This window comes from Paenibacillus sp. O199, assembly GCF_001636635.1.
GTDB lineage: Bacteria > Bacillota > Bacilli > Paenibacillales > Paenibacillaceae > Paenibacillus > Paenibacillus marchantiae.
Window position 1 is genome coordinate 1 of the sequence record NZ_LGRP01000023.1, and the last position, 57,671, is coordinate 57,671.

Genomic DNA, 57,671 nt, shown 5'->3' on the forward strand with positions numbered 1-57,671 from the left:
GAATTGAAATCCACAATCACCATGTTATAATAAGGACAGAAACAGCTTATAATGCAAAGAGAGCCGTGCGCTAACACGACTCTCTGATGCAATAGCCGCTTTTAAGGGCGGTGGGCTTAACAAGCAGGGTACCGACCAAATAGACCGCATCCCTTAGCCAGAGGGCGGTCTACTTGTCTTTATTGGACAGCAGCGCTACAATCAGCAAACCGAAGGTAAGCATTAGCATAATTGCTTCAAATACTGTCACAAGGGATAACCTCCCTTCCGGGAGATTAGCCGACCGCCCATATAAGCCTTTCCATTGCTCTGTGAGTATACCATATTTTTCTTGGAGCTAATAGATGAACAATATTCGTTTTCATAAAAGTCTTGGCATGATAATTCCCCAGTACAGTGAATGCGAAAAGAGCATTACGGTGGCTAGTATGAAGCATTATTTATTTGAAAACAAATAAGAGAAAACACGCCATTTATAGGCGTGTTTTTTGTGTTTACTGCTGAATAACAAAAATTAAACAGCATCAAAGTTACGCATTTTATAAGGGCCCGGAGCGTTTACTTTTTAATTACTTCTAACCAATTCTTTGGCTTGCTGCCTGCCCGCCGCGAGAAAGCTGTCGCTTAGTTCAGGATCATTAACAGAGCGTGCAAGAACAAGCGAGCCGACTAATGTACTAAACAGGGCACGACTTTTGGATACATCCATATCTGCCAGATTGGAGATAAAAGTGATCATCCGCTCCAGTTCATGAGTGAATACCTGCCGAACCTCTTCGGAGGAGCGGGATATTTCACCGGAAAGGGCAGGGAAAATGCAGCTCATTTCCGTTTTGTCGCGGTGATAGGGACTGAGATAATAATCGATGACTGTATTAATTTTGGGGTTCTGCTCTTCCTGATCCGCAACTTTCTGAAGAAGTGCGATGGTATCGCTAATGGCATATTCACAGGCTTCGGCGACCAACTGTTCCTTGTTGTCAAAGTGTGAATAAAACCCTCCATGAGTCAATCCGGCTCCCTTCATAATGAACGGTACACTGACGTCCTGAATACCATTGGTACGAAAAGCCCGAGCCGCACTCTCAACAATTTTACCTCGTACTTTTATTTTATGGCCTTTGGGATAGGGCATTATCATTCACTCCATAGCTTCATCATTCTGCTTTTTTAAAATATTATAGTCATCATAATAAATCCTGTCAATTTGGCCACTGGGTGTTGGCTGGTTTACAAAGGGGCCAAATACGGTTGTTGACTGCCTTAAAATATGATGGTTATAATATATTACGATCATCATATTTTAAATCGGCTTCAAATCGGGAGGTATCAGGATATGAGTAAGCTTGAATCTGTAGATACGTTAGTTATTGGATCAGGTCCGGGAGGATATGTGGCGGCGCTTCGTTCTTCACAGCTGGGGATGAAGACGGCAATCGTCGAACGTCAACAGCTCGGCGGGGTCTGCACGCATGTGGGGTGCATACCATCCAAAGCATTAATTGCGGAATCACATCGCCATGATTTGTTCAGACAGTTCAATCAAGCTGACGCGGCAGCGACATTTAAGATTGCACAGGATTTCAAGCAGGGGGTTGTGAATAAACAGGCAGGTGGCGTCCACTATTTGTTAAAGACTGCGAATGTGACCATTTTCGAAGGCGAGGCCAGTCTGGTGGATGAGCACACAGCGATGATCCAGCAAGCTGGACAGGAGCAGAGCATTTCTTTTAAAAACCTCATACTGGCAACAGGATCTCGTCCAATTGAGCTGCCAGCATTTCCAGTTGGAGGTCGTATCTTATCTTCCACAGAAGCACTGTCTCTGCAGGAGGTTCCGAGTAGTCTGGTTGTGATCGGCGGAGGGTATATTGGTGTGGAACTTGGACAGATGTATGCCAAATTCGGAACAAAGGTAACGATTCTGGAGGGTGGAGCACAAGTATTGCCCGGATTCGAGGCGGAACTTGCAGCACCTGTAGTCAAACAATTGAAGGCGGATGGCATACACATCGTAACCGGAGCGATTGCTGAAAAGGTGGAGCAGAAGGCTGATTCCATTACACTGCATTATTCGAAAAATCAAGAGCAGCACCAAGTCACGGCGGAATATGTATTGGTCACAATCGGCAGGAAACCCAATACAGACGGCCAGTTAGGACTGGAACGCATAGGTGTGTCCGTAACGAACAAGGGACTGATTGAGACGGATGAACAGTGCAGGACGGTTATTCCGCACATTTATGCCATTGGAGATATTACGGCTGGTCCGGCACTCGCTCACAAGGCCTCCTATGAAGCAAAAGTAGCAGCAGAGGCCATTGCGGGTCTTACCTCCAAAGTGGATTATAAGGTGATCCCGCTTGTCGTCTTTTCTGATCCGGAGCTATCCAGTGTTGGAGTAAGTGAGACGCAAGCCAAAGCACAGGCCATTCCGGTGGTTATCGGAAAATCTTCTTTTGGGATCAACGGAAGAGCATTGGCATTAAGGGAAACCGAAGGATTTGTAAAAATTGTAGCTGAACCAACCTCGGGAATTGTCATAGGTGCGCAAATCGTTGGCGTGGAGGCGTCCACACTGATATCGGAGCTCGGACTTGCAATTGAGATGGGCGCAACCGTAGAAGATCTGGCCATGACGATTCACCCTCATCCCACTTTGGGAGAAGTGATCATGGAGGCTGCCGAGAACGCGGTCACCAAAATGATAATGAGAACTAAAAATACGCAGCAAATTTAACCATATAAATTGAACTAAACATTTACACGAAACGGAGAGGACAGAAAGAACCTGAAGAAGCGGAGCGTTCGCCTTTATCACTGGATTTACCATTTATAAAAGGAATCAAAAAAATCTGGGGATAACAGCGATCGGAAGGTTGTTCTGTCATCGGAGTGTCCAGTGTAAATAATTTTTAGTTCAACTTATATACACGAGGATTGGGAATGGGAGAGATATAAAAATGAAGATAAAAGCGGGTTTGTATATCGGAATTGCGATGGTGTTTATTGTTGGAGGTTCACTTCTGGCTGTTAAAGGCAAGGATGCTGTAAGTCAGGCTGAGAGCAGGAAACAAGGCATGCTTGAGGCAGAGCAAACGACTTTATTTTATCAGAATAGTCCTGGGGCGATTGTAGAGGTGGGTGCATCTGCAGGTGACTCCGTGAAGAAGGGAAAGGTGTTATTCAAAGTGAAGTCAGCTGGGGAAGGAGATGTGGATGTACTTGCACCGTATGATGGTTTGGTTGACCGAGTTGCTGTAAAGCAGGGAGATCAAGTACAAGCAGGAGTGCCGCTGGCGGTTCTGCAAAAGAAAAATTACTATACGGACCTCTACATCCAGGAAAGTGAAGTTCAAAAGCTTGAAGTGAATCAAGCCATAGATGTTAATTTTCCCTATTTGGATCAGCCAACACAGGTGAGTGGAGTTGTTACTTCCATCTCATCTGCCCCACAATTCGCGAGCTTGCGCATGTCACGGGAAAAGGGGCAAGCCGATCTAAGTATGTTTCTGGTCCGAATATCGATGGATTCGAATGCTGATTTGCTTCCGGGGATGACAGCAGAGGTGAAACTTGATGAAATCACTGATTGACGAATGGAAGTACGTATCGGGAAGTAAGTATGTTCGATTAATTTTTATCGGCCCGCTTATTGCAGCCTTATTCTTTGGTTTAATGTTCTCGCAGAATCAAATTAGCAAATCGCCAGTTGTGGTCATTGATGAGGATCATAGCGAATATTCACGGCAGTTGATCTCCAAAATAAATGCCTCGCAATATATGAGCGTCAAAAGCGTATATGCGAGCCGAATGAGTCCGGAAACATTGCTTGCCAATGAGCAGGCTGTAGCGGTCATTATGCTTCCCAATCAATTGGGCTTACGTCAACAACAAGGGAAATCGACGAATATCGGCATCTTGATGGATAACACAATGCCCTCGGGGCTAACCGGAATCCGGACCGCGATTCAGGAGATCATCCAGACGGAAAATATGACCCTTTCCATGACACGTCTGATCCAGAAAGGGATGGATGCCGAAACGGCTAAAGGAATCGTGTCGCCGATCTCGCTTCAGCAACGGATGCTGTTTAATCCAACCTCCAGTTATGTCGGTTTTATGGTGCTAGGATTTGTGAATATCGTAGTATTGATGATTACGACAAGTGCAGCGGGCTCGATTGCACCTCGGCTACGTCAGGAAGGGAAGCTGTTTGCAAACGGAAATTCACCTTTCCAGGTATGGATTCGTTGTGTACCTTACGCAGTGTTGAGTTCTCTTTCGCTGCTTCTATCTTATGGATTGTTAAAGCAGGTGGGGGGAATGCGTTTTGAAGCGGAGCCTTATCTTTTTATCATCCCATTGGTTATTTATGCCTTCGCCTTATCACTTCTGGGTATGTTGATTGGATACACAGCCAAAGACATATCCAAAGTCAACCTACGAACCAGCTTTGTATTGTATCCTTCCTTTCTGGCAACGGGAATTCAACTAACGCCGCTGGCGTTTCCAGAACCGTTTCAAATTTTCGCATGGGCACTACCCATGAACTGGCTTAACCGCCTGATTCGTGGAATGGCTTTTCGGGACGGAGCGCTTACAGCCTACAGTCAGGAGTTGGGGGCATTGCTAATTATTATTGGCGTTGTGTCCTTGTTCATGGGGTTACTGTTTTTGCGTGAAGGGAGCAAAGTGTCTCCCAGCCGTGAACCACTTTTGAATGCAGATATGTTGCCGAGCAGCAGTTAATTGAAAAGATAAGCAGTGAATCGAAAAACAGACGCACGGGAATCATTCCTGATGCGTCTTTCTTTTTTATTACTGTAGATGACATATAACGATAAAGGTCCTTCTAGCGAAGGTTTTTTATATCGTTTATACTTGTAAGGCCAATTTACTTGAGGAGTTGTCTAACGAATCATGAATAAAAAAGAAGTCGCGCATATACGCAAACAGTTTAAGATGGATCATGATTTACTGAATATTTACGATATACTCAACGTGTATATTACGAAAGAAACGAACGAGATTTATCATTGGGAGCGCCATCCGTTTGAGCTGGTGGATAGAGAGAAACAGGAACTGTACATGGGCAATTTCAAAAAATTGCTGACGGGTGAGCTGGATCAGAAATTGTTTGAGCTGAAGTTCCAGGAGCAAGCGGAGGAGCCGGCTCAGGTGATGCTTCACCAAGCACTGGTAACAGGAGATCCGGAGGAATGGCAGGACCTGATGCTCCTGTTAGTAGAAAGAATGTTGGTGGATGCCAAGTATGAACGGGATATGGTGATCACGTTTGTTCGTGGACAGTATTACTTGCCAACCAAGGCTCGGAACGATGAAGCGGAAGAAAGCGAGAAAAACGAAGTGTTCGCACATCCATTCAATCTGTGCAGTGTGAATTCCACGGAGAAGCAGCGGAAAACGCTCTTGTTTGATTACGTGGAGAGAGAATTTAAGTACAATGTCATTGTAGATCCGGTTGTCAAATTAAGCACACCGGAGCAGGGTTTCCTGTACCCGAGCGTAACGGACAACTACTCCGATGTGAATCGTGTTCTATATTGCACAGGTAAATCCAATTTCCCGGATCCGCATTTTGTCGAAAATGTATTGAATGGAGAAAGGTCTGTGACAGCACTGGAAGAACGGGCGATCTTCGAAGATATCGTGAAGGAAGTGGCCGGTGAACAGCTCGACTCAGCCACAATTGCACATGTGTACGAGGAGATCAACCGGGTCATCGAAATTAACGAAGAGTCACATGAAGAAGAACCTCCGAAACTCGATTATAAAGATCTGGAACGTGTGCTGACAGCAAGCGGTATAGAGGACCTGACGTCGGAGAAAGTGGAACGGGCATTTGAAACCATCGTCGACAACAAGAATTATGAAATGAAAGCGACCAGTGTTATGCCGAAGTTTACGTCCAAGTCCATTAAGATTGAAACCAAAGTTGCTACGATTTCGGTTAGCCCACAAGATTTGAGATATGTGAAACAAGTGAATTATCAAGGCAGACGGTGTATCATGATTGAAGTTGACGAAGATGTCGTGATTGAAGGGTTCACGCTAGCCTCAGAGACACTTTTAGATTAAACCACGTTCAACGCAGGACAACGATCAGGGATCTTACCATAAAAAGGACTACCGCAACAGGAGATGACTTCGATGAACAAAATGCTTTTGATCTTGATTGGGGCCGCAATGATGCTGACGGCCTGCAATTCGAACGAAGCCAATCCCGACAACGATACAGGCAGTAATGAGCAATCCGCACCGACCGAGACGGTGCAGAAAGACAACGAACCAGCGGAGGAAAGCCCTAATCGCGGTGAGTGGTCTTCACTTCCCGAATATGACATGATTGTTCGGACTATTAATCCGAAGGAGTATACCTTTCGAACCGTAAGCGATAACGAAAATGAACGTATTCTTCTTCTTGCAAACCAGTACGGTAAAGAGAAATACAAGACTATTTTTATTAAAAACACGAGTCGTCTTAAAATCATTGATGTCGATGGTGCTGGACAACTTTTCAATGAAGTTTTGGAAAACAGCTGAAAGATACTGGAACATATAGAATAGACGAAATCCCCTTCCAAATATGTGGAAGGGGATTTGTGCGTAGATTGTGTTCTTTTATTTTAATAACTGCAGCACGGTTTGAGGATTCTGATTGGCTTGGGCCAGCATAGCGTGAGCTGCTTGAATTAAAATATTAGATTTGGTCACACCCAACAATTCTTTGTTCATATCGGCATCGCGGATACGCGACTCAGCCGAGGTTAAATTGGTGCTGGAATTGTTTGTGTTATTCAGCGCATGTTCCATGCGGTTCTGGAGTGCACCATATATGCTCCGGTAATTAGTTACCTTACCTAGAGCTCGGTCTGTTTGGACCAAGGCTTGGTTAGGATCTGCTGGCGGCAATAGTCCCATATTGGTGAGTCCCAACCCCTCAGCCTTTACATTAAAGAGAGGAATATATAAGGATTGACCTGTGTTGGCACCCATTTGGATGTCGAGGTTGGGCGGTCTATAGTCGATGTCCGTAATGTCCGTAACAATGGTGGTATCAATATGCTTGATTATTTCCGTTTCACGAGTAAATTCGAACACTTCCATGTTTAAGGAAAACGGCCCGTAAGAGAAACCTAAAGTTATGCTTGAACCGCCAGGGATTGTAAAATCCCAATCGAAATTAATTTGGGATTGGCCCCCAACTGGGTTATTTACTACCAGCTCCGTCGGGGATGTAAAACCAATTGAATCATCAAATATGATGGCAGCGTTAGCGTTGGTCCCATTCATATTAAACGTGTTTCCTGACGGGGGAGTAAATGCGTTACTTCCAGCAGGCAATGGATTACCACTCGCATCATAGATAACAGAATCAACCGGGGGATCCATTACATTGCTCAGTTTAAAACTGGAGTCCGAAGGGTCACCATTATTGATGACATATTTAATTTCCATGGAGTTATCGGGCAGTATGGTTCGGAATCTCGTTATGGACAGATTGGTTCCAGGAAACCACATATGGTCCCAAGCCGGAACAGTTCCTCGGTTACTGCGAGAGGTATATTCTAAGGCCCTCGTGCTTCCGTTGACTTCTACGTTTTCGAGCATTGAACCATATACATCGGCAAAGCTTTCCGGACCGAAGCTGGTTTTGTTCATGCCAACGGAATACCAATAGCTAGGTTCCGAATATTTAGGGTCATTAGATAGCATCAGGCTTTCATGGACCGTAGTTGTTGTATCTGTTACAGTCGTTGTGTTGGTGTCGACCGTATATTCGTTGTACCCCTCTCTTGAATCTGGTAAAACAATCGGAGTAATGGTACTTGTATTGGAGAGTGTATTGCTTGTTACGGATGTATCTATACTGCTTACCAGATGCCTTGGTTCTTCGGGTTCCCCCGGTGGTTTGTACACCACGGACTTATGTATTGTTGTTGTTGGAGGCGGATCGCTGACGGTATGGACGGTATTACTGTTGGACCGATCGGCAAGTATTTCGTAATCGTCTCTAGCTAATAAGTTAATTGTATTAAACTCTGTTTTTGTGGAAATGCTGTCGATTTCATTCGTAAGCTCCCGTATTTCTTGGTCAATCATTTGCCGATCCTGATCAGTGTTTGTATCGTTTAAACCTTGAATGATCAGTTCTCTTTGTCGTTGCAAAATGCTGGTTATTTCATCGAGGCCCCCCTCCGCGGTCTGTATGACGGAGGTGCCGTCCTGAATGTTTCTAGATGCTTGGTCCAACCCTCGGATTTGTGCTCGCATCTTTTCGGAAATCGCTAAACCTGCCGCATCATCCGATGCTTTGTTGATCCGAAATCCCGAGGATAATTTCTCCATGTGACTCGAACCGGCCTTCGAGCTTTCCTGCAATCTTCTTAACGTGTTTGAAGCCGCTAGATTATGTGAGATGATCATGTTTTTATACCTCGATTTAAAATGGATATTCTGATTTATTTTACCATGTAGCCATAAATGTGTCTAATACTTCGTGAATGTTGAGTCGGGTAGCGGTTTTGACGATGGCGGCGACGATTGTCGCCATGTATATTTATCTGCGGTAAAACATGCGAAAAGGCATTAACCGGCGAGAACACAGGAAAGAATGTGTAAGGGATGAACGTTAACGCAACCTTTTGGGGTTGCGTTTTTTGGAATGAAAAACTGGATTGACATCGAAATTTAGAAGTGCTACCAACTTTCCTCCCTTTTAATCCTACACCCATCCCGTAAACTCCAAAATGGAGGCTTTGGCAGATTGCACTTCGGACTGTGCGTCTTTGCGCCATTCTTTCGGCGATTTCCCCATAAGTCTGGAGAAGCAGCGGTTGAAGCTGGAAATGGACTGAAAACCGACTTGTTCGGAGATCGAAAGAATGGAAGCGTCTGTGCTTTTTAATTGCTTGCAGGCTTCTTCAATTCGGGTGCTGTTCAGGAAATCCAGAGGTGCCGTTCCCATAATGTCATGAAATTTCCTGCGAAAATGGGTGGTGCTTAGGTGGCACAGATCAGCGAGAAAATCGATGGTAATGGGCGACATATAGTTTTTGGTGATATACTCCAGAACCGGAGAAATAACAAGATCACCTTTTAGATTATGCTGCGTTTCTTGATCTGCCAAGGGTTCATTCCGGGAATGGATTCGCAGGAGTTCGATATAAAGGGATAACAATAAGCCATAGGCACTTTCCTGATAAAAAGGATTTTTCTGCTTTAATTCCTCTACCACAGATGTCGCAAGGGTATAGATCCTTGGATGTTCCTCTCTATTTAAAATGCAGTTCAATCCCTTAATGGCCCTCAAATTGGGTTCAAAGTTACTGCAGGCACTGTTCTTAAACGACTGTTGAAAGAGGTCCTCGGGCGAGAAAAAGAGATAAGACCATAAGCTGGCTTCATTGGGTGAACTATACGTTGTATGAGGAAGATATCTGGGGATAAAGGTTACATCACCGGCTTTAAAAGGTACCGATTCACCTTTGATCTCCATAATGCCGCTATCTGAATGACAAATACCAATCTCCAGATGGTTGTGGAAATGAAGATGTTCACTTTTGATATCAGAGATTTTCCAACGTTCACCGCTTAACAGCAGAATAGGAAAGTGGATTGGCAAGCTATAGTGGCGGTATTCAATAATAGGCTGCTTTTTTCTGGGCACATTCGATAACTCCCATTCATAAATGATTGAAATTGCGCAGTTTTGTTGCGAATATGCTTAGATTGACACTATTTTACTGCGTACAATGGAATAAGTAAAGCGTTTTCAAACCAAGGACGGACAGCTCTCAAGCGCATTTGGGGGCATGTGCGCCACGAGAGGGGAATCACCGATGCTTCAAGTGAAATATGACAGGGAAGAAATTTTAAACGTTATTGATAACGTTACGAAAAAAACACTGGCAATGGATTTGACGTGGGATTGGCCTTGCGGTGTGGCGTATTATGGTGTTTCCAGAGCTTATCAAACGACAGGCAACCAAGAGTATTTGGACAGGCTTGTCCAATGGGCGGATGAATACATCGAGCTGGGGTTGCCGGACTGGACCGTAAATACATGTGCGATGGGCCATATGCTGATTACTTTATATGAGGAAACAGGGAACCAAAAATATTGGGATATTGTAATGAGCAAGGTGGATTATCTACAAAATCATGCGCTCAGATTCGGAGATAACGTACTGCAGCATACCGTATCCATTTCCAATGATTTTCCCGAGCAGGCATGGGCGGATACCTTATTTATGGCGGCATTTTTCCTGCTCCGTGTAGGAAGCAAATTAAAGGATCAGGATATGATCCAGGATGCCCTTAATCAATATTACTGGCATATCAAATACTTGCAAGATCCGAGTAGTGGTTTCTGGTACCACGGCTACAATAACGTTAACAAGGACCATATGTCTGGATTGTATTGGGGAAGAGCAAACGCTTGGGGTGCTTACACCATGTCGCAAGTAAAACCACAGTTGAAGGACTGGTATCTATATCCACAGTGCATGGACGTGGAGTGCTCGCTGCGGGATCAACTGGCAGCTCTGAAGCTCGTGCAGACAGAGAATGGCTTGTGGCGCACAGTTCTGGATGACGAGCAGTCATATGAAGAGGTATCGGCTTCCGCTGGTATTGCAGCAGCCATGATCAATAACGGTAATCCGCTCCATACCAAATACGTTCAAAAGGCATTGGAAGGTATCCTGAACAACATTAGTGAAGATGGACGTGTGCTTGGTGTATCTGGTGGTACGGCGGTGATGAAGGATCGGGATGGCTATCGCAATATTCCAAAAGACTGGATTCAGGGCTGGGGTCAGGGCCTGGCGCTCGCTTTCCTGTCCGACATGTTGAAATAGGGAGGGAACCAAGTTGTCCAAACCAATTAAAGGCTCCTTTACAGTACCCGGCGAATCCGGTTATGAGGCACTGACTTTGGAACTTGCCGAACGGTGGGGGGCCGATGTCATTCGTGACAGTGACGGTACACAATTATCCGATGAGATTATTAACGCGGGGTATGGCATTTATTCGACCATCTGCATCATCCGGGATCATAACGAGTGGGCATCTCGAAATCAAGATAAGCTCCAACAATGTTTTTTAATTACGAATCCGAAGGTAGCTGTACAAGATTATGTATCGTTCTATCTGATGGAGGATTTTTTTGCTGAACAATTCAAGGTGAATGATTCGAAAGAGGCATTTAAATATTGGCAGGTCTTTGACCGGACAACCGGGGAGGAAGTGCCAAGAGGACAGTGGAATTATGAGAGGGAATCCGGCCATGTAGTCATTACCGGCATCGTCCCTTGGCATAAATACACGGTAAGCTTCATGGCCTATCGGATCTGGGAAGAGATCTCGATGTACAATCACACCACAAACCATTGGGACAAGGAGCACTTGATGCAAATTGATCCGATCTATTCGGAAACGCAGACATATCTGCTGGAATGGATGGAGGATTGGTGTCAGCAGCATCAGGAAACAACGGTGGTTCGTTTCACCTCATTGTTTTATAATTTCGCCTGGATCTGGGGCAGCGACGAGCGTAATCGCCATCTCTTCTCGGATTGGGGCTCATATGATTTTACGGTAAGTTCGAGAGCACTTGATCTGTTTGCCAAAAAAGTTGGATATTCGCTCTCTGCTGAGGATTTTGTGAATGGCGGCAAATATCGCGTAAGTCATATCCCGGCGCAGCAGCGCAAGCTGGACTGGATGGCATTTATCAATGATTTTGTCATCGAATTCGGTAAGAAGTTAATTGATATCGTGCATAACCACGGCAAGCTGGCGTATGTCTTCTATGATGATAGCTGGGTTGGCATGGAGCCTTATAATGACCGCTTTCAGGAGTTTGGATTCGATGGGATGATTAAATGTGTATTCTCCGGTTATGAGGCAAGAATGTGTTCAGGTGTCAAGGTGGATACCCATGAGATTCGTCTGCATCCCTACTTGTTTCCGGTGGGCTTAGGCGGACTTCCTACCTTTAAGGAGGGCGGAAACCCTACGCTGGATGCCAAAAAGTATTGGATCAATATCAGGCGCGCTTTGCTCAGAGAGCCGATTGACCGGATTGGACTGGGTGGATATCTGCATCTGGTTGAGCCTTACCCGGACTTTTGCGATTATATTGAGAAGATTGCGGATGAGTTCAGGGAAATAAAAGAGCTTCATCATGAGGGTAAGCCCTATCAGATTAAGGCGAGGGTAGCTGTTCTGCATAGCTGGGGCAAATTAAGATCGTGGACATTGTCCGGCCATTTCCATGAAACGTATATGCATGACTTGATTCATGTTAATGAAGCCTTGTCGGGCTTACCGGTGGAAGTGCAGTTCATTGATTTTGAAGATATCCGTCAGGGCGTGCTGCAACATATAGATGTCGTGATCAATGCCGGCTCTGCCGGTTCAGCCTGGAGCGGCGGAGAACTTTGGAATGACTACCAATGTGTGGACCTGCTGACCAAATGGGTGTATGAAGGCGGTACTTTTATTGGCATCAACCAGCCAGCGGCGGTAGAAGGGTACGACAGCTTTTTCAGAATGGCACATGTTCTTGGGGTGGATGAGGATACTGGCACCAGGGTGGTTCATGGAAAATGGACATATGAGACTCGCGATGAGCATGGTTTGTTGCCGGAAGGGGCAAGAATAACGCCGAAGAATAACATATATCTTACCGATGGAACAGCTGCTGTGGTGGATGAAACGGATGGTATGATTACATTGTCTACACATGATTTTGGTAAAGGGAAAGGAATCTACCTGCCTTCATTCGAATTCAGTTGGGAGAACACAAGGTTGCTGCTGAATCTGATTCGTTTTGCGGGCCGTGAATCCCATGAAACGAAGTACATTACGGATAACTTATTTACAGAGTGTACTTATTATCCGGAGAGTAAAAAGTTGGTCGTCATTAACAATAGTGGTCAGGTTCAAACGACGACGATCGATACCGAGTATGGGAAACAAACTGTGGAATTAGATCCGTATGACACCCGGATCACCCATATTGGCTTAATAAAATCGGTATAGAAACATAAAAAGCAAGCAATAAGACGTTCGGGACTAATTCCTGAAGCGTCTTATTTTGCATGGTGTAATACATAGCCGATCCCTGAATATGGACCGGCTATGGTTGTAATCATAATCTAAATGGACTTCTTTTTAACTAATCCTCCAGTCAATCCCGTTATTGCAGCTGCCAGAGGGTTGGTGTTGCCGAAGGGATCCAATCCACTTGAGACGTGTGTGTAAGAAGGCATTTGTAAGTCAAGTTATTGTAGCTCACGATTGTACCCGCTGTGTATTGAGTATTAGCTGCCCATGCAGGTGCAGTAGAAGCAGCGGCTGTTTTACCGCTGACTGTGCTGGCAGCAGATTGGTTGCCTGCTGCATCAACAGCATAAACCGAAAAGTTGTATGTTGTGTTCGCTTCAAGATTGGTTACCGTATATGACGTTGCCGTCCCGGATGTCGTTGTAACTAAAGTAGAGCCGTTATAAATTTTATACCCTGTCACGCCTACATTATCCGTAGATGCCGTCCACATCAGCTGAATGCTGGAGGAGGTTGGTGCTCCCATCACATGCAGCCCGCCTGGAGATGTAGGTGCGGTAGTGTCGTTTGCAGGAGGTGCAGTTGTGGTAACGCTTACACTATTACTGGCTGCAGATTCATTGCCTGCTGCATCGACTGCTTTGACAGTAAAGGTATAGGCCGTGCTTGCTGTCAGCCCTGTGACGGTATAGCTTGTAGTTGTGCCGGATACATTGCCGATTAAGGTAGTCCCGTTGTAAATTTTATACCCCGTTACGCCTACATTATCTGTGGAAGCCTTCCACGATAAGGATGTACTGGTCGCAGCAGTTGCAGTTGCCGCAAGTGAAGCTGGAGGTGTTGGTGCCACATTATCAACCGGGTTCGTCCCGGAGAAGTTTACGTCGATGACATTATAGAAGGCGTTGGGAGTATCCGCAACCTCCCAGACTGCTAGAATGACATGATAACCGCTGCGTTCGGGTACGTTGCATGAGTTGGTGTAGCTAAATGGTGGTTGGCTGCCATTATAAGGAACTGAACAGAACGGTGTCAGGTCAAACGAATCACGGGATAGAGGTGCATTCGGATTCCAGTTCGTTTTCGTAATATAATATTTCCAGCTTGCCGTTGAATGGTTAGCTGTCAGCTTCCAAGTAAACGTATTACTGCCACTAGACATATTCACTTTCGACCAACGTGTGGCGGATTGCTCATCGAGCTTAGGGAAGACGCCGTTAGCGCTTGCAATATGGCCGTCCGTAGGTCCTGCAGTAGGGAAGCCTTTAGGTGCTTCCAGGCTTTGGGGTTCATACACGATACTGCCGCAATCTTGATTGACTCCCGAAGCACACAGTGCAGCTCGGCTCGCCGGCCCTTCTACGTAACCATGTGACAACGCCTTTGGACTGTTGAACAGCATGCTTACCGTTGTAAGCACCAGCAGACAGCAAATCAATACTAGCTTTGAAGACGGTAAAATGAATCTGAACATTCGATAGCCTCCTGTATCATTTTTTTTATATAAACTCAAGTAAGAGCTTATATCGAAATTAAGGAAGTGCTATGCCATATACCATATATGGATATCGTTTGATAAAGAAATCGATATACGGGAATTTCTAAAGTTATTGTAAAGGACCTACATTTGCTGAACAAGGATAAATTTGATAGATAATCCAGTTATTTAAGACTTAGGTAGGCATACAAAAAGGCCTTTGCGGAGAGAACATCTCTCCACAAAAGCCTTTATTTCCGACTGGATTGATAAGTAAAATGCGTATTATACATCGATTTTACAGAAAAGGCAAGAGGAAAAAGATTGCTTTTAAGTGGGGAATCGTTTATGCTAAAAAAAGGAAGTTTACTATATTTGAAAGGAGGAAGTTGAAATGGAAAATATGTGTATGAACATGATGATGAACATGTGTATGGAAGAAATGATGTGCAAGATGAAATCCATGAAGATGATGATGGAATGCATGGAAGACAAAAGCATGATGGAAGGCATGGACATGAATAAAATGATGTCCTGTATGCAAGAATGCGACGAAATGATGACAACAATGATGGGCATGATGAGCAACATGAAGAAAGCATCCATGTAATTATCGATCATTCATTTCATGTAAAGCTGGCGGGCTTTACATATGTGTGGAACAGTTGACTGTACGCATCAAAAGAATAGTAAGCCTTTAATCAAGGCGGGTTAAGCAGACGAACTGCAGACCGGCTTTTTTTCTTATTTATTTTATTTATGTTGAAGAATCTTCCGAGAGACATCAATTCGCATTAGCTTTAATTTGAACCATTGCTCCTGTAAAGACTCAGTCTGGTAACCTTCTGAAGCGACTCTCAGCTTGCTGAAAATGTCCACCAGTTGTTTGTTGATTCGGTCGTAGCTTGTAAGCAGCTCACGGAGCAGTATCGCTTTTCGTTCTTCCTCCAGTAACGCATCCTTCTGATCTTGAAGCTTCCTGAGAATATCCTCAGCCCATTCCGAGTCTTCTATGGTACGGGCATAATTATATAGGTCCAAATAATCGTTAACCCAAGTTTGTGTCAAAGAATCCATGGCGTTATCACTCCAGTCAGCTACTCTTTTCTATATACCGAGTATTATACCCGGAATAATACAATTTACAAGTGCTGAATATGATTTTACTGGTTTTTTTTCAGTAGTAGTCTCATATATGCAATTCATGTGATGCATGCTTAATAATATTAATGATTTTGTGCTCTGCATCCTTGGCTTCAGGAATAGGGTAAAGCACAAAGACATGATTCATTTTGGGATATACAAAGGTATTATGGTCAATGCCCTGGTCGGTAAGCAGTTTGTCGAGCTTCATGTTGTCGGGAAATAAACCTTCATGAGTTCCGATGAAAATGGTAATCTTTCCGAGTCTTTTGAAATCTCCATAGATTGGACTAATCAGTGGATCATCCAGATCTTTATCTGCCGCCCATATTCTCCGAATCACATCATAGCCTTCCACAGCCAGCATCGGATCTCGGGTCTCATAGTCGAATATGACCGGGTTGTCCAGAACCATATCCACACATGGAGATAACAAAATGATATCTTTGGGTTGAGGAAGAAGATTCGTCTTGATGTAATGTGCAAAGCTAAGCGAAATATTTCCTCCCGCTGAATCTCCCATAATGGTAAGTTGTGCAGGACTCTTTATCGATTCAATGATTTCCCGGTATAAGTTCAAGAGTCTTGGATATGTATGCTGGTAGTTGAAATAAGGCACTTTGGGATAGATGGGTGCTATAACTTTGGCATTCAACGATTGTGCGATGCGGTCCATGAATTTCCAATGAAAGGTTAGAGGCTGGTGCGTATGAGAGCCGCCATGTATATATAGAATCACTTTTTGATCAGCAGACATCTGGTCATTCAATGTAAATACCTGCATGTCTTCAAAGGAACGTTCATTTACTGAAGAGATTAATTTAACCTTACCCAGCTCATAAGGTTTAGTGTTCTCTACACCCATGTGTTCCAAGTGCTTCATGGTGTTTTCTCGCGTGGATAAATTCTTCTTGCTATCTAAAGTTCTGATGTATTTTTCTAGTAAATAGCTCTTGATAGAGCGTTTTTTGTTATATATATTTACACTCATTTGTGCGCCGCCTCTCATCCATAAAGTATGATATCCACAGTATAAAGCCTGAAGTATACTTCAAGGTCAAGGCTGGGAAAGTGATTGGTGCACATAAAAGAGGCGAAATGAATTCAGCTATGCATTCACCTGATTAAATATATATTCTGGAAAATAAATTAAAAATATACTATGTTATAGATTGATAGATGAAGGAATCATTTATCTGTAACTAAAGTGATGATTATATCAAACTGAAGGAGCATACATATGTTCAATCAACCGACTGCTTTACGTTCAGTGCTCAACCCTAAATATCTGGAGCATGTATTGAGTGATCAATACAACATCGGATCGTGGGAAGAATGTTTATTTTGGCTGAGAGGGTTAAATGATACCTACCGGGTACGTACTTCTTCTGGCATGTATATTCTTCGTGTCTACCGTACTGAAATTACGGAAAACGATGTTCAGTACGAACTCTCCCTGTTATCTCAATTAAAGGGCATTTTAGGTTCATCTGTACATACCGATATTGGAGAACATATCGAGAAGAAAGATCATACTGAATATACGGTGCTGGAGGCCGCGGAAGGCAAGCGGGTTGCTGTGATGTTTCGGTATATAGAGGGCATCGAGAACAACCTTGAAGATGAAGAGTCGTGTTACGCTTTTGGTCAGTCTGCGGCTGAGCTGCATAAAGCGATGGACCAAGTGGTATTGGAGCAGCCGCGATATGAGTTGGATACGAAGTTTCTCATTGACGAACCTCTTGAGCGAATCATCAACTACATCGGTAAAAAAAATGAAGCATCATCATTTCTACATACGTTTGCTAGAGCGTTAAAAGAACGCATCGGCGTCGCATCCAAACAAGGTTTGGACAATGGGCTGTGCCATGGCGATATGCATGGGAACAATAATGCTTTTCAACAGGGCAATCAGTTCATCCATTATGACTTTGAGTGGGCTGCTAATGGTTGGCGTGCCTACGATCTGGCGCAGGTGAAGGCTCGAAAGAGACAGTCTGGTGAGCAAAAAGAAGTGTTATGGAGTGCGCTCATAGCGGGATATCGTTCGGTTAGAAGCTTCTCTGCCGAAGATGAACAGGCTGTTGACCTTTTTATTATTGCTCGCCGATTCTGGGTTATGGGTCTGGATGTTGCTTTTATCGAAAGTGATATGGGCGCGCTGGATTATGGTTCGGATTGGTTGGATAGTTTCGTGGAAGAGTTCCGGGATAAGGGGATTGTTTAGCGGTGATGACTAACAGCAATGATGGATTCAAATGAAGTAGGCCTTCTGGATGGTTCCAGAGGGCCTCTTTTTTTGTAAGATGCATTTCATGACCTTTACTTAGTTCGATGAAGTCGAAGCTACGACGGCAGCCGATGTTGCAGCAGCGGCCATGGCGGCCTGTTGGGCAATGATAATGTTGGTGATGCTAGTGGAGACCGTCGTGGTCAGGACGCCGTTTCGAAGATCCTCCACATATTGCACGGCCACCAGCGAGGACGAGAGCAGCAGCAGCTCCTGTTTGTTGATTGACCAGGCACCAAAGCCCTTCTGTGTACGCAACCACTCATACGTTTCCTCAACTTGTTCTACCAGCGTATCTCTGTCAGCGGGCAGTAGAGAGAGGATCCCCAGAGCCGGCAGGGTGTACATTTTGTCTAATCGTATTCCCCGTCTGCGGAATGCCTCATTTAACGCTATCACATGAGTGCCCGCCTCCGGATTATCATCGCCTAGGACCAGCACCTGCGTTAATGCCTGCACACTATTGCCTGGTGAGAACTCAGGTTTTAATTCTGCATAGAGCTGCTCCATACGGGTCACACCGGATTCTACGTCGAGATCGGAAAGGGCCAGCATAGCAGCAAAAATATAGTCGTCCTGTCCGGTAAGAAAGCGGTGTTGGGCCTTCATGTGATCATAAAATGCTTTGGCTCGTTCGACCTTATGCTCGAATTGCTCAGTCGTCGCGTGAGCTGCAATCTGATAGGCGGCGATAACCAGAAAATCGGACGTACGAAATTTGATTTTTTTCATCAGATCATAGATAAGCAGGGTGTCTTCCAGTTTCTTTTCCTGATCTGTCGTAAGCGAGAGTAAGGTGGCGATGCTGATCGCCGAATTTCCCCTGAAGGCCGAGAAGAGATTGGTGTTTTGCTTAATCAATTCATGACTTTGGCGAATGGCCTCGCCATCGGCTTGTTTATTTTCTGCTGCATATAAAAGGGCTGCCAGACGGTGCATCATCACATTTTGCCACTTGAATGATTTTTTGATGATCTGAGAGTTGGAAACGAATAATTCGACTCGTGCAGCATGTTGCTCTTGCATAAGCAGACCTCCCGAATGATTGGACCTTTTCTCCAGTTTACTATAAATGGGGCCTCCCCGTTCACAGAAAAAAGCACCCCAACAGAAGTTTATGGAATCCTTGGCAGGCTCCAATTTGTACTTCTAAGAGGTGCATTTTTGATTAAAACTGAAAGAGTTCATGTATTTGAATCTGTATATAAGAATGGATACTATGTGTTCGTTGTACTGTTAATTGAAAGATATGGTATAGGATACGGAAGGGTACAACGTTGTGGACGCTGGTACGCGTTCTACCACAGTGACCAGAGTGCCAGGATTGTAGTAAGCTGAACCGCCGTTGTAATTGTTGTTGTTTACAATGGCTGTCCCCAGGTCGATTGTCGTATTATTGTAGCTCCAGTAGTAGTGCAGTTGAAGTGCATTGGCTGCGGAAGCCGTAATTTTTACGCTTGTACCGGTGGTTTTGGCATTAGGGAGAATGTAGGCGTATCCTTGACCAGCAGTGAGTGTATTGGAATAGCTGCCTCCATAACTTACGATGGCGGGATTCGCTGATGCGGTCAGGCCGAACATAAGGGATATGCCCATAAAAAATACAAATAATGTGTTTAGTTTTTTCATCGATACCTCATCCTTTCAAAATGAAATGTTTTAAAGTGTAAGCTCACTAAAACGAAAACCTTTTCGAAAATGGATTGAGACATCCTCCTTTTTTCAGTTTATGTTAGCGTTAACATTCCTGACGGCTATAATATATACCAATAAAATACAGTTGTAAATAGCGGAAAAGAGTATACAAAAAATGACCGCTTTAGGCGGTCATACGGTTTCTTATTTCTCAATGTACGATCTAATGAAATTACAATAATAACGCTAACAAATGGATGGCCCCAATAATCCCCATGGGGTAAATGAATGATCTGGAAAATGAATTCTTAAATTCATTACGAGGGTGTTTTTCGAAAAATAGGTGCAGTACCGCATGAATGATGAAAAATATATCCAGCACCCAGAACGTAATCGTTTGATATGAGCTGAAAAGCAGTGCGAGTATGACGGTATAGAGTGGTAGGTGAACGAATGTGAAGCATTTATAGGCTTTTTCATCTTCCATATCTTTCAGCACGATAAACAATTTCCACTCAGATCGTCTAATGGCGTCCATTTCGTGCAATAGAAATAAAGATAAATTAAACAAAAATAAGACTAGTAAAAAGTCAGGCATCCCAATTCTCCCTTTCATATTAAACCTTCCCCTATCTTACTAAAGCCAATTATATTTGGCAAAAAATGACTAAAAGGTTCACGCTCCGTTCATACGTTCTTGATATGCTCTCGAAAGAAAGCCGAGGAACAGTGATCAACACAAAATATACGGAGTGGTGGAGGTTTGTTATGTCATCGTCGATAAGGAAAATGGTTTGCAAAATGATGTTACTGGTATTGTTGGGTGCTACGCTAGGGGCAACTTGGTTAGGGATTAAAGCTCCCGTATCAGCAGAGGCTTACTCTTCCGGATTGAGTTCTGGTACACAAGAGAAGGGAATCGCTGTTAACCTGGATAACAAAGAACAGCTAGCAGCATTCATTGATGGGATTATGGATGTTCAAATGGATTCTTTACAGATTCCGGGTGCCGTCATTTCGATTGTGAAGGATGGGAAGATTCTGCTCTCCAAAGGGTACGGACATTCGAACATCGAAGATAATAAACCCGTTGATCCCGAGACCAGCCTGTTTCGGATTGCGTCGACCACAAAGCTGTTCACATGGACCGCAGTGATGCAGCTGGTTGAGGAGGGAAAGCTTGATCTGGACACTGACGTTAACACCTATCTGAAAACGGTGAAAATACCACCAACCTATGCGGAACCAATTACGTTACGTCATCTCATGACCCATACGGCAGGCTTTGAGGAAGGCGGTGTTGGATATCAGATTACCACCGATCCAGAGAAGCTCCCCGTCTCCATTGCAGAAACAATGGCAAACCATATGCCAGCTCGGGTCATGCCTCCAGGCGCGATGCTGGCATATTCCAACTATGGTGCCTCACTCGCCGGACTTATCGTCGAAGAAGTTGGTGGCATTGCTTATAATGACTATATACAGAAAAATATATTTGATCCGCTGAGCATGAAGCATGCTACGGTGGAGGAGCCTGTTCCGGCATCGTTGAAGCCTTATGCCGTACTTGGATATGCCCGAGCTAATGGCGAGTATGTAACCAAGCGTCCTACGTTTGAAGGTGGCTTCCGACCTGCAGGATCAGGCAGTGTCTCGGCGAATGATATGGCTCATTTCATGATTGCCCATTTACAGGACGGACAATATGAGGATAAGCAAATTCTCAAGCCGGAAACCGCCAGGCTTATGCATTCCCCGGCATTCCAGTTTGACGAACGTTTACCCGCCATGGACTTGGGATTTTATGAGTTGAACATGAATGGACTGCGTGTGATCTCTCATGGAGGTGCCGACGAGCTATTTAATACAGCGCTTTATCTTGTACCAGACCAACAAGTCGGCATATTTGTTTCCTATAGTGGAGGGGACGGTGGAACGGCAGCAGGAGGATTGGCGCAAGCCTTCTTTGATCGTTACTATCCTGCCCATATTACGAATCAGCCTGCTGCAACCTCTATTGAACTGGGGGAGCCTCTGGAGAAATATGCAGGTTCCTATCAATTTACACGTCGTAATCACACGAAGATCGATAAGTTTTTCAGTTTTCTGACTCAGATCAATATTGAGGTTTCGGATAACCGGCTGTCGATTGGAAGTGGTGCAGATCAGCAAGTATACACTCCGATTGGAGTGAATCTATTCCAGGAAGTCGGCGGCAAGCATCAGATGGGATTCCGTACGGATACAGAGGGCAAGGTCACGTATCTGTTTCTGGATATACTCAACCCCATGCCACTGGAACCAACCCCGTTAATTAATCAATCGAAGTTCTGGCTTCCGTTGCTCGGTATCTCGGCCGTTCTGTTCATTACCGTACTACTGGGAGCTGTTTATCGTAGACGCAAAATCAAAGCGATGCCAAGGGCACAGAAATGGGCAGTCCTGCTGTCGGTAGTTACGTCCGTGTGGTCATTGGTGACCTTGGGAGCTACACTTCTGGTGATGAACTTAGATCTGATCGATCGACTCAGTCATATTCCACTATCTCTACGTCTTTATCTGTTCATGCCTCTGATTCTTGTGGGATGGAGTGTGGCAATCGTAACGATGAACGTTCTGGCATGGAAAAACAAATATTGGACGTTACCTAAGCGTGTGTATTATACGTTCGTAACTCTAGCAGCAGTAACCTTATGTTTATTTTTCTATCATTGGAATCTGTTGGGCTGGCATTTTGGTTGAACCCTCCACCCAGGTGGAAGAGGAGAAGAAATATATTGGAGGCATGCATTTGATATGACCCAAATCCTTGTCGTGGACGACGATGTGCACATTCGTGAGCTGATTACCTTGTTTTTGCGGAATGAGGGATTTGAGATCGTGGTGGCTAAAGACGGTGCAGAAGCATTGGATATTGTTGAGAAATCCCCAATTGATCTGGTTATCCTCGATATTATGATGCCAAAATTGGATGGTTGGGAACTATGCCGGGAGATCCGGCGCATGGATCTGAATATGCCGCTCTTGATGGTTACGGTAAAAGGGGAATCGGCTCAGAAAGTGAAGGGATTCCAGCTTGGAACAGATGATTATTTGACGAAGCCCTTCGATCCACTGGAGCTTGTGATGAGAGTGAAAGCATTGCTGAAACGGTATCTGATTGTCTCTTCCCAAACGATTCAATTGGGGGGCATTACACTGAATCGCCGCAGTTTTCAAGTGATTCGAGGGGAGGAGACGCTTAATCTGCCTTTAAAGGAGTTCGAATTGCTGTTCATGCTGGCGAATCAGCCTGGGCAGATATTTACCCGGGAACAGCTAATTACGAAAATCTGGGGGAGCGACTATGAAGGGGATGACCGAACGGTTGACGTTCACATTAAGCGATTAAGGGAAAAATTCGCTGGTGATGCCCACCATTTTCAGATTGAAACGGCCCGAAGTCTGGGCTACCGGTTAGTGATCACATGATCAAGACCTTATACGTTCGCATCATTATCACATTTCTGGTTGTCATTATTTTCAGCCTGCTGTCGTCTTTCCTCATAGGGCTCTTTCTGTTCAAAAAAGAAGTAAACCATCTCGGTCAGAATGACATGATTGCAACAGGTGAGGAAATGATACGTCTCTATGAACAAACACACCCGGAGGACCGGGAGGCATTCATTAAAAGTATGGTGAAGATATCCACCTATCCCATTCATCTATATGATGTTTCCGGCAACGTAACATACTATGATCTGGACAATACGGAGACCGTTCAAATTGCACCAGAGGTGGTTCAAATGGTATTGCAGGGTCAGGTCTATCGTTCTCCGGCTGAGGTGGATCAGACCTTTATCGGTCTTCCTTTCCCATTCCAAGGGAAGCCGCAAGCCGTGTTTATGCAATATTCCCCGCAGAACGAAAATATCATTAATCGGATGGTCCTCCTGATATTATTACTCGCACTGTTTATCGGAAGCCTATGTATTTTTATTGCTGCAAGGTACTTGGTGAAACCGATTCAGGTATTGACTCGTGCAACCAAACAGCTGGCGAAGGGTGATTTTGACGTGGAAATCCAAACGAAACGTGTGGACGAAATGGGAGCTTTGACACACAGCTTTAATGAGATGGCGAGTGAGCTCAAACAGTTGGAACAGATGAGACAGGATTTTGTTTCCAATGTATCTCATGAGATTCAAACCCCGCTGACCTCTATTTCCGGTTTTGCCATGGCGATGAAAAATAGTAACCTAGTTGCTGAGGCTGATCGTAACTATTACCTCGATATTATTATTACGGAGAGTGGACGGCTATCCAGACTTAGCGATAATCTGCTGGAGCTTGCATCTCTGGACTCCGATCATCATCCGTTCGAGGCGGCTACCTATAATCTTGATGAGCAAATCCGGCAAATTATCGTTACTTGCGAGCCGCAGTGGTCCACTAAAAATATTCAGGTTCATCTGGAGTTGGCAGAACCGATTCAAGTTACAGCAGATCGGGATCAGCTCGATCAGGTTTGGATGAATCTGCTGGGGAACAGCATCAAGTTTACGCCAGCAGGTGGGCATATTCATATACGGACGCACCAGTTAGAGAACAAAATTCTCATCACGATAACGGATACGGGCATTGGAATAGCGCCAGAGCAGCTGGATTATGTGTTTGATCGGTTTTATAAAACAGATCTGTCGCGAAACCGCAGCATCAGCGGTAACGGTCTGGGCCTTGCGATCGTCAAGAAAATTGTGATGCTCCATCACGGAACCGTCGAAATGAAAAGCCAGGAGGGTGAGGGTACGACGGTGCTGGTTCATCTGCCTATAGATTCTATTGCATGATTGGACAGCATCGAGACGATTAGCGAAGCTAAGGTAACCATTATCATAAGCATAAGAATAATCGCTTCAAACGCGCCACGGTTGGCGTGTTTTTTTATTTTCGCTGAATATTTAGATCAAACAACAAAGCAGTCAGCTGGCTCCACCTTCGAAAAAGACAAACTCTTTTACCCACAGTTTATACATCCCGCATAGTAGATTGCTAACGTGATGAAAAGGGGTGATAAGGATGAGAACAACCGAAAGAGCATATCCTGCTGACAATCAGCCTGTACTCACGAGCCATACCCTTGGATGGGATCATCTGCAGGTTTCCCGGTGGCCGAGTCCTCAGCATGCTACCGGGGGGCTTACCGGAACGAAGCATCAGATTGCCATACATTGTTCGGCTTACTATGAGAACTATTACACCATTCACATCCTGCCTGCTGGAGAACCCGTTCTCTGTTCCTGGGGAAAGGCCTCCCTGTATTTCCTGCAGATCGAAATTCCGCCTTCCTATCTGGAGCACATCGCACGTGAATCGGGACTGCTGAAGGAAGGGTATATTCAGTTGGAACTGAAGTATTATGTCAAGGACCCCAAGCTGCTGCAATTAGGACTCTGGTTGCTTGAAGAGCTGCAGAATGGAGGCAGACAAGGAAAGATATATAGTGATTCACTCTCCAATATGCTCATCCTGCATCTCCTGAACCATTATTCTCAGGTATGCACTAACAGCACTCCCTCCAGAATGACGGCCAATCAGGAAATTTATCAGTCCATAGAATATATGAAAGAAAATTTGGAGGCGGAGCTCTCCATCCAGGAGCTTGCTGACAAGGCTGCCCTTAGCCTGTCCCATTATATTCGGCTGTTCAAACAGCAGACGGGGCATACACCGCATCATTATCTGATTCGCCTGCGGATTGAACATTCCAAGCTGCTGATCAGCAAGGGAGAGTACGGGCTGAAGGAAATTGCCGACCGTGCCGGTTTTTCCGATCAGGGTCACTTCACAAGAATGTTCAAGCGGATCGCTGGAACGACGCCCAAACAGTATATGAACGAGGTTTCTTCGAACCGGATCATTCTAAAATGATTGTTTTGTTCAATAAAAACCGCATTTTGTCCAACAGACGTGCTTGGCCTGAAAGCTACAATTAGTTTAAGCCGATCGGGCAGTGAATCCCGCTGGCTAAAACGGGGGTCACTGCTTCTATAATGGACGAACCATTATTGGAGCAGACCTACAATTCAGGAGGCGTTAATATCATGAAACTGAGAAAAGTGTCAGGCTGGGTTTGTGCGGGAATGTTAAGTGCAGGTTCTCTTACATCAGGAGCATGGGCGGTGCCCGTATCGGCCGAAGCTGCGGAAAATGCGGTATATGCTGCACAGGCCGCCATTTCTTGGCATGAGGTGTCCAAGCAAACCTTTTGGCTAACGGATGCCTTTGAGCGCGGACAAGGGGTCACAACAGATGGAAACTCATGGATTTTCAACTCGCAGCTTGGTTTATTAAAGACGGCACTGGACGGAAAGACGGTTCAGAAACGAAATGCGGCAGCAATCCCGGCTGAGATAGCAGTGCAGGGCGGTGACCACATTGGTGACATTTCCTATTACAACGGGTTGATTTATGCTCCTATTGAAGATAGCAAGAAATACGAACATCCCTACATTGCTGTCTATAATGCCTCCACACTTCAATATACCGGAACCTCCTATGCGCTTCCGCTGAACCTTCATCCCGGTGGTGTGCCATGGGTAGCCGTAGATGCCGATCGCGGTCAGGTCTATACGGCCCAGTGGAACAATGCCCCGGTGCTGAATGTGTTTCGACTCAGTGACATGTCCCTCATCAAAACCGTACCGCTTAGTCAGACGATTGATCGTATTCAAGGCGCAGAGATATATAATGGTGCGCTGTATGCCTCCTCCGATAATAATTCCAAGAAATCCGTCTACCGGATTGATCCGGATACCGGAGCTGTCACGCTGGCCTTTGACCGGAACCTCGGAAGTAGTAATGAAGCGCAAGGCATCACTGTACTTCCAACAGCCGAAGGTGCTGTCCTGCATATCCTTGATGTAGACTCCAACCGTGTAAGCATGAATTTCAGACATTATGCATTTTAAACAGAGCCAACAGGAACGCTCTGCACATATGAGGGGAGAAAACAAATGCTAAAGCAGGGGAAAATGGCGCTGATTGCGCTGGGGTTAACGTTAATGCTGGTCGGGTGCGGTCAGGGAGGGGGTAATGCAGCTGATACCAAGGCGGGTACAGGTACAACGGCTTCAACAGCTGATGCAAACACCACTTTGGATCAGACTCCCAAGGAGCCGGTTGAAATTTCGTTCTATTACCCGGTTAACGTAGGTGGGCCACTTACAAAGGTTATTGACGGGATGAGCGCATCTTTTATGGAAAAATTTCCGGATATTAAGGTTAAACCGGTCTATACCGGAAACTACGGAGATAATACGATCAAAATTCAGGCAGGTGTACAGGCCAAGCAGCCGCCAGATGTGGCTGTTATGATGTCGACTGAGCTGTACAGCATGATGGACACGGACGCGATTATTCCTCTGGATGATTTTATCGCCAAGGATGCGGAATATAACAAGGATGATTTCTATCCGGCCTTTGTGGAGGATACCCAAGCGGATGGACATACGTACAGTGTACCGTTCCAGCGAAGCACAATTATTTTGTATTACAACAAAGATATGTTCAAAGCTGCTGGTCTGGACCCGAATAAGCCGCCGACAAACTGGGATGAGCTGGTGGAATATGCCGGGAAGCTGAATCGTGATGGACATACAGGGCTGGAGATTCCGGGGAATGATGACTCCTACTGGATGTTCCAGATGCTTGCCCGCCAAAATGCGAGCGACCCCAAGCAGAACATTATGGGGGACGACGGCAGGAAGGCCAATTTCAATACGCCAGAGAACGTCGAAGCTCTGCAATTCTGGCTTGACTTGTCCCATAAGTACAAGGTAATGCCGGAAGGGGTTATTGATTGGGCGGCTACGCCAACCGATTTTATTGAAGGCAAAACGGCTATGATGATGCACACCAGCGGCAACTTGACGAACGTGAAAACCAACGCCAAATTCGATTTTGGTGTAGCCTTCGCACCAGCCAATAAGCAATACGGATCGCCTACGGGCGGGGGGAATATGTATATTTTCAAAGATACCACACCGGAGAAACAGGCAGCGGCTTGGGAATTTGCCAAGTATATGACTGCTCCGGAACAGGCTGCACTGTTCAGTTCTTCATCCGGCTATGTCGGGGTTCGCAAATCCACCTACGATACGGATGCCATGAAGGCGTACACAGATGGATTCCCGCAGGCACTCGTGGCCCGCGACCAGTTGCAGTATGCGTTCCGGGAGTTATCCACGCATAATCACGGCAAGGTGTCCTCCGCACTGACCAACCAGATTCAATCCGCGCTGGCTGGCAAAATCGATGCGGCCAGTGCATTGAAGGCCGCACAAGAAGAAGCGGATCGTGTGCTCGCTCCTTTTAACAAATAAAGCTGCTGAATTAGAACCTTCCTCAGTTATGATCCTGGCGGGAAGCCATTACAGTACTTCCCGCCGATATTTCTTTCCGCAGTTGCAGGGATGTAAGGCGCAGATTGTACAAGGAGGAAAATCGTGCATGAATACCCGCTGGAACGAAAAGCTTAGGCGGAACGGGTTTGGGTGGGGACTTGTGTTACCATCCCTTCTGTTTCTTGGCATGTTCACCTATTATCCAATGCTTAAATCGGCATGGCTCAGTCTATTTGAGCATAATTTGGCCGTTCGTACGCCCGTATTCGTAGGAATGGACAACTATAAGGCATTGCTGCATGATCCTGTTTTTGTTGAAGTGTTTCGAAATAACATCTGGTTCGCGGTCGGTACGGTTCCCGTCTCGATGGCGCTGGCCTTTGTCATGGCGTTGTTCGCAGATAAAGCGATCCGGGGCAAAGGTGTGGTCCGTATTGCTTTTTTCTACCCGAATATGATTCCAATGATCGCCGCTGCGAGCATTTGGCTGTTTCTTTATATGCCTCAGTTTGGTTTGTTTGCCCGGTTTGCTTCCTGGTTCACAGGAAGCGAGGTTAATCTGCTTGGCAATCCGGATACGGTGCTTGGCTCTCTGATTGTGATGACTGTCTGGAAGGAAGCCGGATATTTCATGATCTTTTATCTGGCTGGCCTGCAGCAAATTCCGAAAGATCTTTACGAGTCGGCTTCGGTAGACGGGATTGGCGTGTGGACGCAGCAGCTGCGGATCACCATTCCATTGACGATGCCCACAACGCTGTTTGTCACCGTCGTCGCGATTACGAACGCCTTCAAATGGGTGGATCATCTGTGGATGATGACCAAGGGAGGGCCGGATCATGCCAGCAGCCTGCTTCTATATTATATCTATGAGACGACTTTTAGTTTCAATGACCAAGGGATGGCGGCGGCAATGACCGTGGTAATGATCGTTCTGCTTCTTGTCATATCCTGCTTCCAGTTTGCGGGATGGGAACGCAAAATTCATTATCAGTAGAAGGTGAAAGGGGATAGGAATCATGAAAAATGCTGCCGAGCTGTCCTTGTCCGCTACATTGCGGCCAGAAAAGGCCAAGCAGTCGCTGAACCGGAAGTTTCGATCCGCAAAGCGCCGCCGGATGGCCGGACAAGCGTTGTGGCATGCAATTATGCTGTTGTTTGCTGCCGCTTGGCTGATTCCGCTAATGTGGATGCTGCGCAATGCCTTTCTTCCAAAGGATGCGTCCATTGGCGCAGGTTGGTCCTGGGATTTTACGCTGGATAATTTCAGTCGGGTCTGGCAAGGGGCACCGTTCGGACAATACATGTGGAATACTCTACTTGTAACCTCTGGAATATTTGCAGTTCAGATTGTTACATTAACCCTGGCCGCATATGCGTTTGCCCGCGTTGCTTTTGTTGGGCGCCAGTTTGTCTTTATGCTCTTTCTCGTCCAGATAATGGTCCCATCGGATGTACTCATTTTCTCCAACTACCAAATCATTAACGAGTTGGGACTGCTGGATACAAAGATCGGTATTATGCTGCCTTATTTTGCTTCTGCGTTTGGCGTTTTCCTGTTAAGGCAGGCCTTTAAGCAGCTTCCGAACGAACTGGATGAGGCTGCGCGTGTAGAGGGTTGCTCTTCACTAGGCATTTTGCTGCGTATTTATATGCCGCTGTCGAGGCCCGTCTATCTTTCGTTTGCGATCGTTTCCATCAGCTTTCACTGGAACGATTTTCTTTGGCCGCTTATTGTGACGAATTCCCCGGAAAATCGTCTGCTGACTGTAGGGCTGGCGATGTTTGCCAAATCAACCGAATCAGGTGCTCAGTGGACGGATGTCAGCGCAGCAACCCTGATTGTAACGGCGCCGATGCTGATTGGCTTTCTGTTGTTCCAACGGCAGTTTATCAGTAGCTTTATGCATTCAGGCATCAAAGGATAAGGGAGATTATGATAATGAGACTGATTGTAATGGGCGATTTGCACTATTCTAGCGAGTTGGTAGAGGTGGATGATCAGATGATTCAGGCCAGGGAGGCTTTCTATACCGGTTATCTGTCAGAGTTTTTGGCATTCTCCGCTGACTATCATCTGTCTATTGGTGATCTGACACATGCCGGCGAACCCTCGGAGTTCGATTTTATTATGAGCAAGGTTAAAAGTGAGCTATCGCAAGGTGAATTTTTATATGCGCTTGGCAATCATGACACGCATACCTGTTCCAAGGTCGATCTTCAGGCAAGGACGGGACAGCATCGCTATCTGGCCATTGAAGAAGAGGAGGCAGTGCTGCTAGTACTAGACACTGCGCGTGAGAATCCCGACCATTGGGGCGGTATGATCGATGAAGAGCAACTGAACTGGCTGCGCGAACAGATGAACAGGTACGGACAGAAGCCGCTGCTCGTGTTCGCCCATCATCCGGTATACGCTACAACGGCCAGATCCACGGAGCCGATGATGTCTCTTGATGCAGCACTCGATATCTGGTCGATACTGAATGAACATCAGGGACCGGGCGTTTTCTTTAACGGACATAATCATGTTCAGTCTGTCTTCCAACGTGATCTTTGGCATTTCGTACAATTGGCAGCCGTAACGGATATCCCTGCGGTGCTGCTCGTGAACCTACAGGAGCAGCAGTTGAGCATCAATACTATTTTGCTGAAGGGGACACCGTATCAGGAGCTGGCAAACATTTTTGTCAAAGGCATGTATGATTATGAACCGCATCCTGATGCCAAAGGCGACGGCCATTCGGCAGAACTGATTGTGTCACTATCCTCTCAGAAGAAAGGGATGACGCGATGACCCGCAGGCGGGTAAGGCTGGCTATAGTCGGAGGCAACCGGGGGGCAAGCTTTCTGAATGCCTTGCATTCTCTGGCTGATCGTATTGATCTGACGGCTACTTGTGATTTGAATGAACTGGTTCTGGAGCAATGGAAAGGGATTTTTCCGGGGATCAGAACGTATAGCAATTATTCGGAAATGCTGCAGGACGCTTCTATTGATGCCGTCTTTGTAATTAGCCCCATGCATATGCATGCTCGACATTCCATTGATGCACTGAACGCAGGCAAGCATGTGTTAAGTGAGGTGATTGCTGTGCAGTCGCTTGAGGAAGCCTGGGAATTGGTCGAGACGGTGGAGCGCACAGGTTTGAAATATATGATGTCAGAAAACTATTGTTTCTCCAGGTCCAATCTTACGGTTAATTACATGGCGCAACAAGGGTTATTCGGGGAGATTACCCATGTTGAGGGTGGCTATATTCATGATTTACGTCATCTGATTCATCATCCGGACGGCTCACTTACTTGGCGAGGACAGCTCCACCAAAATTATAACGGGGTCAATTATCCGACGCATTCGATTGGGCCTGCCGCGCAGTGGATCGGGCTGAATAAACCGGGAGGAGATCGGCTTAAAAGCATCTCGACGCAAGTTTCCAAACCGAGGGCGTTGCAGAATTATTTTAGCGAGCAGTTTGGCAAGGACCATCCTGCTGCCCGTGAAGGTTACTGGAGTCAAGGGGATTCAGCCGTAGCCGCGCTGGTGACCGAGAATGGCGTTCTGATTACGCTGCGTATCGACTGGGTCTCCGTCCGGCCGCATAATAAAACTCATTACATGCTACAGGGAACTAGGGGAGCTTACTTGTCCGCGCGTCATCCCTATGAGGAAGATCTCGTATGGCTGCAGAACCGCTCTCCGGTAAACGGAGAGGATGGCTCAGAAGTATGGGATAAAATGTCCTGTTATCAGCCTGAATATGATCATCCCAAATGGAAGCAGTGGGGTCACTTAGCGGCGGGCACGAAGCATGGTGGGGGCGATTTTCTGGTGCTGGAGGAATTCATCTCGGCGATTCAGGAAAACCGCAGCCCGCTGGTTGATGTGTATGATGCCGTGACCTGGAGCGCGGTCTTTTTCCTCTCGATGCAATCCGTGAAGCAGGGCGGGAACATGGTTTCCTTTCCAAACTTTAGAGTAAAGGCAGGCTTTACAGGATGAGGGATGAACGCTCCAAGCTGGTCATGAAAAAGGATACTTTGGCAGATCTGCCTCAGCTGGACATACCGGAAGGCTACAGCTTGAGATCGTTTCAATCCGGTGATGTAACGGAATGGGAGCATGTGATCCGAATTTCTTTTGCCAGGGAGATTGCCTTCGGCGACAAGATCGGATTTCAGCCGCCGTTTTTGCCCGAGAAGATTCTGTTTCTCTGTTATCAGGGGCTTGCCGTTGCCACTGCTGTAGCATGGGAGAAAGAGGACAGGGATATCGACTGTGGATATCTGCATATGGTGGGTGCTCTGCCGGGGCACTCCGGGAAAGGGCTTGGATATACCATTGCACTAGCGGCCTTGCACCGAATGAGAGATGAGGGGAAGCAAGCGGCCCTGCTTGAGACGGATGACTTCAGGCTCCCTGCAATTGCAATCTATCTCCGATTGGGATTTGTTCCATTATTCATGGAGGATGGACACAGTGGCCGTTGGGAAAAGGTATTCAACGAACTGATGCGTTAACTTGGCATTCAGAAAGGTTTTTGTCATCTACGTATTGCCCCCGAACGGAGTTATTAGGCGGTACTGTTATTGGCCTTGTGCCGGCTAAACCGTTTCACCGTATATCCACTGGTGCTTCGCGGCTGGTGGATTTTTTGTATAGCAGAGCAGTTACCTGTTGAGAAAACGCTGACCCGCCAATGACGTGTAACATGATTTTGTGCACTGAATCCGCTTCCTTACATTCCTTGTTGTATTTCTGTGGCACATCTCGTACAATTTGGTGAAGTAATTCTGCATTGCGTTAATGTGGATGTGAAAAGGGGAGAATCGTTTGGAATCAAAGCAACTATCTAGAGGGCTAAAGCCCCGCCATGTAGAGCTGATTGCACTCGGAGGTACGATCGGGGTCGGATTGTTCATGGGATCGGCAAGTACTATCAAATGGGCAGGTCCTTCGGTGCTGCTGGCCTATTTGCTGGCCGGGATCATTATCTTTTTTGTCATGCGTATTATGGGGGAAATGTTGATTCAGGAGCCTGTCACCGGTTCATTTGCCACATTTGCTCATAAGTATATCAGTCCACTCGCCGGGTTCCTGACTGCCTGGAGTTACTGGTTCCTCTGGGTAACGGTTGGTATGGCGGAAGTCACCGCGATTGGGATTTATGTAGGCTACTGGTTCCCGGATATTCCACAATGGCTGCCTGCCTTGGCTGGGGTGCTTATTATTGCAGCAGCGAATCTGGCAGCGGTAAAGTACTATGGAGAATTCGAATTCTGGTTTGCACTGATCAAGGTGATGGCAATTGTCTTCATGATCGTGATCGGAACCGGACTGATCTTCTTCGGCTGGGGGAACGGAGGACAGCCCATTGGGCTATCGAATCTGGTGAGCCATGGCGGATTTTTCCCAGGAGGGATCAAAGGTTTCCTCTTTGCCCTGTGTATCGTAACGGCTGCATACCAGGGCGTTGAAATGGTAGGGATTACGGCAGGTGAAGCGGAAAATCCGAAGATCACGCTGCGTAAAGCGATCAAAAACATCGTGTGGCGTATTCTCATTTTTTACGTTGGGGCCATTTTTGTCATCGTGACATTGTATCCTTGGAATGAAGTGGGAGAGACGGGAAGTCCGTTTGTACTGACGTTTGCCAAAGTCGGGATTGTCGCTGCTGCGGGAATTATCAACTTTGTTGTGCTTACCGCCGCGATGTCGGGATGTAACAGTGGGATCTATAGTGCAGGACGTATGCTTTACACGCTTGCGGAGAATGGACAGGCACCGGCCTTTTTCAAAAAGCTGTCCAAAGGCGGGGTTCCCCGCAACAGTATTATCATCACGATTTCCTTGCTGCTGGTGGGTGTGGTGCTCAACTACCTGATGCCGGACTCCAAACTGTTCCTGTACATCTATAGCGCAAGTGTTCTTCCGGGGATGGTTCCGTGGTTCGCGCTGGCCTTCAGCCAGTTCAGGTTCAGAAAGCGTTGGGGCAATGAGATGGCTGAACACAATTTTAAATCCAAATGGTTCCCAATCAGCAACTATATCATCATCGTATATCTGACGCTCGTTATTATCGGTATGGCATTTAACCCGGATACGCGGTTACCCCTCATTGTTGGGGCTACATTTATGGCGATCGTTGTGATCGGTTATTTTGTATTTGGCATAGGAAAAAGACAGCGGGTAGATGAAGGCGAAGATCACTAACTTATATATTATAAAACCGTTGGTGTTAATATGTTTAGAAGTTGTGCCTGAATTTTACACCGGAACGGAGAGGGAAAAACCAATCTGAAGAAGCGAAGCGTGCGCCTAAAAGCTTTCTGAAAGAAAGCTACATCGGAAGCATACGCTAACCCGGATTTTCCCTTTTTAAAAAGTTGAATCAAAAAATCTGGGGATAAGAGCGATCGGAAGATGGTACTGCACTCGTAGTGGCAAGGTGTATAATTTCCCTAGTCAACTTAATATCTTAATATCATACGTGCATTCCTTGAATACATGGGAGAACCTTCGGGAGATCCAGTGTCATACAGGGAGTGCATTTTTTTGTTTTCAAAATTCATGCTTGAATCTCCTGTAACTGGAGGTTTTATGATTGGAAATAGAAGAGCTGCTGCACGATATATTTTAATTTCAGTTGTGGCAGAGAAGGGGGCAAGGAATAATGAGAACACTGGAATGGATTTATCTTATTTTCAATGTAGTAATGCTGGTATGGTTGATTGGGGGCCGAAACAAACCTCGGAAAATGGTGTGGGGAGGATGGGTCATATCGGTTGTATTATTGCTGGTACATGGGGTGCTTGAGGGATTGCGTTGGCCCATGATTCCGGCGTATTTGCTCACACTGGTTCCACTGATTGTGTTAATCGCTAAAAGGTCAAAATCAACCGTTATGCGGAAATTCGGACGTGTTCGAATCATCGGAACATCGCTGTTGGTATTGGTATACGCTGCTGTGACAATCGGGCTGCCACTCCTGTTCCCGGTATTTTCGTTTGATAAACCAACAGGACCTTACGGAATCGGTACGGTATCCTACGATTGGACGGATGAGAGCCGGGAGGAATTGCTGACGAGTACTGCCGGAGACAAACGGGAACTGATGGTGCAGATCTGGTATCCAACGGTTAAAGACACCAAGGGAACAACGGCTCCTTACGTGAATGATCCGAAAGTGTATGCAACAGCCTTTAATGATGTACTGACGCTGCCAAAGCTTCTATTTTCATGCCTGAGTCAAGTCAAAACCCATGCTATTCAGGAGGCATCATTGTCTGATGCGGAAGCCAAGTATCCGGTCATTCTTTTCTCTCATGGCCTACACGGATATGAAAGCCAAAATACGTTCCAGGTGGAGCAACTGATCAGTCAAGGTTATATTGTTGTGGGCATTAATCATACGTACAGCAGTCTGGTCTCGGTATTCCCGGATGGGCGTGTGTCGCAATTTGAATCGGAGGGCAAGGAAGGATTCGATCAACTGCAGTTCAGTTATATGGACAAGCTCAACGAGACATGGGTGAAGGATGCGCAATTTGTGCTGGATCAAGTGGAGAAACTGGCTGCCAATGACGCAAACGGGCGTTTTAACGGTCATCTAGATCTGGACAACATCGGCATGTTTGGACATTCATTTGGCGGGGCAACAACCGTACAGATGCTGATGGATGATCCTCGTGTCAAAGCAGGTATGAACATGGATGGCGTATTGTTTGGAGAGAAGCGTATTCCTGCTGAAGGTGTAGGCAAACCGTTTCTCATGATGAGCGCGGATACAACCGTTGCAGGTACAAGTGTCATGAGTGACGACGAGATTGCAGCTATGGGTACGACTCGTCCGGAAGCCGAGAAATATTACGAAGAAGTGTATGCACGTTATGAACCGGTGACCGCGGGAGGGAACTACTGGATGGAGCTGAGTAATACCAAACATTTAAGCTTCTCGGACCTCTATCTGGTATCTCCCATTCTGGAATGGTCACAGGGTGTAGATGCAAGGAAAGCACACCAAATTGTAAATGATACAACAATCGACTTCTTTAACCACTATCTGAAAGGGCAACCGCTCCAGTTGGACAGTGAAGTGGGAGAACACACATCCTATTCATTGAAAAAAGGTTGAATGTAAAAATGGAAGAGGACTGGAATTCAGACTTCTTCCATTTGTTTTAACCGCAGTCGCATGCCTTCCTGGAACAGATTAATGCCGTCCACGATCTCGCTCCATTCAGGATTCACGATCTTGCAGAGCTTGTTAAAACGAAGGATGCGCTCTGTAACGGAGTCGAGCATATATCGAGCTTGTTTGCGGAAAAATGCTTCCGGATCTCCAGCATGTTCAATACTGGCGTACATCATCACAAAATCCCACACCATGCTCTGCACTGCAGGGCTATCTAACGGCCAACGTTTGTCTAGAGCTTCGGTGGCACGAATACGGATGGTCTCCATTTTTTTCACCCAGGCGTCTGCTTCAATCTGTGGATGATTCGCCATGGTGAAGAAGGGAAGTTCGAGGCGGGCCAGATCGGCGATGTAGGCCGGATCGTTGATGATTTCCTGGATTTCCTTCCATGCCAGTGTTTGCTGGGCAGACAGCTTTGTATCTTTCATCATGTATTTATCGAAAAAATGCAGAAACGAAACTCTCCATTCGTGGGGGATTCCGTCCAGCAGGTGAGATTCTTCCATTTTGGCGGAGATGAATTGTTTTCTTTTTTGAGCATTGACGGTCAGCGAATCCACCAGGCTTGAAACATGGGTAAGAGACTGTCCGGAATGAAGCGTATCTTCTACTTCCTGCTCTTTGGCTTGTTGCAGAATGGAGAGCATGGAATTCATGGTCCCGATCTGAGTTTCCAGGGCTTCAATTTGTAGATCCAGCGCCTGTGACACGCCAAGTTCACCGGACATCAGCTTGCGAATATCCGATATGCCAAAATTCAAATAGCGTAGCGTTGTGATAAGTTCCAGCCGCCATACGTCTTGCGGTGTATAAAGACGGTGACCACCTTCTGTATGAAAAGAGGGCCGGAGCAACTCGATTTCATCGTAATAACGAATCGTTTTGACAGTCGAGCCGATCATTTTGGCAGCTTCACCGATCGAATATGTATCTTTGCTTTGATTCAATAAAATCACCTCAGGATCTATTATACAACCTCCAGTTACAGGAGATTCAAAGTAGGAAGGTTTGCCATGGAAATGTTCAGAGCCAGTTTAAATTCCACCCATCTCGGTTACAAAGGAAAGAGTGCAACTTTTATGAAAACAACATAATAAATAAAATAAATCCGAGGAGGAATTGTACATGGCTAATCAAGACCAGCACACCATGCAAGATCCGACGACACAATATCCGAAGGCAACATCAGATTGGAAGCAGCAGCAGGATGAGCCCGGGCTTCAACGTGAAATGACTCCTGTACCTGATGCAGGTGAAAAAAGCTATAAAGGCAGCGGCCGTCTGACCGGACGTAAAGCTGTTGTAACCGGAGCAGACAGCGGTATTGGTCGGGCAGCCGCCATCGCTTTTGCTCGTGAAGGTGCGGATGTCGTTCTGGCTTACCTTCCCGAGGAAGAAGCCGATGCGAAGGAAGTGGTCAAGCTGATCGAAGAAGCAGGCCGCAAGGCTGTTGCGATTCCAGGTGACCTCAAGGATGAGAAATACTGCGAAGAACTCATTGAATCTGCTGTAAAAGAGCTCGGTGGGATCGATATCCTCGCCAACGTGGCAGGTAAACAGCAGTTTGTTGAGCAGATCGCCGACCTGACTACAGAACAATTTGATGCGACATTCAAAACCAATGTCTATTCAATGTTCTGGCTCTGTAAAGCAGCTGTGAAACACATGAAGCCAGGCAGCTCCATCATTAACACGTCTTCTATTCAGGCATATAAGCCATCTCCAATCCTGTTGGATTATGCGACAACAAAGGCTGCAATCAACACCTTCAGCAAAGCGCTGGCCCAGCAAGTCGGCAGCAAAGGCATCCGTGTGAACGTTGTCGCACCAGGTCCGGTATGGACGCCGCTTCAGGTGGTCGGTGGACAGCCCGTAGAGAAGCTTGCTGATTTTGGATCTAATACTCCGCTTGGTCGTGCAGGGCAGCCTGCGGAAATGGCGCCAGCGTTTGTGTTCCTGGCGAGTCAGGAATCGAGCTATGTGAGCGGTGAAACGCTGAACGCCAATGGCGGTACAGTTAGTCCGTAATTTTGGATATAAAAAGCCTATGAGTCATAGGTCAGTGATCATAGGCAAGTGAAGCAAAGAACTCCATTCCCGATAAAGGTGAATGGAGTTCTTTGTTGTTATGGAATTTTTCTTAATTATTGAATTACTTCTGATCCGGGTTAGGCTCCAGAATGGCGTAGCTGCCGAGCGTGGCCAATTGAGCCGTATTCAGCAGGGCTTCATCTACCGCAGCGAGGGCTTCACCGGCAGCTGTCATCAGCTCATCAGAGTCCACAGGTGAGGCAAAACGGAGAATCACCCGATTTTCTCCATTTTTCAGTTCACTCTCAGCCTTCGTTTTGAATTCACTAATCGAAGCGACTTCGAGATCGTTCTGTATATAATAATCGTTCGCATCACTTTCGCCATTAAACAGGGCGAGTTCGGAATCAAGCCAGTAATCCTTATCGGCTATCGTTTTCTGACTTGCAGCCGTCTCATCATTTGCATTGTACAGGAAGTAAGGAATACCGGAATTGGTCAGATTGTTGGTGGCATCCACATGGAACCATTCATTTCCGATTTTCACCTTATTCCACGCATGAGGAACACCACTAGATGCTCCCGTTACGACGATGCTTTCCAGTCCAGACAGATCGGAGAGCAGTTTGTAGACGGAAGCATAGCTGGCACATACGCCAACACCTTTGACAAGGATACCATAAGTGGTAAACGAATCATTGAACTGTGCATCGACATTTTTAAAGTTGTTCTGTTCTGCATTTTCTAATGCTGCATCGTCATACTCCGCGTTATCGTTCAGATAATCGTAGATGGCTTTCCGTTTCTCATCATCCTTCATGCCATCCTTGATGATGGAAGCAACAACTTCGTTTGCTTTGGCAATAATCTCGCTCTGCTTCTTCTGGATGACATCTGCCGATTCATTGTAATGGATCGAAAGGGTAAGTGTACCGTAGTTGTATTCAAAACCTTCCACACCCAGAATCAATGGATTCTGGTACATCACTTTCAGGACAACATCGGAGAGTGTTGTGAAATTTTGGGCCTCTGGAAAAGCTTTTAATGAGATCTTGTCTTGGGCAGCAACCATGTTTTTAGCCAAAACTTCTTCCAATGCAGAATCTGCATTGATCATTGCATCGCCTGTAGCCGGCTCAGGCACGGTTTCCTGATTACCTTGCTCCACATTTTGCTGTGTATTGGATTTCTGCTCATCCACCAGATTGTCCTCTTCAACTTCGGAAGCTGGATCAGGTGATTCATTGGAAGTTTCTTCGGAAGCCTTATCGGAAGTATTATCGTCAGCCTCGGTGGATGCAGAATCAGTATCGGCTTCTGACGTTCCAGTATCGGTTGTGGACTCCGTAGATGGAGCTTCCACTGCTGGTTCTGTTTCTGCTTCCGATGCAGGCGTATCATGATTGTTGATAATGGTTGGCACATCAGGTGCAGGGACGTATGGTGTGTCATTTTTCGGTTCTACCAGTCCGTTACTGGACTCGGCAACCGTTTGATTATTCAATTTGTCCAGATCTTCTTGAGTGATATTCTCTACGCGTACGTAACTTTTCAGAGCTGTTCCTTTAACGTGAAAAGGAATATTCGTTTCATTGAACTCCGAAATCTCTACGTTGGCGGTATCATAAACAATCGTCTCACGGGCTAAGGAACCATCATTGTACTCAACTGTCGTTTTTTGGGGAAGTACATCTATATTCTTTAATTTCTCCCTATACAATTGTTCTTTCAAAGCTGTTGGTAACTGGGAAGCAAGCGGAGCTGTAGGGACACCTTTGCTAAAATTGGATTCTTTTCCTCCACCTAGTGCAGTGACGTAATATTCTCCTCGTATACCATGGTTCTGATGAGTAGTTATCAGTTCATTATAAGTGCCGAGCCCGCCTTTTCCGTCTCTCAAAAAATCATTGAAAGACGTCTCTGTCGTTACCGCAAGATCTAAAGGCAGACTATTATTAAAAGCATCCTCTGCACCGGTCACAGGCTTGTTTGTATCAAAGTAAGTTAGGTCAGAACGCTCATAAATTTTATATTCGGTTGCACCTTCAACCTTGTCCCAGACCAACTTTAACCGTCTGTCTTTATCAATCTCGTATCTTAGGTTGGGCACAGGTAACTCCGATTTCACTGTAAACGGAATAATGATGGGTTGATTAAGCAGTGTTAGCTTCTCCGCATCCGGATCATAGTTCAGACGAATGTAATAGATAGGGGCACCGCCCCAAGAACTTTGATGCGTGTTATTTAATGAATCGGAGCTTAGTACACCCGATCCAAGAGGCTCAATAGAAACATTGTTGTCATTGATTTCTGATATTGCATAAACTTTGCTGGCTTTGAGTGCTTTAATATCGGTATGTACACTAATAATGTCACTAGCTGACAGGTTATTTTTACGTAAATCTGCTTTAAACTTGAACGTAAATTCTTCATCTTGAGCTACGTTATACATCGGCATAATCGCTTTATTCGATTCAGATCCGTACTTCTGCTTCAAACTTAATACGCTAGAGCCTTCTACTATTTCTGTGGGGTTATTCTCGGACGGGCTACTCTCCTTGTCATTGCTCTGGCATCCAGCCAATAACAGGGTGAGCGTAAACATAATCAAAAATAAACGTTTCATGGTACACCACTTTCTCGTTTTTCTAAGTTGTTGCAAAGGCTAATTTCTAAAAAATCTAAACATCGAACATTATCATTCTGGTTAAAACTCATTTTCGAACCTCTTATCAGCAAAACCTCCTATTAATTCCCTAATGTCTTTTGCTAGTCTATGGTCATATAGACTTATTGTCAAGATATGTAATGGTATATTATGACTATATACAATAGAGTGAAAATCGTGTATTAGAGTTAGTCAAATTGATCTTTGCGAGAGAGTGAGAATTGTTGAGACTTCTGGTACAATGCATGATAAAACGAAAAATGGAGTGGATCGGATGACGCCAGAACAGATTGTCAGAACTTTTTTTGAAGAAGTGCGCTCGGGTCGCAATCTTGATTATGCCAATACACTAATGGCCGAGCAGGTACTGGCTCACCAGGTGATCTCAGAAGAGGAAGTGACAGTCACAAGAACGCCCTCCGTCTATGCGGATCATGTGAGGGAAATGATTGAGGCGTACGGAGATTTTTCGCTGCAGATTCAGGAGTTGCTTGCACAGGGGGATAAAGTATATGTACGCTGGAGACAAGTGGGTACTCATGTTGGAGAAGTGGATGGATATGCGCCGACCAACCTGCCCGTGATTGAAATGGCGAGTGCGGTATATCGAGTGGAGAATGAGAGAATTGCAGAATACTGGATTCAGATCGACAGGCTGGGGATCGAAAAACAATTGGAGCGCAATCAGAGCTGATAACCAGCTCTTTCACAGGAGAGATTTCTTAAACTGTATAATACAGAGATATAGCAGGTGGAGGTGACATCATAAAACACATCACAAAAATGGCAATGGCTGTTCTAGCCGCCACCGCGATCATTACTACAGTAATAACAACAGCATCAATGAATAATGAAACAGTTGTCACTACATCCACGACATTATCAGTAATTAATAATGAGGAGCTCGCAGGTACTGCGACTACGAAACAGTTTAATATCCCGGTGGGATTTGAATATGTGAAGGTGAGCTTTAAAAACACAGGTTCGAAAGTGTTTACGTTCACGATCAACCAAGGATCTACTGATGGAACCGCAAAAATGTCTTATACTGTCCCAGCAGATGGTAAAGAGCATACTTATTGGAGTGACCAAGCTTGGTCAACGGGTTGGTTTTATGTGAGCATGTCTTCTGCACAAGGGATGTCCGGCAAATTGAGTGTGCGTTTGGGTACAGACCTCAATAAATTGACAAGTTTGTAAAAGCCATCGGCTCATGCTGGTAGAGTGATTGTAGAAAAGCCTAAGCTTTCTTAATCCTATACCAGTATGTATAGATTTCCGAGAATCCAAGTTTGGCATATAGTTTTATTGCGGGAGCATTATTAGCAACTACTTGCAGGTAACTGGAGGTAGCGCCATTCTCTTTTCCCCAGTGCAATAGATGAAGGATCATCTGCTCGGCTAATCCCCGATTCCGAAAGTTAGCGTCCGTAATAATGTCATACAGTCCAATATAGCCTCGTTCCACCACACCGAATCCACAAGCAACGACTTGTCCGTCGATGAACAGCGAGATGAAACCTGTGCGCGTACGGATGTTGGTCAACATTTGTTCCATCGTTCCCCGATGCAGATCATTTACCTGATTTAGTCTGCAAAAGTGATCCAGCCACTCTCCGGTTAACTGTTCGTCCATTTTTACAGCAGAGTGCTCAGGCTCCTTAATGGTATCCAAGCTCCGAGTCTGGACCCGGCTCAGATCCACAACATCATACCCCTTTTCATGTAAAAGCTGGTCGAGATGATCCGGCTGGATAAACGGCGTAATCTTGAATATGGTACTTAATTGATTGGAAGCGTAGATTCGCTCGCATTGCTCGATCTTTTCATGCACATCTTGGGTAGAGTAGTGAAGGGGTTGAATGGAGTTGGCGCGCTTCGTATATCCCTGTGCAAAACGCAGTACCCATCCGTCAAAAAGTAAGGTGGATAAGGGCTGCCAATGGTTGAGTGATAGTTCCTCAATGGTTTTATAATCCGAATTCGATGTAGGGATCATATCTATCCTCCTATCTTATAATTTTATAATAATACATATTAATGAATAAAAATTCAATATGAAATATGTAATAGCGCTGAACATTATGCATAGAGTCACAGAATGGGTTACAATTTGAATGAATAAATTAGAATTTTTAAATTGAAATATCGAAAGAAGTGGAGCAGGTTATGCTATCTATTGAAATAAACAATCACATCATTAACTGTCACATCGAATATGGGAAAAGGAAGAAAGCTTCCATTACGATGGATTTACCCTATATGGTCACAATCAAGGCTCCCAATGGTACCGGCGAAGACATGATCCGGCAGCTTGTTGCGCAACATGGGGAAGTAATTTTGACGAAATCAGCTCTGATGCAGCAGGCGTTGGACGGTCCTCAAGCGAAAGAATATGAAGAGGAAGGCAAAGGGAAGTTTCTGCTCTTTGGCAAAGAACATGCACTGCATGAGTTAATTGACGTAGAGGGATGTTCGGAAGAGGAATTGCGTACGAATCTGAAGAAGTTTTATTTTGCCGAGTGTAAAAGAATGATCGGTGAGCGCATCGGCCGTTACCAGCAGGAGTTGAAGGTGAAGCCGAAGTCTGTGGACATCGTAGAATCGGCGACCAAGTGGGGAAGCTGCAGTTGGGATAAAAAGCTGACGTTTAACTACCGTTTGGCGATGGCTCCACTAGAGGTGATTGATTACGTGATCATTCATGAGTTATGCCACATCCATCATATGAATCATGATCGTTCGTTCTGGCGCCGTGTGGGCAGTATTATGCCCGACTACAAAGCCAAGGAGGATTATCTGATGCGAAATGGCCGAGCCATGACGTTGTGAAAAATGCCCATACCACGACTGGACGTGGTGGAAGGAGTTCAAGATGTCAGAGAGTACCTCTTTTGATATGTTGGTAGATGAATATATCTCCCAATTTCCTTCGGATGTACAGGTCAAATTACAATCATTAAGACAGGTTATTCGCGATTCCGCTCCCAATGCCGTGGAGAAGATCAGTTACAAGATGCCAACGTATGCAGAGCACGGGAACTTGGTTCATTTTGCAGCGTACTCCAAGCATATCGGATTTTACCCAGGTGCCAGTGGGATCGAAGCGTTTAAGGAAGAACTCTCACGGTATAAAGGAGCCAAAGGATCGGTGCAATTCCCCTTGGATCAACCATTGCCAGAAGATTTGATCCGCCGGATCGTGGAATTTCGGGTGCAGGTCAATGTGGAGAAGGCTAAGGAAAAGAAGCGAAAGAAGTAGTGGATGGTACCGTAAATATATGCATGAATATAAGAGAATGTACGATGATTAACACGGTTTATATGTGACTTCAAAGATTTGAGTATGGTATAATTAGAGCAGATTAGACGTAAAATGCAAAGAGAGCCGTGCTGGTAACACGACTCCTCTGAGCAATAGCCGCTTTTAAGGGCGGTGGGCTTCGGTAACATAAGGGCACGATGAAATAGACCGCGATCCTTTGCTATGAGGGCGGTCTATTTGCGTTTATCGGACAGAATGGCAATGATGAGCGTACCGAAGGTAAGCATCAACATGATTGCTTCAAACACTGTCACAGGGCATCCCTCCCTTCAAGGCGAGGTAGCCGACCGACCCTTTAAGCCTATTCTATTGCTTCGTTGATTACAGCATATTTTGTAAGAAGCTATTGGGACCGTTACCTTATCCAAGGGATGGTCTTTTTTTGTGCTTGAAATCATCCCCCAATGAGCATTCTTAAGCACAAATCTGAATTCAGCCTTTTTTCAGGTAGAGGCATTATACTATTCCCGAATCCTGTACTGGAAAAGGAGTTTTGGCATGTCTAAGGTGATCCATAAGTCGCTTTATCTCATTCTGCTTGTTTTTGTCGGCGTGTTTATCGTATCGTCCCTGTTTGTCCGGGCGCAGTACAACTACACCTTGTATGGGGATAATCCGATTCTGGGTACGCAGCAGTGGAGTATTTTTATCCCGGTAATTGCTTTGCTTCTGGTATCGGGTGTGGGGTTATACCGCCTTTGCCTGAAGCTTAACAAATACAGCCCAAAGGTTGTCATTCCGGTGGTGCTGCTATGTTCGCTGGCCATTCAAATCATCATTATCTTCGTGTTTCCACGTGTGCCTACGGATGATTCACAGACCGTGCTTTCACTCGCGATGAACATGCTCTACGATCACGATTATTCTTCGTTTGAATCGGGCGGATATCTGCACATGTTCCCGTTCAACTTTTCCACCGTCTTATATCTAAAAACATTGCTGTACCTGTTCCCGGATAATTATCTGGTGATCAAGCTGTTCAATATTTTGTTTGCAACGGTAACGACATTAATGATTTATCTCATTTATAAACAGTTAAATCATAAGTCGGCGGAACGTGATTACGGGGTTCTGATCTTTGCAGCCACGTATCTACCATCCCTGTTTCTGAACAACCTGATCTATAACGATGTAATTGCTACGGCATTTTTAACGTCTTGTTTATACTTTTTGATTCGGTTTATACGTGAAAAGTCTTGGCAGACGATTGTCATTGGCGCTATTCTGCTCGCGATTGGCAACTACTTCCGAAGTATTGGCGTAATTGTGCTGATTGCTGCTGTATTAACCATCCTGCTGAATATGCGAAGTATTGGATTAAAGAAAGTGATTGCCTCCATCTTCGTACTGGCTATGTTGTTTAACGTCCCAGGGTGGACTCAGAATTCGGTCTTGAAATCTTCAGGTGCTGTAAGTGAGCCTGTTGGGGAAAATTCGGCACCGGTCTATATGTGGTTGAACATGGGTATTAATCTGGAACGATTCGGCTTCTGGGACAACATGGAGAGTTACCAGATCTATCAAAGAGAAGCCAACTATAATAAAGCTGAAAGTACAGAACTGTACAAGCAGGAGATTGAACGCAAGCTGTCGGAAGCCAGCTTAAGTGACTTGGCCCAGATGTATTACAAAAAGATCATTTGGACCTGGACTGAAGGTACCTACCAAATGGATCGATATGGCATTGGCAACGAAAGCTCCTCGGGTATGGGAGGAGGAAGAGGTGGCGGAATTGCCGGCTCCTACAGTTATACCAATGCGGTAACAGACGTATTCAAGGGAGATTCCGTCTACCGGACGGGGGTGCTTTGGATCGTTTATGTGATGAATTTCATGATGTACTGTTTTATTTTCATTCGCTTGGTCGGTGGAATTCGTGGAAAGCGGTATGACGAAGTCTCTTTGATTCTGGTTATTCTCGGATTTATCGGGTTCTATATTCTGTGGGAGATTAAATCGAGGTATATCTACCCCATTTATCCGCTGCTGGTTGTATTGTCGTACATGGGATTCAAAGATGCGTATAACTTCATGTTTCATAGAAAACTCGGCTGGGAACGTTCTTCCCTGAGAAAAGGGTGATCCGTATGCGGAAAAATGGTTATCTCATATCGGCTATACTCTTGCTGCTGACCTGCTCAGTTTTGCTCTCTGCTTGTGATGTTATTACTGCCCAGAACATTACGAATACCGGTTCTGCACAAGGCATAAACGGTGGCGGAATGATGAATGGCGGTGGCCCGGGTATGAATGGAGGAACACAGAGGGGCGGGGGGCAAGGGATGAATGGCAGAACAGGTGGTCAGGACAATATGCGGGGGATGATGAATGCCGATCTTACAGGCAGAGTGATCTCTGCCACAGGGAGTACCGTCACGATCTCGTTGCTTGAGGTGGAGGATAACTCATCCACAGGCTCGACTAATGGAAATGGAAGACAACCTGGCGCCTCCAGAGGCGGAAGCATGGAAATGAAAGATACGGGCATTGAAATGAAGTTGGACATCAGTGAGGATGTGGATATCACGGAAGGCATGGGCATGGGTGCCCCAGGCAACAACCAAAATGCTAATTCATCCATTCAGGTGTCTGATCTGAAAGAGGGAGATGTCGTTATGGTTTGGTATAAGGAGAACACCGAGACCGTAGAGCGAATGGTTGTTACACAGTCTTGATATTCGTTGCCTAAGATCACCTGATGGAGTATTATGGAAATAACTTGATTTTCGGAAGGAGTGAGCGTCATGAAACGACGGGCTAAGATGATGCAAAGCGTTACTACAACAATTAAGGTGATTACGAACTGAATAGATCCGGCAGAGCAACGAACACATGGCGAAGCATTCGGAGTCTGCTAATGTGACGATCTGAAGTCTGCCGAGATATAGGGATATAACTGCTCAATTTTCCTGGTATGCACGAGGTTTGTTTGCTTATGCAAGTAAACCCCGTGTATCCAGAATTTTTAAAGCCGCAGGCATAGCCTGCGGCTTTTTGCGCGCAAAATAGGATTCGGAACGCTTAAAGCGTTCTATATTAAATGACCACTAAGGAGATATGCCCATGTTAAAACTTAAATATTTATTCCATAATAACGATCTCGCCGAGATGATTTTGAAAAACTGGAGTTATGATCCGGAGTCACTGGACATGTTCCAGTATTATCGTATATCCTCCAATGCCGTGTATCCGTTCAGGGATCAGGGAGAGGTTTACTTGCTTCGTTTTGCCCCTGTAGATGAGAAAAATCAAACCAATCTTGCAGCGGAGTTGGAGTTCCTGTCCTATCTTAAACTAAATCAATATGGCGCCATGGAAGCAGTACCTTCCCATGCAGGAAAAGAGCTGGTAGTGGCTCATACGCCTTGGGGAATGTATTATGCCTCTGTATTCAAACGAGTTCCTGGTAACCAGATGGGCAGTATCGATATAAATGACCAGATCGTGCACAGCTTGGGTGAGGCATTGGGTAAGCTACATCGTTTATCTTGTGAATACACACCCAAACAGGCAAAACGCTGGACATATATCGATGTACTGGATTGGATGAAGGACGTTCTGGGGGAGTTCCCTGGCGAGAATGCGGCGCTCAATGAGGTAGAAGTTCTCCGAAATTATTTTGCAAATTGGCCCGTTACACAGCAGAACTTCGGGTTAATTCATTATGATTTTGAACTGGATAATGTCTTCTATGACGAGGAGAGTCATTCCTGTTACGCCATTGACTTCGATGACGCCATGTACCACTGGTACGCAATGGATGTGGAGCAGAGTCTGGATAGTTTACGGGATGAAATTCAGCCGGATGAATGGGAACAGAAGAAGCAAATATTCTTGCAAGGGTATTGGAAAGAAGCAGGAGACGCCTATGATATGGAGTCGATGTTCCCAGCATTTCGTCGCTTTGCCAATCTGTACGGTTATGTACGTGTGCTTCGATCTGGGGCAGAACAATGGGCGCATGAGCCGGAATGGATGAGTGGATTAAGAGCAAGGCTGGATAAATCGATGGCAGTAAAAGCAAAACAGTTTGGTCAGCAGCAGCCCCTCCAACTACCGGCAAATTGATCCTCAGTACTTTTTCGGTCAAGATGATTATCTGGCCTCTGCATAAGTGCAACGAAATAATGATTGATTTTTTATTCGCCTCCATTGTAACATTAGATTAAGCGCTATACCTTTTATTAAAACATCAATGTTGGATTACATGGTCAAGTGGAAACCGGCAATTCGTTTCACCAATTGAATGAAGAGGACGGTCATAACGAACATGGACGACAAAAAGTTAATTATCTTTTTTGACAGCGGCGATACCATTGTTGATGAATCGACCGAGATTCGGGACGAAGAGGGAATTGTTCTGAGTGCGGATCTGATTCCGGGTGCGGATATTACGATTCAGAAGCTTCATGAAAAAGGGTACACGCTGGCCCTGGTTGCTGACGGCGATGCACAATCCTTCAAGAACGTATTTAAGCAGCATGGACTTCATGATTATTTTAGCGCAATGATTATTTCGGAAAATATAAAAGCCAGCAAGCCAAGCCCGCGGATGTTTAAGGCAGCAATTGGTGCCCTTGATTTGTCCGAAGGGGATTTTTCAAGAACAGTGATGATTGGCAATAACCTGAGTCGTGATATGAAGGGAGCCAACGCACTTGGCATCACCAGCATCTTTCAGAGCTGGACGCCACGTTATCCCCATGAGCCATTGGATGAAACAGAACGTCCAACTCACACAGTTGGTGAACCGTTGGAGCTGCTTGAACTTATTGAACGGCTAAATGCCGAAGTCAAATAAATAAATGTTTGCTTGCATGCCCTTGAGCAGAAGGATCGAATGTCATTCTACCTTCTGCTCAAGGGCTATTTTTACTTTTTTACATGAGAAAATGATAGAATGATCGTAAAATCCGGAACTGGGGTAGGTGTTCACATGGAGGAACCACATCGGAAGCCGTTGTTGTACTTGCAAACTGCCGATTTGGTGATGGAAGAAATTCGTAACCGGAAATTGCAGCCACATGATCCCGTGCCATCGGAAGGCGAGCTCGCCAAACTGTATTCTGTCAGCCGTATGACAGCCAAGCTTGCGCTGCAAATTTTGGAGAAACAAGGTATTGTCTATCGGTTGGCGCGGCGGGGGACATTTGTGTCGGGTGATTATTTGGGCGGGCCGGGTAAGGAGTCATTATCGGGGAATGTAACTACAGACAAGAAACTTATAAAGCGAAAAATTGCCCTGCTGTTCCCCAATATGGATGATTACGTAGCCAGAATTATTGCATCCGTCGAGCAGGAAGCACGTAAATCCGGGTGCCAGCTGCTCATTCGGATTACTACGGATAAAGAGGATGAGAGCTTCTGCCTACAAGAGTTGTACGAGGAAGGAATCGATGGAATTATTCTGTTTCCAAGGGGACGAACACGCTGCAGTGAAAAGGTGCTCGAGCTTAATCTGCTGAATTATCCTTTGGTAATCATCGATCGGATCTTTCGTGAGGTCAATATTGATTGTGTGTACCATGACCATTATCAGGGAGCCTACAACTTGACGGAATATTTGATTGATAGAGGACATCGGGAAATTGGGTATATCTCTATGCCGTTTGATGGAGTGACGAGCCGGGAGGACCGCTATAAAGGTTATGTGCAGGCCATGCTGGACTACGCACTGCCTGTTAACGGTCGCAATATTTGCCTGGATTGTGCAGAGGATTACATGCTCAACCTGAATGGGCCGAATCTGCAACTCAAGGATTTCATTCAAAGTAATCCCGCAATGACAGCCGTTGTCTGTGCGGATGATTATATCGCGACTTCTTGTCTGTACACGGCCTTATCCATCCACAAGCAGGTACCTGAGGAACTGTCCATCATTGGTTTTTCCGACATCCAGTTGGCGAGTCTGCTGCCCGTGCCACTGACTACGGCAAGACAAACGACAGAGAAGCTTGGACAGGCAGCAGTGAATTTGCTGTGCAAACGTATGGAGAATTCCAGAGAAGGGGCTTTATCCATCAAGGTAAACACAACCATCATCGAACGAAGCTCCGTACGTAATCTTAATCAATGAGTGTTGATGCGGTTCCGCCATTTAAACCTTCCTTATCTCGTTTTAATGAAAAGGAAGGTTTTTTATATGTCAGTGACATATGTGGTTCGCTATCATATTCAAACTCAACAATGCAAAATTTGTTATGTTTGTTACCGTTTTATGCAAATATAATGTAAATAATAGTAGTTATATGAAGTTTATTTGGAGAAAAATTTACATTTATATCATTGTATATGTCAATGACATATATTAGTGTGAAGATATGCCACTTATCTTTCAAGGATGAAGGGAGGATATTCCGGAAAGCGCTACCATACATCCTGGGAAATGACCTGCAGAGCCAAAAGAAATGTAACGTACGAACGTTGGCAATAATCGAAATCATTATTCGAAGAGGAGCCCGAATATGACAATCAAATCCTTGCTTGCAGCTTCGTTCTTGGCATTATCTCTTTTCTTTCCACTGGCGCAACCCGCGCAGGCGGAAGAGGACAACGCCGTAACGGTTTACCAGGATGGAGATTTTGGAGGCAGCTCCCAACCGTTTGGGATTGGCCAGTTCAATGTGAATCAGCTTAACGTGGTTGGCAACGACAAAATATCTTCGGTAAAGGTAGCTCCGGGATATCGATTGACCCTGTATCGTGACAAAGATTTCTCCGGTGATACCAAAACGCTGACCGGCGATGCGGGATGGCTTGATGATTTTAACGACGCGACCTCCAGTCTGAAAGTAGAGAAGATCGGAGGCCCCAATAAACCAGTTATCGCATATTCCAATTCGCCTTATGGAGGTTTTGAGCAGCAGTTTGATATCGGCAGCTATAATGTGGATGAACTGAAGGCTGGAGTAGGCAATGATGCCATCTCTGCACTCCGGGTAGCCCCAGGGTATAAGGTCACATTGTACAAAGACTACAATTTCGCTGGATATTCCAAGGTTCTGACCGCAGATGCGATCTATGTTGGCGGAGATATCAATGATTCGGTATCGAGCCTGAAGGTTGAAGCCATCTCGCCGCTCGATGCCACCTCGGTTGCCGTTCCGGGTAACGATTACAGTGACACAGCCAAGCGTGAAATATTGCAAACCTTTGCTCCCAAGATCTGGTTTGCCCAAGGCGAAGTTTATTTCCCGTCCTCGGTAGAACATACCCTGCCGCATGTGGATCGCTATGTGAATCCAGGTTCAGGTTTGTATGAATTTAAGACCAAAACGGAATTGAATCCATATACCCTGAAACTACCTTATTTTACGGGCGATCTGGCTAATGCGCCGATCTATGCGTTTTGGGTGGAGAAGGAGTATAACAACATCGATCTGGTATATTTCCAGTTCAGTCCCTATGATCTTGGGAAAACGGTGTTTGGTACGGAAGTGGGAGATCATGTCGGAGACTGGGAGCGGGTCACGGTCAGATTGGCCAAGTTCACTGATCAGAACAGTAACTATGTGAAGCCGGTTCAAGTTTACTATGGCGCGCATTCTTTCGGTACAACCTACTCTTGGGGTGAAGTGGACAAAGTAAACAATACACATCCTGTTGCGTATTCCGCGTTTGGTTCCCATGGGATGTGGAAAGATCCTGGTAATCATGTCTATCAGGAACTCGTCGTAACCCAGTTGATTGATGTGACGAATCAGGGAACGGCATGGGATACCTGGAACAATATCCAGGCTTTTCAGTATTATCCGAATACTCGAACAGGTAATGGTCTGGGAAATGCTTGGCCATCATGGCTGGACAGGGATTACAGTAATCCGAACAGCTTGTCTGTCTATAGATTTGGAAATCCGTCCCAAGGCTCCTTCTTTGGTCAGCCTCTACTTGCAGGAGGACCAACAGGACCGCAGGAAAAAGGCGCATTAACGAATGATGTTATTTTAGATTAGGCGATGATTAACGAGGGGACTCGCTTTCACATGAAGCGGGTCTTCCATGCTTATTGTTCAAATAAACAGTATTAACTGTGAATCTAATAACGGAGGCTCAGACAACCATGACTAACCGTAAAAAAGTACATGTTGTTTTTAAAACTCACCTGGATATCGGATTTACGCACTTGGCGGAAAACGTCGTAAAGCGGTACATGGAAGAGTATGTACCCAAAGCTATCGCTTTGTCCGCGCAGTTGGAAGCAGAGGGAGGACGAGAGCAGTTCATATGGACCACGGGTTCCTGGATGATCCGTCATTATCTGAATCATGCGTCCGAAGAGGGTAAACAGGCCATGGAACAAGCGATCCACAAGGGTCATATCGTATGGCATGGATTACCGTTCACAACGCATACCGAGCTGATGGACCCCTCATTATTTCGCTACGGATTGTCCATCGGACTGGAGCTGGATAAACAATTTGGTAAAACGACCATTGCAGCAAAAATGACGGATGTACCCGGTCATACCCTGTCTATGGTGCCTTTGATGAATGAAGTGGGTATCCGGTATATGCATCTTGGGGTTAATCCAGCTTCCATGCGCCCGGATGTGCCTAAACTGTTCAGATGGCAGGCAGCGGATGGCAGTGAGATCATTGTCAATTATGCGGACACCTACGGAGAGGCAGTCGAAATTGAAGGTATCGATGATATCTTGTTGTTTGCCCATACGGGCGACAATTGCGGACCTCCAAGCGCAGAAGAGATTCGTGAACAATTCCAGCATATCCAGGAACGATACCCCGATGCAGAGATTATGGCTTCGTCTCTTGATGCATTTGCAGTGCACCTTGATCAGGTTCGGGACCAATTACCTGTTGTATGTGAAGAGCTCGGGGATACTTGGATTCACGGAGGAGGTACCGACCCGCTTAAAATAGCCCGATTCCGCCAGTTGCAGCGGTTAAGAGACAAGTGGCTGACCGAAGGCCGGATCGATCCGGCAAGCGCTGAATATAAAGGTATGAGTGATGCCATGCTGCTGGTTGTGGAGCATACGTGGGGGCTTGATGTGAAGAAATGGCTTCCGGATTTCCGGAATTATGCCAAGCCTGACTTCAACCGCGCACGGGAAATGAACGACGTCGATGTGGAGGATATTCCTGCAAAATTTCAATATATCGGTGCCTTCGCCATGGACGAGTTCGACAGTCATTCCAGCGGACTATTCTCTTCGGAGACGAGTCGCCGTACCTATTCCATGATAGAGAGCTCTTGGGCGGAACAGCGGGGATATTTAGACACGGCTGTGGCGTGCCTGAGCGAAGACAAGCAGAAGGAAGCGCTGCAAGCTTTTGAACAACTAAATCCAGTTAAAAGTGTATCTTCCGACATCGTATCTTCGGCAAGTCATCAAGTTTATAGCAGTGGCGGATACCAGCTGGCCTTCAATAACAATGGTGCACTGATTCAGCTGACGGACGAGAAGGAAAAGAATTGGGTGGACGCGAAGCATCCGTTCGGAGCCTATGCCTATGAAACTTTCGGGACGGAGGATTACGACAGGTATTTCCGTACCTATATGCAGAACTTGCCTGTGACACATCCTTGGGCGGATGCCGATTTCAGTAAACCTGGCTTTGAATTTGTGCGCCCGCTGCCAAGCCATCAGGTGTACTTGCCAATCGTGACCGATATGCACAAGTCAGGCAATGCTCATGGCGATACGTATGGGTTCCAGTTGTCCATGCCAACAGAAAGTCATGAATTGTACGGAGCACCCAAGGAACTGGAACTGGTATATACGTTTTCACAGGCAGGAGTGGTAGAGGTTAGCTTGCAATGGTTTGGAAAAGAAGCGAATCGTCTTCCAGAGGCCAGTTGGTTTGGATGCGGACTGAAGGTGGATAACCCCAATCTGTGGATGATGGACAAGCTTGGAGGACGAATCTCTCCGTTGAATGTTGTAAAAGATGGCAACCGCAATCTGCATGCTGTAGACAAGGGAGTATTCTATGAGGGCACAGATGGTCAGGCCTCTATTGAAGCACTGGATTCCGCTTTGGTCGCACCTGGACAGAGAAGATTGCTGCAATTCGACAACTCGTTTGTTTCGCTTGAATCCGGATGGCAATTTAATCTGCATAACAATATCTGGGGCACCAATTTCCCAATGTGGTACGGCGAGGATGCCAAATTCCGCTTTCGACTAAATACAGCTGCAAACCGCAAATAAGAGAAGTTGATGTAGAATTTTACCAAAAATTGATGATCGGATAATAATCCTAGTACAATTGGAATCTATACTTGGATTTGTGAGTGAGGATGCTGTTTGAGCAGATCTGAACTGTTCGGAACTGTTTCTGAAATGAATTTGAAAAAACAGAATTTTTTTGTAAAATCCCTATTGCTTGAACGTAGTCATCCATGTATTATATACAAATAAAGCGTTTACATTTTCTTATATGTCAATTAAACCGGTTTAATTCTATGAGATGTTTTCCCGATTGAGAACCTCTATTGCATAAAAATTAAACCGGTTTAATTGTATCTACATCTGTACATAAAGGGTTTATTTCGTTAGGGAGGTGAGCGCCAACCAGAGCATATTCAGGCAAGTTAATGGCAAATCCAAACGTGGAGGGGTTTAGCTTGAAAAGGAAAAGCAACTTGTTAATTGTTCTTGTCCTAATCACGACATTACTAGGGGGATGCTCTGCATCTTCGTCTAACAACGAAAATGAGGAATCAACAGTGAAAGAACCTGTTGTTACGGACAACAGTGCCAAAGAAGCCCCGATGCTGGCAAAGCTTGTCGATGAAGGTAAATTGCCTGCCCTGGCTGAGCGCCTGCCAGCTTCCAAAGACATTATGGTTGAAGAGGTCGTCGAGGAAATCGGGCAATATGGTGGGGATTGGAACATGCCTTGGACTGGTGTTCCTGATAAGTGGGGGATAGGCCAACCGACAGAGGAAGCGCTGTTCCGTTTCAACAAGGAAGGAAACAAGGTTGAGCCAAACGTAGCCAAGAGCTATGAAGTGAATGATGATTCCACCATGTTCACCATCCATTTGCGAGAAGGCATGAAATGGTCCGACGGTGTTCCTTTCACAGCGGATGATGTTCTCTTTTATTGGGAGCATATGTTGACCAAAGAGACCTTTGGTAAAAAGATCTATGACGCTTATTATTCCGTTGACCCTGTTACCGGGGACAGAGCGTTGGCTGAAGTGAAGAAGGTGGATGACTACACGTTTACCGTAACTCACAAATATCCAAGTGTGCTCTTTCTGGAACGTGTGGCCATCGATAACAAGTGGTTCTTCGCTCCTGCACACTTTCACAAAACCATTCTTCCTGAGTTCGTAGGGGATGCCAAAACATTGGAGATTACGAAGCAATGGGGCTATGAAGATCCCAAAGTATTCTTGATGGAAACCGGGTATACGGATTGGCTGCACTACCAGATTCCTACACTCCGGGCATGGGTTCCAACCAATGATCCTAATGGCGATCAGTTTGTCATGGAGCGCAACCCGTACTACTGGAAAACAGATAAAGAAGGTAAACAGCTTCCGTATATTGACCGGATTGTAGCGACTAAGATTCAAGATCCGAGCCAAAAGGTACTTGGAACGCTTGCCGGCGATTACAACCTGGTGATCTTTGATTCCAAAGACTTCACGGTACTGAAAGAGAATGAGAAAAAAGGTGACTACCGAATCATCCCTTGGACACAACCAGCTTGGTCCAGCGCGGGAGTACAGTTAAACCAGACTACGGAAGATCCGAATCTCCGCAAACTCTTCCAGGACATCAAGTTCAGGGAAGCACTCTCCATTGGGGTGGATCGTAACCAGGTGTCTGAGATTGTCACCAGTGGACTGGGAGAACCGATTCAAGCTTCTGTACCGGAAGGCGTAATGGGCTATCAGGAAGGGTGGGCCCAGCAGTGGGCGGAATACGATCCTGAACGCGCTAACCAAATTCTTGACGAGTTAGGTTTGAACAAGCGGGATAAAGACAACTTCCGTCTGAACCCTGATGGTTCCGAGTTGACGCTTACGGTGATTGAGAGCACGACTGATACAGCACCATTCCTTGAATTGCTTAAGAAATATTACGAGGATATGGGTCTGCGAACGAACCTGAAAGTGGTTGACGGAGGCACACATTTTGATATGAAATATGCCAACAAGATTCCGATGACTACCGAGAATATTTCTGTCGTCAACGTAGCCTTCCGACCGGATACCATGGTTCCGCTCCGTGTGATCACACCATGGTTCGGCCATTACGGCTTATACAGTCAATCTGGCGGCAAGGAAGGTGTCAAACCTGAAGGGGATGTCGCTAAAATCCTTGAGTATTGGGAAAAAGTGAAAGCAAGCAAGACACTGGATGAAATCAATCAGTATAGCAATGAGATCGTGAAACTGCACCAGAAGAATCAGTGGGTAATCGGATATGCGGGACCAACTCCGGTGCTGATTACAGCCTCGAATAAAATTCATAACATCCCTACGGATCTTATCTGGTCCGATGAGTATCGCTCGCTGGGTCAAGGCCATCCGGCACAATTTTTCATCAAGCAATAGCTGGTGAAGCATTCAGGTAAACAATAGTGAGGAAGGGATTTATCCTTGCTATTGTTTCCTTTTGTATCATTCACGCGGTGCAGAGGAGAGGAATAGATGTTTGAATACATTTTAAAACGAATCCTGTTGGCCATTCCTGTTGTTGTTGTGATCTCCTTTATCGTCTTCTACATTATTCAATTGCCACCTGGCGATTACGTATCCTCCTACTCGGCCAAGATGTCCGCTTCCGGCGATATCATGACCCAGGCTGAGATGGATGACATGCGGGCGAATCTGGGACTCGATCGGCCAATCTATGAACAATACTTCGTTTGGGTAAAGAAAATAATCCTGCATGGAGACTTTGGTTTCTCATTCAACTACAACAAACCGGTGATGGCGGTGATCCAGCAGTATATGGGACTGACTCTGGTCGTCTCGCTGGTGACAATGGCTTTTCATTATATAATCGCGATTCCGGTTGGGATCTACACGGCGGTAAAGCAGTATTCTGCGGGCGATTATTTCTTCTCCGGCCTGAGCTTTATCGGAATGGCAACGCCCAACTTTTTGTTAGCCATTATTCTCATGTTCTTTTCCTATAAGTGGTTCGGTAATCCATTGCTCGGCTTATTCTCCAACGAATACGTGAATGCGCCGTGGTCCCTGGACAAGGTAAAAGACTTAATGCAGCATATGGTGATTCCGGTTATTGTTATCGGACTTTCGGGTACTGCGGATCTGATTCGGATCATGCGCGGACAAATGCTCGATGAGTTGAACAAACCGAATGTTATTACTGCCCGCGCCAAGGGCTTATCAGAGATGCAAATCCTGTTCAAGTATCCGACACGTGCAGCCTTGAATCCTATTGTGAGTACCTTTGGCTGGTCACTGTCCTCCA

The 57,671-nt window shown here is 45.7% G+C and carries 50 protein-coding genes (1 of these 50 running past the window's edge); 36 read left to right on the plus strand and 14 right to left on the minus strand.

Going from position 1 to position 57,671, the window contains the following annotated elements; all coding sequences use genetic code 11:
• Nucleotides 1–169 precede the first annotated feature (169 nt).
• Together A6049_RS34590 and A6049_RS24260 are read right to left on the minus strand one after the other, a co-directional pair.
• On the minus strand, nt 170–250 hold the full coding sequence (locus A6049_RS34590) for a putative holin-like toxin (RefSeq protein WP_370739116.1): 81 nt from the start codon (nt 248–250) through the stop codon (nt 170–172).
• Nucleotides 251–565: 315 nt separating this feature from the next.
• Complete coding sequence (locus A6049_RS24260) at nt 566–1,135, minus strand: TetR/AcrR family transcriptional regulator (RefSeq protein ID WP_063567113.1); 570 nt, start codon at nt 1,133–1,135, stop codon at nt 566–568.
• A 201-nt stretch (nt 1,136–1,336) separates the two neighbouring features.
• On the opposite strand from A6049_RS24260, the gene lpdA reads away from it, so the two are divergent.
• The 5 genes from lpdA to A6049_RS24285 all read left to right on the plus strand — a co-directional run bounded on the left by lpdA (nt 1,337) and on the right by A6049_RS24285 (nt 6,567).
• Complete coding sequence (lpdA, locus tag A6049_RS24265; protein ID WP_063567114.1) at nt 1,337–2,740, plus strand: dihydrolipoyl dehydrogenase; 1,404 nt, start codon at nt 1,337–1,339, stop codon at nt 2,738–2,740.
• Nucleotides 2,741–2,963: 223 nt separating this feature from the next.
• Entirely contained in the window at nt 2,964–3,596 is a 633-nt protein-coding gene (locus tag A6049_RS24270; RefSeq protein WP_063567115.1) for a biotin/lipoyl-containing protein, read from the plus strand.
• Nucleotides 3,580–4,752 (plus strand): ABC transporter permease, encoded by a 1,173-nt coding sequence (locus A6049_RS24275; RefSeq protein ID WP_063567116.1) that lies wholly within the window; start codon nt 3,580–3,582, stop codon nt 4,750–4,752. Before A6049_RS24270 ends, A6049_RS24275 begins: the two co-directional genes overlap by 17 nt.
• Nucleotides 4,753–4,923: 171 nt before the next feature.
• On the plus strand, nt 4,924–6,102 hold the full coding sequence (locus tag A6049_RS24280) for a DUF4317 domain-containing protein (RefSeq protein ID WP_063567117.1): 1,179 nt from the start codon (nt 4,924–4,926) through the stop codon (nt 6,100–6,102).
• A 72-nt stretch (nt 6,103–6,174) separates the two neighbouring features.
• Nucleotides 6,175–6,567, plus strand: a complete 393-nt coding sequence (locus tag A6049_RS24285; RefSeq protein WP_095206206.1) for a hypothetical protein — start codon at nt 6,175–6,177, stop codon at nt 6,565–6,567.
• Nucleotides 6,568–6,645: 78 nt separating this feature from the next.
• Here A6049_RS24285 and A6049_RS34445 read toward each other — a convergent pair whose 3' ends face one another.
• Nucleotides 6,646–8,451 carry a flagellin gene (locus A6049_RS34445; RefSeq protein ID WP_063567119.1) on the minus strand — a complete coding sequence of 602 codons (1,806 nt, stop codon included), beginning with the start codon at nt 8,449–8,451 and terminating at the stop codon, nt 6,646–6,648.
• Nucleotides 8,452–8,749: 298 nt separating this feature from the next.
• On the minus strand, nt 8,750–9,694 hold the full coding sequence (locus A6049_RS24295; protein WP_063567120.1) for an AraC family transcriptional regulator: 945 nt from the start codon (nt 9,692–9,694) through the stop codon (nt 8,750–8,752).
• Nucleotides 9,695–9,866: 172 nt separating this feature from the next.
• Between A6049_RS24295 and A6049_RS24300 the strand changes: the two genes are divergently transcribed.
• Nucleotides 9,867–10,886, plus strand: a complete 1,020-nt coding sequence (locus A6049_RS24300; protein WP_063567121.1) for a glycoside hydrolase family 88/105 protein — start codon at nt 9,867–9,869, stop codon at nt 10,884–10,886.
• Between the two features lie 13 nt (nt 10,887–10,899).
• Nucleotides 10,900–13,074 carry a 1,3-beta-galactosyl-N-acetylhexosamine phosphorylase gene (gnpA, locus tag A6049_RS24305; RefSeq protein WP_063567122.1) on the plus strand — a complete coding sequence of 725 codons (2,175 nt, stop codon included), beginning with the start codon at nt 10,900–10,902 and terminating at the stop codon, nt 13,072–13,074.
• Nucleotides 13,075–13,231: 157 nt separating this feature from the next.
• On the opposite strand, the gene A6049_RS24310 is transcribed toward gnpA, so the two are convergent.
• Nucleotides 13,232–14,572: a lytic polysaccharide monooxygenase gene (locus tag A6049_RS24310; RefSeq protein ID WP_063567123.1), complete on the minus strand. Its 1,341-nt coding sequence runs from the start codon at nt 14,570–14,572 to the stop codon at nt 13,232–13,234.
• 397 nt (nt 14,573–14,969) lie between these two features.
• Between A6049_RS24310 and A6049_RS24315 the strand changes: the two genes are divergently transcribed.
• Entirely contained in the window at nt 14,970–15,185 is a 216-nt protein-coding gene (locus A6049_RS24315; protein ID WP_063567124.1) for a hypothetical protein, read from the plus strand.
• A gap of 143 nt (nt 15,186–15,328) precedes the next feature.
• On the opposite strand, the gene A6049_RS24320 is transcribed toward A6049_RS24315, so the two are convergent.
• On the minus strand, nt 15,329–15,652 hold the full coding sequence (locus A6049_RS24320) for a hypothetical protein (protein WP_063567125.1): 324 nt from the start codon (nt 15,650–15,652) through the stop codon (nt 15,329–15,331).
• A 112-nt stretch (nt 15,653–15,764) separates the two neighbouring features.
• Nucleotides 15,765–16,709 carry an alpha/beta hydrolase fold domain-containing protein gene (locus A6049_RS24325; RefSeq protein WP_063567126.1) on the minus strand — a complete coding sequence of 315 codons (945 nt, stop codon included), beginning with the start codon at nt 16,707–16,709 and terminating at the stop codon, nt 15,765–15,767.
• A 249-nt stretch (nt 16,710–16,958) separates the two neighbouring features.
• On the opposite strand from A6049_RS24325, the gene A6049_RS24330 reads away from it, so the two are divergent.
• Entirely contained in the window at nt 16,959–17,945 is a 987-nt protein-coding gene (locus A6049_RS24330; RefSeq protein WP_063567127.1) for a phosphotransferase, read from the plus strand.
• Between the two features lie 99 nt (nt 17,946–18,044).
• Here A6049_RS24330 and A6049_RS24335 read toward each other — a convergent pair whose 3' ends face one another.
• The 3 genes from A6049_RS24335 to A6049_RS24345 form a co-directional block, all read right to left on the minus strand.
• Nucleotides 18,045–19,148: a DUF4003 family protein gene (locus A6049_RS24335; RefSeq protein WP_240321528.1), complete on the minus strand. Its 1,104-nt coding sequence runs from the start codon at nt 19,146–19,148 to the stop codon at nt 18,045–18,047.
• A gap of 96 nt (nt 19,149–19,244) precedes the next feature.
• Nucleotides 19,245–19,637: a hypothetical protein gene (locus tag A6049_RS24340; protein ID WP_063567129.1), complete on the minus strand. Its 393-nt coding sequence runs from the start codon at nt 19,635–19,637 to the stop codon at nt 19,245–19,247.
• Between the two features lie 238 nt (nt 19,638–19,875).
• Nucleotides 19,876–20,259 (minus strand): DUF6713 family protein, encoded by a 384-nt coding sequence (locus tag A6049_RS24345; protein ID WP_240321529.1) that lies wholly within the window; start codon nt 20,257–20,259, stop codon nt 19,876–19,878.
• A gap of 152 nt (nt 20,260–20,411) precedes the next feature.
• Between A6049_RS24345 and A6049_RS24350 the strand changes: the two genes are divergently transcribed.
• The 13 genes from A6049_RS24350 (at nt 20,412) to A6049_RS24410 (ending at nt 36,161) form a co-directional block, all read left to right on the plus strand.
• On the plus strand, nt 20,412–22,385 hold the full coding sequence (locus tag A6049_RS24350) for a serine hydrolase domain-containing protein (protein ID WP_063567130.1): 1,974 nt from the start codon (nt 20,412–20,414) through the stop codon (nt 22,383–22,385).
• A 54-nt stretch (nt 22,386–22,439) separates the two neighbouring features.
• Nucleotides 22,440–23,114 (plus strand): response regulator transcription factor, encoded by a 675-nt coding sequence (locus A6049_RS24355; protein WP_063567131.1) that lies wholly within the window; start codon nt 22,440–22,442, stop codon nt 23,112–23,114.
• A complete protein-coding gene (locus A6049_RS24360) occupies nt 23,111–24,472 on the plus strand; it encodes a HAMP domain-containing sensor histidine kinase (RefSeq protein ID WP_063567132.1) in 1,362 nt (453 codons plus the stop codon). Before A6049_RS24355 ends, A6049_RS24360 begins: the two co-directional genes overlap by 4 nt.
• 229 nt (nt 24,473–24,701) lie before the next feature.
• Nucleotides 24,702–25,553: a helix-turn-helix domain-containing protein gene (locus A6049_RS24365; protein WP_090955239.1), complete on the plus strand. Its 852-nt coding sequence runs from the start codon at nt 24,702–24,704 to the stop codon at nt 25,551–25,553.
• 173 nt (nt 25,554–25,726) lie between these two features.
• A complete protein-coding gene (locus A6049_RS24370; RefSeq protein WP_063567133.1) occupies nt 25,727–26,593 on the plus strand; it encodes a DUF6923 family protein in 867 nt (288 codons plus the stop codon).
• Nucleotides 26,594–26,638: 45 nt separating this feature from the next.
• Nucleotides 26,639–28,006, plus strand: a complete 1,368-nt coding sequence (locus A6049_RS24375; RefSeq protein WP_063567134.1) for an ABC transporter substrate-binding protein — start codon at nt 26,639–26,641, stop codon at nt 28,004–28,006.
• A 127-nt stretch (nt 28,007–28,133) separates the two neighbouring features.
• Nucleotides 28,134–29,024, plus strand: a complete 891-nt coding sequence (locus tag A6049_RS24380) for a carbohydrate ABC transporter permease (protein ID WP_063567135.1) — start codon at nt 28,134–28,136, stop codon at nt 29,022–29,024.
• Nucleotides 29,025–29,046: 22 nt separating this feature from the next.
• Nucleotides 29,047–29,955: a carbohydrate ABC transporter permease gene (locus tag A6049_RS24385; RefSeq protein WP_095206207.1), complete on the plus strand. Its 909-nt coding sequence runs from the start codon at nt 29,047–29,049 to the stop codon at nt 29,953–29,955.
• 14 nt (nt 29,956–29,969) lie between these two features.
• The gene (locus A6049_RS24390; protein ID WP_063567136.1) at nt 29,970–30,824 is read left to right on the plus strand and encodes a metallophosphoesterase family protein; all 855 of its coding nucleotides are present in this window, start codon (nt 29,970–29,972) and stop codon (nt 30,822–30,824) included.
• Nucleotides 30,821–32,029, plus strand: a complete 1,209-nt coding sequence (locus A6049_RS24395; protein WP_063567137.1) for a Gfo/Idh/MocA family oxidoreductase — start codon at nt 30,821–30,823, stop codon at nt 32,027–32,029. The genes A6049_RS24390 and A6049_RS24395 overlap by 4 nt, the downstream gene beginning before the upstream one ends.
• Complete coding sequence (locus A6049_RS24400) at nt 32,026–32,547, plus strand: GNAT family N-acetyltransferase (protein ID WP_063567138.1); 522 nt, start codon at nt 32,026–32,028, stop codon at nt 32,545–32,547. Before A6049_RS24395 ends, A6049_RS24400 begins: the two co-directional genes overlap by 4 nt.
• A gap of 313 nt (nt 32,548–32,860) precedes the next feature.
• Entirely contained in the window at nt 32,861–34,240 is a 1,380-nt protein-coding gene (locus tag A6049_RS24405) for an amino acid permease (protein WP_063567139.1), read from the plus strand.
• A 460-nt stretch (nt 34,241–34,700) separates the two neighbouring features.
• The gene (locus tag A6049_RS24410) at nt 34,701–36,161 is read left to right on the plus strand and encodes an alpha/beta hydrolase family protein (RefSeq protein ID WP_063567140.1); all 1,461 of its coding nucleotides are present in this window, start codon (nt 34,701–34,703) and stop codon (nt 36,159–36,161) included.
• Between the two features lie 26 nt (nt 36,162–36,187).
• On the opposite strand, the gene A6049_RS24415 is transcribed toward A6049_RS24410, so the two are convergent.
• Complete coding sequence (locus tag A6049_RS24415; protein ID WP_145921951.1) at nt 36,188–37,171, minus strand: MerR family transcriptional regulator; 984 nt, start codon at nt 37,169–37,171, stop codon at nt 36,188–36,190.
• A gap of 178 nt (nt 37,172–37,349) precedes the next feature.
• On the opposite strand from A6049_RS24415, the gene A6049_RS24420 reads away from it, so the two are divergent.
• Nucleotides 37,350–38,252: an SDR family oxidoreductase gene (locus A6049_RS24420; protein WP_063567142.1), complete on the plus strand. Its 903-nt coding sequence runs from the start codon at nt 37,350–37,352 to the stop codon at nt 38,250–38,252.
• 124 nt (nt 38,253–38,376) lie between these two features.
• Here A6049_RS24420 and A6049_RS24425 read toward each other — a convergent pair whose 3' ends face one another.
• The gene (locus tag A6049_RS24425; RefSeq protein WP_063567143.1) at nt 38,377–40,881 is read right to left on the minus strand and encodes a transglutaminase domain-containing protein; all 2,505 of its coding nucleotides are present in this window, start codon (nt 40,879–40,881) and stop codon (nt 38,377–38,379) included.
• Nucleotides 40,882–41,197: 316 nt separating this feature from the next.
• On the opposite strand from A6049_RS24425, the gene A6049_RS24430 reads away from it, so the two are divergent.
• Together A6049_RS24430 and A6049_RS24435 are read left to right on the plus strand one after the other, a co-directional pair.
• Complete coding sequence (locus tag A6049_RS24430) at nt 41,198–41,617, plus strand: ester cyclase (protein WP_063567144.1); 420 nt, start codon at nt 41,198–41,200, stop codon at nt 41,615–41,617.
• A gap of 89 nt (nt 41,618–41,706) precedes the next feature.
• On the plus strand, nt 41,707–42,123 hold the full coding sequence (locus A6049_RS24435) for a phospholipase domain-containing protein (protein WP_063567145.1): 417 nt from the start codon (nt 41,707–41,709) through the stop codon (nt 42,121–42,123).
• A 40-nt stretch (nt 42,124–42,163) separates the two neighbouring features.
• Here A6049_RS24435 and A6049_RS24440 read toward each other — a convergent pair whose 3' ends face one another.
• On the minus strand, nt 42,164–42,922 hold the full coding sequence (locus tag A6049_RS24440) for a GNAT family N-acetyltransferase (protein ID WP_063567146.1): 759 nt from the start codon (nt 42,920–42,922) through the stop codon (nt 42,164–42,166).
• A 170-nt stretch (nt 42,923–43,092) separates the two neighbouring features.
• Between A6049_RS24440 and A6049_RS24445 the strand changes: the two genes are divergently transcribed.
• On the plus strand, nt 43,093–43,755 hold the full coding sequence (locus A6049_RS24445; RefSeq protein WP_063567147.1) for a M48 family metallopeptidase: 663 nt from the start codon (nt 43,093–43,095) through the stop codon (nt 43,753–43,755).
• A 43-nt stretch (nt 43,756–43,798) separates the two neighbouring features.
• Nucleotides 43,799–44,185, plus strand: coding sequence for an iron chaperone (locus tag A6049_RS24450; RefSeq protein ID WP_063567148.1), 387 nt, complete (start codon nt 43,799–43,801; stop codon nt 44,183–44,185).
• Nucleotides 44,186–44,421: 236 nt separating this feature from the next.
• Here the strand turns inward: A6049_RS24450 and A6049_RS34595 are convergent, their stop codons facing one another.
• A complete protein-coding gene (locus A6049_RS34595) occupies nt 44,422–44,502 on the minus strand; it encodes a putative holin-like toxin (RefSeq protein WP_371121679.1) in 81 nt (26 codons plus the stop codon).
• A gap of 244 nt (nt 44,503–44,746) precedes the next feature.
• Here A6049_RS34595 and A6049_RS24455 point away from each other — a divergent pair, with 244 nt between their 5' ends.
• From A6049_RS24455 to A6049_RS24495, 9 genes are all read left to right on the plus strand, one after another.
• Nucleotides 44,747–46,330 carry a glycosyltransferase family 39 protein gene (locus A6049_RS24455; RefSeq protein ID WP_063567149.1) on the plus strand — a complete coding sequence of 528 codons (1,584 nt, stop codon included), beginning with the start codon at nt 44,747–44,749 and terminating at the stop codon, nt 46,328–46,330.
• 5 nt (nt 46,331–46,335) lie between these two features.
• The gene (locus tag A6049_RS24460; protein WP_063567150.1) at nt 46,336–46,923 is read left to right on the plus strand and encodes a hypothetical protein; all 588 of its coding nucleotides are present in this window, start codon (nt 46,336–46,338) and stop codon (nt 46,921–46,923) included.
• Between the two features lie 388 nt (nt 46,924–47,311).
• Nucleotides 47,312–48,316 (plus strand): phosphotransferase enzyme family protein, encoded by a 1,005-nt coding sequence (locus tag A6049_RS24465; protein WP_063567151.1) that lies wholly within the window; start codon nt 47,312–47,314, stop codon nt 48,314–48,316.
• Nucleotides 48,317–48,518: 202 nt separating this feature from the next.
• Entirely contained in the window at nt 48,519–49,049 is a 531-nt protein-coding gene (locus A6049_RS24470; RefSeq protein WP_063567152.1) for an HAD family hydrolase, read from the plus strand.
• 99 nt (nt 49,050–49,148) lie between these two features.
• The gene (locus tag A6049_RS24475; RefSeq protein WP_240321531.1) at nt 49,149–50,324 is read left to right on the plus strand and encodes a GntR family transcriptional regulator; all 1,176 of its coding nucleotides are present in this window, start codon (nt 49,149–49,151) and stop codon (nt 50,322–50,324) included.
• Nucleotides 50,325–50,712: 388 nt separating this feature from the next.
• Nucleotides 50,713–52,200 carry a Vps62-related protein gene (locus A6049_RS24480; RefSeq protein WP_063567153.1) on the plus strand — a complete coding sequence of 496 codons (1,488 nt, stop codon included), beginning with the start codon at nt 50,713–50,715 and terminating at the stop codon, nt 52,198–52,200.
• Between the two features lie 107 nt (nt 52,201–52,307).
• Nucleotides 52,308–54,422, plus strand: a complete 2,115-nt coding sequence (locus A6049_RS24485) for a DUF5054 domain-containing protein (protein WP_063567154.1) — start codon at nt 52,308–52,310, stop codon at nt 54,420–54,422.
• Between the two features lie 416 nt (nt 54,423–54,838).
• The gene (locus tag A6049_RS24490; RefSeq protein ID WP_240321532.1) at nt 54,839–56,785 is read left to right on the plus strand and encodes an ABC transporter substrate-binding protein; all 1,947 of its coding nucleotides are present in this window, start codon (nt 54,839–54,841) and stop codon (nt 56,783–56,785) included.
• A gap of 96 nt (nt 56,786–56,881) precedes the next feature.
• Nucleotides 56,882–57,671 carry the 5' portion of an ABC transporter permease gene (locus tag A6049_RS24495; RefSeq protein ID WP_063567156.1) on the plus strand. Its footprint extends 209 nt past the window's final position, so the window shows 790 of its 999 coding nt (coding positions 1–790); it begins with the start codon at nt 56,882–56,884; its stop codon lies off the right edge, out of view.

What these genes read in the sequence shown, in the direction of transcription:
- A6049_RS24260 (WP_063567113.1), bottom strand. Translation starts at nt 1,135, where the DNA reads ATGCCCTATCCCAAAGGCCATAAAATAAAAGTACGAGGTAAAATTGTT.
- lpdA (WP_063567114.1), top strand. Translation starts at nt 1,337, where the DNA reads ATGAGTAAGCTTGAATCTGTAGATACGTTAGTTATTGGATCAGGTCCG.
- A6049_RS24270 (WP_063567115.1), top strand. Translation starts at nt 2,964, where the DNA reads ATGAAGATAAAAGCGGGTTTGTATATCGGAATTGCGATGGTGTTTATT.
- A6049_RS24275 (WP_063567116.1), top strand. Translation starts at nt 3,580, where the DNA reads ATGAAATCACTGATTGACGAATGGAAGTACGTATCGGGAAGTAAGTAT.
- A6049_RS24280 (WP_063567117.1), top strand. Translation starts at nt 4,924, where the DNA reads ATGAATAAAAAAGAAGTCGCGCATATACGCAAACAGTTTAAGATGGAT.
- A6049_RS24285 (WP_095206206.1), top strand. Translation starts at nt 6,175, where the DNA reads ATGAACAAAATGCTTTTGATCTTGATTGGGGCCGCAATGATGCTGACG.
- A6049_RS34445 (WP_063567119.1), bottom strand. Translation starts at nt 8,451, where the DNA reads ATGATCATCTCACATAATCTAGCGGCTTCAAACACGTTAAGAAGATTG.
- A6049_RS24300 (WP_063567121.1), top strand. Translation starts at nt 9,867, where the DNA reads ATGCTTCAAGTGAAATATGACAGGGAAGAAATTTTAAACGTTATTGAT.
- A6049_RS24310 (WP_063567123.1), bottom strand. Translation starts at nt 14,572, where the DNA reads ATGTTCAGATTCATTTTACCGTCTTCAAAGCTAGTATTGATTTGCTGT.
- A6049_RS24315 (WP_063567124.1), top strand. Translation starts at nt 14,970, where the DNA reads ATGGAAAATATGTGTATGAACATGATGATGAACATGTGTATGGAAGAA.
- A6049_RS24320 (WP_063567125.1), bottom strand. Translation starts at nt 15,652, where the DNA reads ATGGATTCTTTGACACAAACTTGGGTTAACGATTATTTGGACCTATAT.
- A6049_RS24325 (WP_063567126.1), bottom strand. Translation starts at nt 16,709, where the DNA reads ATGAGTGTAAATATATATAACAAAAAACGCTCTATCAAGAGCTATTTA.
- A6049_RS24330 (WP_063567127.1), top strand. Translation starts at nt 16,959, where the DNA reads ATGTTCAATCAACCGACTGCTTTACGTTCAGTGCTCAACCCTAAATAT.
- A6049_RS24340 (WP_063567129.1), bottom strand. Translation starts at nt 19,637, where the DNA reads ATGAAAAAACTAAACACATTATTTGTATTTTTTATGGGCATATCCCTT.
- A6049_RS24345 (WP_240321529.1), bottom strand. Translation starts at nt 20,259, where the DNA reads ATGAAAGGGAGAATTGGGATGCCTGACTTTTTACTAGTCTTATTTTTG.
- A6049_RS24350 (WP_063567130.1), top strand. Translation starts at nt 20,412, where the DNA reads ATGTCATCGTCGATAAGGAAAATGGTTTGCAAAATGATGTTACTGGTA.
- A6049_RS24355 (WP_063567131.1), top strand. Translation starts at nt 22,440, where the DNA reads ATGACCCAAATCCTTGTCGTGGACGACGATGTGCACATTCGTGAGCTG.
- A6049_RS24360 (WP_063567132.1), top strand. Translation starts at nt 23,111, where the DNA reads ATGATCAAGACCTTATACGTTCGCATCATTATCACATTTCTGGTTGTC.
- A6049_RS24365 (WP_090955239.1), top strand. Translation starts at nt 24,702, where the DNA reads ATGAGAACAACCGAAAGAGCATATCCTGCTGACAATCAGCCTGTACTC.
- A6049_RS24370 (WP_063567133.1), top strand. Translation starts at nt 25,727, where the DNA reads ATGAAACTGAGAAAAGTGTCAGGCTGGGTTTGTGCGGGAATGTTAAGT.
- A6049_RS24375 (WP_063567134.1), top strand. Translation starts at nt 26,639, where the DNA reads ATGCTAAAGCAGGGGAAAATGGCGCTGATTGCGCTGGGGTTAACGTTA.
- A6049_RS24380 (WP_063567135.1), top strand. Translation starts at nt 28,134, where the DNA reads ATGAATACCCGCTGGAACGAAAAGCTTAGGCGGAACGGGTTTGGGTGG.
- A6049_RS24385 (WP_095206207.1), top strand. Translation starts at nt 29,047, where the DNA reads ATGAAAAATGCTGCCGAGCTGTCCTTGTCCGCTACATTGCGGCCAGAA.
- A6049_RS24390 (WP_063567136.1), top strand. Translation starts at nt 29,970, where the DNA reads ATGAGACTGATTGTAATGGGCGATTTGCACTATTCTAGCGAGTTGGTA.
- A6049_RS24395 (WP_063567137.1), top strand. Translation starts at nt 30,821, where the DNA reads ATGACCCGCAGGCGGGTAAGGCTGGCTATAGTCGGAGGCAACCGGGGG.
- A6049_RS24400 (WP_063567138.1), top strand. Translation starts at nt 32,026, where the DNA reads ATGAGGGATGAACGCTCCAAGCTGGTCATGAAAAAGGATACTTTGGCA.
- A6049_RS24410 (WP_063567140.1), top strand. Translation starts at nt 34,701, where the DNA reads ATGAGAACACTGGAATGGATTTATCTTATTTTCAATGTAGTAATGCTG.
- A6049_RS24420 (WP_063567142.1), top strand. Translation starts at nt 37,350, where the DNA reads ATGGCTAATCAAGACCAGCACACCATGCAAGATCCGACGACACAATAT.
- A6049_RS24425 (WP_063567143.1), bottom strand. Translation starts at nt 40,881, where the DNA reads ATGAAACGTTTATTTTTGATTATGTTTACGCTCACCCTGTTATTGGCT.
- A6049_RS24430 (WP_063567144.1), top strand. Translation starts at nt 41,198, where the DNA reads ATGACGCCAGAACAGATTGTCAGAACTTTTTTTGAAGAAGTGCGCTCG.
- A6049_RS24435 (WP_063567145.1), top strand. Translation starts at nt 41,707, where the DNA reads ATGGCAATGGCTGTTCTAGCCGCCACCGCGATCATTACTACAGTAATA.
- A6049_RS24440 (WP_063567146.1), bottom strand. Translation starts at nt 42,922, where the DNA reads ATGATCCCTACATCGAATTCGGATTATAAAACCATTGAGGAACTATCA.
- A6049_RS24445 (WP_063567147.1), top strand. Translation starts at nt 43,093, where the DNA reads ATGCTATCTATTGAAATAAACAATCACATCATTAACTGTCACATCGAA.
- A6049_RS24450 (WP_063567148.1), top strand. Translation starts at nt 43,799, where the DNA reads ATGTCAGAGAGTACCTCTTTTGATATGTTGGTAGATGAATATATCTCC.
- A6049_RS24455 (WP_063567149.1), top strand. Translation starts at nt 44,747, where the DNA reads ATGTCTAAGGTGATCCATAAGTCGCTTTATCTCATTCTGCTTGTTTTT.
- A6049_RS24460 (WP_063567150.1), top strand. Translation starts at nt 46,336, where the DNA reads ATGCGGAAAAATGGTTATCTCATATCGGCTATACTCTTGCTGCTGACC.
- A6049_RS24465 (WP_063567151.1), top strand. Translation starts at nt 47,312, where the DNA reads ATGTTAAAACTTAAATATTTATTCCATAATAACGATCTCGCCGAGATG.
- A6049_RS24470 (WP_063567152.1), top strand. Translation starts at nt 48,519, where the DNA reads ATGGACGACAAAAAGTTAATTATCTTTTTTGACAGCGGCGATACCATT.
- A6049_RS24475 (WP_240321531.1), top strand. Translation starts at nt 49,149, where the DNA reads ATGATCGTAAAATCCGGAACTGGGGTAGGTGTTCACATGGAGGAACCA.
- A6049_RS24480 (WP_063567153.1), top strand. Translation starts at nt 50,713, where the DNA reads ATGACAATCAAATCCTTGCTTGCAGCTTCGTTCTTGGCATTATCTCTT.
- A6049_RS24485 (WP_063567154.1), top strand. Translation starts at nt 52,308, where the DNA reads ATGACTAACCGTAAAAAAGTACATGTTGTTTTTAAAACTCACCTGGAT.